The sequence below is a fragment of the Rossellomorea vietnamensis genome (genome assembly GCF_008180615.1).
In the GTDB taxonomy this organism is placed as follows: Bacteria; Bacillota; Bacilli; order Bacillales; family Bacillaceae_B; genus Rossellomorea; species Rossellomorea vietnamensis_D.
On sequence record NZ_VTEH01000006.1, the window covers coordinates 115343 to 168423 of the forward strand.

The 53081-nt window shown below is 40.7% G+C and carries 89 protein-coding genes, 1 tRNA gene and 1 pseudogene (2 of these 91 running past the window's edge); 79 read left to right on the top strand and 12 right to left on the bottom strand.

Features of this window, described 5'->3' with window-relative positions; all coding sequences use genetic code 11:
- Positions 1-147, bottom strand: the 5' portion of a protein-coding gene (locus FZC79_RS10305) for a DUF2759 domain-containing protein (RefSeq protein WP_148946712.1). Its footprint begins 27 nt before the window's first position; 147 of the gene's 174 nt are visible here — the first part of the coding sequence; it begins with the start codon at positions 145-147; its stop codon lies off the left edge, out of view.
- A gap of 318 nt (positions 148-465) precedes the next feature.
- Between FZC79_RS10305 and FZC79_RS10310 the strand changes: the two genes are divergently transcribed.
- Positions 466-1101 (top strand): MBL fold metallo-hydrolase, encoded by a 636-nt coding sequence (locus FZC79_RS10310; protein WP_148946713.1) that lies wholly within the window; start codon positions 466-468, stop codon positions 1099-1101.
- Between the two features lie 140 nt (positions 1102-1241).
- Here the strand turns inward: FZC79_RS10310 and FZC79_RS10315 are convergent, their stop codons facing one another.
- Positions 1242-1484: a DUF2626 domain-containing protein gene (locus tag FZC79_RS10315; RefSeq protein WP_006837891.1), complete on the bottom strand. Its 243-nt coding sequence runs from the start codon at positions 1482-1484 to the stop codon at positions 1242-1244.
- A gap of 481 nt (positions 1485-1965) precedes the next feature.
- Here FZC79_RS10315 and FZC79_RS10320 point away from each other — a divergent pair, with 481 nt between their 5' ends.
- Entirely contained in the window at positions 1966-2346 is a 381-nt protein-coding gene (locus tag FZC79_RS10320) for a Spx/MgsR family RNA polymerase-binding regulatory protein (RefSeq protein ID WP_148946714.1), read from the top strand.
- Between the two features lie 287 nt (positions 2347-2633).
- Here the strand turns inward: FZC79_RS10320 and FZC79_RS10325 are convergent.
- Positions 2634-2705: transfer RNA gene (locus tag FZC79_RS10325), tRNA-Gln, on the bottom strand.
- Between the two features lie 110 nt (positions 2706-2815).
- Here FZC79_RS10325 and FZC79_RS10330 point away from each other — a divergent pair.
- Positions 2816-3538: pseudogene (locus tag FZC79_RS10330) on the top strand (ATPase, T2SS/T4P/T4SS family); the annotation flags it as partial.
- A 21-nt stretch (positions 3539-3559) separates the two neighbouring features.
- On the opposite strand, the gene FZC79_RS10335 reads toward FZC79_RS10330, so the two are convergent.
- The 3 genes from FZC79_RS10335 to FZC79_RS10345 all read right to left on the bottom strand — a co-directional run bounded on the left by FZC79_RS10335 (position 3560) and on the right by FZC79_RS10345 (position 5585).
- The gene (locus tag FZC79_RS10335; RefSeq protein WP_148946716.1) at positions 3560-3805 is read right to left on the bottom strand and encodes a hypothetical protein; all 246 of its coding nucleotides are present in this window, start codon (positions 3803-3805) and stop codon (positions 3560-3562) included.
- On the bottom strand, positions 3802-4932 hold the full coding sequence (locus FZC79_RS10340) for a recombinase family protein (RefSeq protein ID WP_148946717.1): 1131 nt from the start codon (positions 4930-4932) through the stop codon (positions 3802-3804). The genes FZC79_RS10335 and FZC79_RS10340 overlap by 4 nt, the downstream gene beginning before the upstream one ends.
- Before the next feature lie 293 nt (positions 4933-5225).
- Entirely contained in the window at positions 5226-5585 is a 360-nt protein-coding gene (locus tag FZC79_RS10345) for a helix-turn-helix domain-containing protein (protein WP_148946718.1), read from the bottom strand.
- A 210-nt stretch (positions 5586-5795) separates the two neighbouring features.
- Between FZC79_RS10345 and FZC79_RS10350 the strand changes: the two genes are divergently transcribed.
- The 15 genes from FZC79_RS10350 (at position 5796) to FZC79_RS10415 (ending at position 11677) form a co-directional block, all read left to right on the top strand.
- Positions 5796-6011 (top strand): helix-turn-helix transcriptional regulator, encoded by a 216-nt coding sequence (locus FZC79_RS10350; protein WP_187442728.1) that lies wholly within the window; start codon positions 5796-5798, stop codon positions 6009-6011.
- A gap of 323 nt (positions 6012-6334) precedes the next feature.
- Positions 6335-6592, top strand: coding sequence for a hypothetical protein (locus tag FZC79_RS10355; protein ID WP_148946720.1), 258 nt, complete (start codon positions 6335-6337; stop codon positions 6590-6592).
- A gap of 96 nt (positions 6593-6688) precedes the next feature.
- Positions 6689-7165 carry a siphovirus Gp157 family protein gene (locus FZC79_RS10360; RefSeq protein ID WP_148946721.1) on the top strand — a complete coding sequence of 159 codons (477 nt, stop codon included), beginning with the start codon at positions 6689-6691 and terminating at the stop codon, positions 7163-7165.
- Positions 7165-7692 carry a hypothetical protein gene (locus FZC79_RS10365; RefSeq protein WP_148946722.1) on the top strand — a complete coding sequence of 176 codons (528 nt, stop codon included), beginning with the start codon at positions 7165-7167 and terminating at the stop codon, positions 7690-7692. Before FZC79_RS10360 ends, FZC79_RS10365 begins: the two co-directional genes overlap by 1 nt.
- Complete coding sequence (locus FZC79_RS10370; protein WP_148946723.1) at positions 7649-7897, top strand: hypothetical protein; 249 nt, start codon at positions 7649-7651, stop codon at positions 7895-7897. Before FZC79_RS10365 ends, FZC79_RS10370 begins: the two co-directional genes overlap by 44 nt.
- 90 nt (positions 7898-7987) lie before the next feature.
- Positions 7988-8647: a Rad52/Rad22 family DNA repair protein gene (locus FZC79_RS10375; protein ID WP_148946724.1), complete on the top strand. Its 660-nt coding sequence runs from the start codon at positions 7988-7990 to the stop codon at positions 8645-8647.
- Between the two features lie 99 nt (positions 8648-8746).
- On the top strand, positions 8747-9067 hold the full coding sequence (locus FZC79_RS10380) for a hypothetical protein (protein WP_148946725.1): 321 nt from the start codon (positions 8747-8749) through the stop codon (positions 9065-9067).
- A 112-nt stretch (positions 9068-9179) separates the two neighbouring features.
- The gene (locus tag FZC79_RS23090; RefSeq protein WP_187442729.1) at positions 9180-9413 is read left to right on the top strand and encodes a hypothetical protein; all 234 of its coding nucleotides are present in this window, start codon (positions 9180-9182) and stop codon (positions 9411-9413) included.
- 21 nt (positions 9414-9434) lie between these two features.
- Entirely contained in the window at positions 9435-9812 is a 378-nt protein-coding gene (locus FZC79_RS10385) for a YopX family protein (protein WP_148946726.1), read from the top strand.
- A complete protein-coding gene (locus FZC79_RS10390) occupies positions 9809-10027 on the top strand; it encodes a hypothetical protein (protein ID WP_148946727.1) in 219 nt (72 codons plus the stop codon). The genes FZC79_RS10385 and FZC79_RS10390 overlap by 4 nt, the downstream gene beginning before the upstream one ends.
- Positions 10024-10251, top strand: a complete 228-nt coding sequence (locus FZC79_RS10395) for a hypothetical protein (protein ID WP_148946728.1) — start codon at positions 10024-10026, stop codon at positions 10249-10251. The genes FZC79_RS10390 and FZC79_RS10395 overlap by 4 nt, the downstream gene beginning before the upstream one ends.
- Before the next feature lie 11 nt (positions 10252-10262).
- On the top strand, positions 10263-10757 hold the full coding sequence (locus tag FZC79_RS10400) for a hypothetical protein (RefSeq protein ID WP_148946729.1): 495 nt from the start codon (positions 10263-10265) through the stop codon (positions 10755-10757).
- Positions 10750-10914 (top strand): YozD family protein, encoded by a 165-nt coding sequence (locus tag FZC79_RS10405; RefSeq protein ID WP_148946730.1) that lies wholly within the window; start codon positions 10750-10752, stop codon positions 10912-10914. The genes FZC79_RS10400 and FZC79_RS10405 overlap by 8 nt, the downstream gene beginning before the upstream one ends.
- 36 nt (positions 10915-10950) lie before the next feature.
- Positions 10951-11340, top strand: a complete 390-nt coding sequence (locus tag FZC79_RS10410; RefSeq protein ID WP_252183303.1) for a hypothetical protein — start codon at positions 10951-10953, stop codon at positions 11338-11340.
- A gap of 70 nt (positions 11341-11410) precedes the next feature.
- Positions 11411-11677 carry a hypothetical protein gene (locus FZC79_RS10415; RefSeq protein ID WP_148946731.1) on the top strand — a complete coding sequence of 89 codons (267 nt, stop codon included), beginning with the start codon at positions 11411-11413 and terminating at the stop codon, positions 11675-11677.
- A 13-nt stretch (positions 11678-11690) separates the two neighbouring features.
- On the opposite strand, the gene FZC79_RS23095 is transcribed toward FZC79_RS10415, so the two are convergent.
- Positions 11691-11867, bottom strand: coding sequence for a CopG family ribbon-helix-helix protein (locus FZC79_RS23095; protein WP_187442730.1), 177 nt, complete (start codon positions 11865-11867; stop codon positions 11691-11693).
- Between the two features lie 201 nt (positions 11868-12068).
- Between FZC79_RS23095 and FZC79_RS23100 the strand changes: the two genes are divergently transcribed.
- The 49 genes from FZC79_RS23100 (at position 12069) to FZC79_RS10630 (ending at position 43972) form a co-directional block, all read left to right on the top strand.
- Positions 12069-12215, top strand: coding sequence for a hypothetical protein (locus FZC79_RS23100; protein ID WP_187442731.1), 147 nt, complete (start codon positions 12069-12071; stop codon positions 12213-12215).
- Between the two features lie 12 nt (positions 12216-12227).
- Positions 12228-12605, top strand: coding sequence for a hypothetical protein (locus tag FZC79_RS10420; protein WP_148946732.1), 378 nt, complete (start codon positions 12228-12230; stop codon positions 12603-12605).
- Positions 12605-13309: a BRO family protein gene (locus FZC79_RS10425; RefSeq protein WP_148946733.1), complete on the top strand. Its 705-nt coding sequence runs from the start codon at positions 12605-12607 to the stop codon at positions 13307-13309. The genes FZC79_RS10420 and FZC79_RS10425 overlap by 1 nt, the downstream gene beginning before the upstream one ends.
- A gap of 89 nt (positions 13310-13398) precedes the next feature.
- The gene (locus FZC79_RS23600; RefSeq protein ID WP_148946734.1) at positions 13399-14091 is read left to right on the top strand and encodes a conserved phage C-terminal domain-containing protein; all 693 of its coding nucleotides are present in this window, start codon (positions 13399-13401) and stop codon (positions 14089-14091) included.
- Positions 14030-14815, top strand: coding sequence for an ATP-binding protein (locus tag FZC79_RS10435; RefSeq protein WP_148946735.1), 786 nt, complete (start codon positions 14030-14032; stop codon positions 14813-14815). The genes FZC79_RS23600 and FZC79_RS10435 overlap by 62 nt, the downstream gene beginning before the upstream one ends.
- Before the next feature lie 16 nt (positions 14816-14831).
- Positions 14832-15443, top strand: a complete 612-nt coding sequence (locus FZC79_RS10440; protein WP_148946736.1) for a hypothetical protein — start codon at positions 14832-14834, stop codon at positions 15441-15443.
- Between the two features lie 156 nt (positions 15444-15599).
- Positions 15600-15827 (top strand): hypothetical protein, encoded by a 228-nt coding sequence (locus FZC79_RS10445; protein WP_148946737.1) that lies wholly within the window; start codon positions 15600-15602, stop codon positions 15825-15827.
- Positions 15824-16138, top strand: a complete 315-nt coding sequence (locus tag FZC79_RS10450) for a hypothetical protein (protein ID WP_148946738.1) — start codon at positions 15824-15826, stop codon at positions 16136-16138. Before FZC79_RS10445 ends, FZC79_RS10450 begins: the two co-directional genes overlap by 4 nt.
- Positions 16138-16308: a hypothetical protein gene (locus FZC79_RS23105; protein ID WP_187442732.1), complete on the top strand. Its 171-nt coding sequence runs from the start codon at positions 16138-16140 to the stop codon at positions 16306-16308. Before FZC79_RS10450 ends, FZC79_RS23105 begins: the two co-directional genes overlap by 1 nt.
- On the top strand, positions 16305-16496 hold the full coding sequence (locus FZC79_RS10455) for a hypothetical protein (RefSeq protein WP_148946739.1): 192 nt from the start codon (positions 16305-16307) through the stop codon (positions 16494-16496). The genes FZC79_RS23105 and FZC79_RS10455 overlap by 4 nt, the downstream gene beginning before the upstream one ends.
- Positions 16497-16591: 95 nt before the next feature.
- On the top strand, positions 16592-17500 hold the full coding sequence (locus tag FZC79_RS10460) for a hypothetical protein (protein WP_148946740.1): 909 nt from the start codon (positions 16592-16594) through the stop codon (positions 17498-17500).
- Positions 17497-17763 (top strand): hypothetical protein, encoded by a 267-nt coding sequence (locus FZC79_RS10465; protein ID WP_148946741.1) that lies wholly within the window; start codon positions 17497-17499, stop codon positions 17761-17763. Before FZC79_RS10460 ends, FZC79_RS10465 begins: the two co-directional genes overlap by 4 nt.
- Entirely contained in the window at positions 17760-17957 is a 198-nt protein-coding gene (locus FZC79_RS10470; protein ID WP_148946742.1) for a hypothetical protein, read from the top strand. The genes FZC79_RS10465 and FZC79_RS10470 overlap by 4 nt, the downstream gene beginning before the upstream one ends.
- Before the next feature lie 7 nt (positions 17958-17964).
- Positions 17965-18474: an HNH endonuclease gene (locus FZC79_RS23450; protein WP_215727430.1), complete on the top strand. Its 510-nt coding sequence runs from the start codon at positions 17965-17967 to the stop codon at positions 18472-18474.
- A gap of 229 nt (positions 18475-18703) precedes the next feature.
- Positions 18704-19240, top strand: coding sequence for an HNH endonuclease (locus FZC79_RS10480; protein WP_215727431.1), 537 nt, complete (start codon positions 18704-18706; stop codon positions 19238-19240).
- Positions 19230-19679 (top strand): single-stranded DNA-binding protein, encoded by a 450-nt coding sequence (gene ssb / locus FZC79_RS10485; RefSeq protein WP_148946743.1) that lies wholly within the window; start codon positions 19230-19232, stop codon positions 19677-19679. Before FZC79_RS10480 ends, ssb begins: the two co-directional genes overlap by 11 nt.
- A gap of 18 nt (positions 19680-19697) precedes the next feature.
- Entirely contained in the window at positions 19698-20309 is a 612-nt protein-coding gene (locus FZC79_RS10490; protein ID WP_148946744.1) for a sigma-70 family RNA polymerase sigma factor, read from the top strand.
- Positions 20306-20842, top strand: a complete 537-nt coding sequence (locus tag FZC79_RS10495; protein WP_148946745.1) for a dUTP diphosphatase — start codon at positions 20306-20308, stop codon at positions 20840-20842. Before FZC79_RS10490 ends, FZC79_RS10495 begins: the two co-directional genes overlap by 4 nt.
- Positions 20839-20970 carry a BH0509 family protein gene (locus FZC79_RS10500; protein WP_187442733.1) on the top strand — a complete coding sequence of 44 codons (132 nt, stop codon included), beginning with the start codon at positions 20839-20841 and terminating at the stop codon, positions 20968-20970. The genes FZC79_RS10495 and FZC79_RS10500 overlap by 4 nt, the downstream gene beginning before the upstream one ends.
- Positions 20967-21374, top strand: a complete 408-nt coding sequence (locus FZC79_RS10505) for a DUF1064 domain-containing protein (RefSeq protein ID WP_148946747.1) — start codon at positions 20967-20969, stop codon at positions 21372-21374. The genes FZC79_RS10500 and FZC79_RS10505 overlap by 4 nt, the downstream gene beginning before the upstream one ends.
- The gene (locus FZC79_RS10510) at positions 21332-21904 is read left to right on the top strand and encodes a hypothetical protein (RefSeq protein ID WP_215727432.1); all 573 of its coding nucleotides are present in this window, start codon (positions 21332-21334) and stop codon (positions 21902-21904) included. The genes FZC79_RS10505 and FZC79_RS10510 overlap by 43 nt, the downstream gene beginning before the upstream one ends.
- 76 nt (positions 21905-21980) lie before the next feature.
- Entirely contained in the window at positions 21981-22400 is a 420-nt protein-coding gene (locus tag FZC79_RS10515) for an ArpU family phage packaging/lysis transcriptional regulator (protein WP_148946748.1), read from the top strand.
- 25 nt (positions 22401-22425) lie between these two features.
- Positions 22426-22602, top strand: a complete 177-nt coding sequence (locus tag FZC79_RS23110) for a hypothetical protein (RefSeq protein WP_187442734.1) — start codon at positions 22426-22428, stop codon at positions 22600-22602.
- Between the two features lie 57 nt (positions 22603-22659).
- Positions 22660-22833, top strand: coding sequence for a hypothetical protein (locus FZC79_RS23115; protein ID WP_187442735.1), 174 nt, complete (start codon positions 22660-22662; stop codon positions 22831-22833).
- Between the two features lie 600 nt (positions 22834-23433).
- Positions 23434-24651, top strand: coding sequence for a hypothetical protein (locus FZC79_RS10520; RefSeq protein WP_148946749.1), 1218 nt, complete (start codon positions 23434-23436; stop codon positions 24649-24651).
- Between the two features lie 158 nt (positions 24652-24809).
- Complete coding sequence (locus FZC79_RS23120; RefSeq protein ID WP_187442736.1) at positions 24810-24956, top strand: hypothetical protein; 147 nt, start codon at positions 24810-24812, stop codon at positions 24954-24956.
- A 48-nt stretch (positions 24957-25004) separates the two neighbouring features.
- Entirely contained in the window at positions 25005-25337 is a 333-nt protein-coding gene (locus FZC79_RS10525; RefSeq protein WP_148946750.1) for an HNH endonuclease, read from the top strand.
- Positions 25338-25342: 5 nt separating this feature from the next.
- Entirely contained in the window at positions 25343-25513 is a 171-nt protein-coding gene (locus FZC79_RS23125) for a hypothetical protein (protein ID WP_187442737.1), read from the top strand.
- A 12-nt stretch (positions 25514-25525) separates the two neighbouring features.
- Positions 25526-25732 carry a hypothetical protein gene (locus FZC79_RS10530; RefSeq protein WP_148946751.1) on the top strand — a complete coding sequence of 69 codons (207 nt, stop codon included), beginning with the start codon at positions 25526-25528 and terminating at the stop codon, positions 25730-25732.
- Between the two features lie 118 nt (positions 25733-25850).
- Positions 25851-26159 carry a P27 family phage terminase small subunit gene (locus tag FZC79_RS10535; protein ID WP_148946752.1) on the top strand — a complete coding sequence of 103 codons (309 nt, stop codon included), beginning with the start codon at positions 25851-25853 and terminating at the stop codon, positions 26157-26159.
- Positions 26156-27793: a terminase TerL endonuclease subunit gene (locus FZC79_RS10540; protein ID WP_148946753.1), complete on the top strand. Its 1638-nt coding sequence runs from the start codon at positions 26156-26158 to the stop codon at positions 27791-27793. The genes FZC79_RS10535 and FZC79_RS10540 overlap by 4 nt, the downstream gene beginning before the upstream one ends.
- Before the next feature lie 63 nt (positions 27794-27856).
- On the top strand, positions 27857-28951 hold the full coding sequence (locus FZC79_RS10545) for a phage portal protein (protein WP_148946810.1): 1095 nt from the start codon (positions 27857-27859) through the stop codon (positions 28949-28951).
- Positions 28952-29680: a head maturation protease, ClpP-related gene (locus FZC79_RS10550; protein ID WP_148946754.1), complete on the top strand. Its 729-nt coding sequence runs from the start codon at positions 28952-28954 to the stop codon at positions 29678-29680.
- A 16-nt stretch (positions 29681-29696) separates the two neighbouring features.
- Positions 29697-30854, top strand: a complete 1158-nt coding sequence (locus FZC79_RS10555; protein ID WP_148946755.1) for a phage major capsid protein — start codon at positions 29697-29699, stop codon at positions 30852-30854.
- Between the two features lie 20 nt (positions 30855-30874).
- Positions 30875-31084 (top strand): hypothetical protein, encoded by a 210-nt coding sequence (locus FZC79_RS10560; RefSeq protein WP_148946756.1) that lies wholly within the window; start codon positions 30875-30877, stop codon positions 31082-31084.
- A gap of 5 nt (positions 31085-31089) precedes the next feature.
- Complete coding sequence (locus FZC79_RS10565) at positions 31090-31392, top strand: hypothetical protein (RefSeq protein ID WP_148946757.1); 303 nt, start codon at positions 31090-31092, stop codon at positions 31390-31392.
- Positions 31379-31735 carry a phage head closure protein gene (locus FZC79_RS10570; protein ID WP_148946758.1) on the top strand — a complete coding sequence of 119 codons (357 nt, stop codon included), beginning with the start codon at positions 31379-31381 and terminating at the stop codon, positions 31733-31735. The genes FZC79_RS10565 and FZC79_RS10570 overlap by 14 nt, the downstream gene beginning before the upstream one ends.
- Positions 31728-32078 (top strand): HK97 gp10 family phage protein, encoded by a 351-nt coding sequence (locus tag FZC79_RS10575; RefSeq protein ID WP_148946759.1) that lies wholly within the window; start codon positions 31728-31730, stop codon positions 32076-32078. The genes FZC79_RS10570 and FZC79_RS10575 overlap by 8 nt, the downstream gene beginning before the upstream one ends.
- A complete protein-coding gene (locus FZC79_RS10580; RefSeq protein WP_148946760.1) occupies positions 32075-32404 on the top strand; it encodes a hypothetical protein in 330 nt (109 codons plus the stop codon). The genes FZC79_RS10575 and FZC79_RS10580 overlap by 4 nt, the downstream gene beginning before the upstream one ends.
- Positions 32405-32971 (top strand): major tail protein, encoded by a 567-nt coding sequence (locus FZC79_RS10585; RefSeq protein ID WP_148946761.1) that lies wholly within the window; start codon positions 32405-32407, stop codon positions 32969-32971. It begins immediately after the preceding gene.
- Between the two features lie 11 nt (positions 32972-32982).
- Positions 32983-33321, top strand: a complete 339-nt coding sequence (locus tag FZC79_RS10590; RefSeq protein ID WP_148946762.1) for a hypothetical protein — start codon at positions 32983-32985, stop codon at positions 33319-33321.
- Between the two features lie 217 nt (positions 33322-33538).
- On the top strand, positions 33539-37231 hold the full coding sequence (locus FZC79_RS10595; RefSeq protein ID WP_148946763.1) for a phage tail tape measure protein: 3693 nt from the start codon (positions 33539-33541) through the stop codon (positions 37229-37231).
- Positions 37232-37243: 12 nt separating this feature from the next.
- Positions 37244-39172: a hypothetical protein gene (locus FZC79_RS10600; RefSeq protein ID WP_148946764.1), complete on the top strand. Its 1929-nt coding sequence runs from the start codon at positions 37244-37246 to the stop codon at positions 39170-39172.
- A 30-nt stretch (positions 39173-39202) separates the two neighbouring features.
- Positions 39203-39562, top strand: a complete 360-nt coding sequence (locus FZC79_RS10605) for a hypothetical protein (RefSeq protein ID WP_148946765.1) — start codon at positions 39203-39205, stop codon at positions 39560-39562.
- Between the two features lies 1 nt (position 39563).
- Positions 39564-41120 carry a hypothetical protein gene (locus FZC79_RS10610; protein ID WP_148946766.1) on the top strand — a complete coding sequence of 519 codons (1557 nt, stop codon included), beginning with the start codon at positions 39564-39566 and terminating at the stop codon, positions 41118-41120.
- A gap of 67 nt (positions 41121-41187) precedes the next feature.
- The gene (locus FZC79_RS10615; RefSeq protein ID WP_148946767.1) at positions 41188-42384 is read left to right on the top strand and encodes a hypothetical protein; all 1197 of its coding nucleotides are present in this window, start codon (positions 41188-41190) and stop codon (positions 42382-42384) included.
- A gap of 141 nt (positions 42385-42525) precedes the next feature.
- Entirely contained in the window at positions 42526-42918 is a 393-nt protein-coding gene (locus FZC79_RS10620; protein ID WP_148946768.1) for a hypothetical protein, read from the top strand.
- 11 nt (positions 42919-42929) lie between these two features.
- Positions 42930-43127: a holin gene (locus tag FZC79_RS10625; RefSeq protein ID WP_148946769.1), complete on the top strand. Its 198-nt coding sequence runs from the start codon at positions 42930-42932 to the stop codon at positions 43125-43127.
- Positions 43127-43972: an N-acetylmuramoyl-L-alanine amidase gene (locus tag FZC79_RS10630; RefSeq protein ID WP_148946770.1), complete on the top strand. Its 846-nt coding sequence runs from the start codon at positions 43127-43129 to the stop codon at positions 43970-43972. The genes FZC79_RS10625 and FZC79_RS10630 overlap by 1 nt, the downstream gene beginning before the upstream one ends.
- Before the next feature lie 15 nt (positions 43973-43987).
- Here the strand turns inward: FZC79_RS10630 and FZC79_RS10635 are convergent, their stop codons facing one another.
- The 4 genes from FZC79_RS10635 to FZC79_RS10640 form a co-directional block, all read right to left on the bottom strand.
- Positions 43988-44203, bottom strand: coding sequence for a hypothetical protein (locus FZC79_RS10635; protein ID WP_148946771.1), 216 nt, complete (start codon positions 44201-44203; stop codon positions 43988-43990).
- Positions 44200-44349 (bottom strand): hypothetical protein, encoded by a 150-nt coding sequence (locus tag FZC79_RS23130; protein ID WP_187442738.1) that lies wholly within the window; start codon positions 44347-44349, stop codon positions 44200-44202. The genes FZC79_RS10635 and FZC79_RS23130 overlap by 4 nt, the downstream gene beginning before the upstream one ends.
- 242 nt (positions 44350-44591) lie before the next feature.
- On the bottom strand, positions 44592-44768 hold the full coding sequence (locus FZC79_RS23135; RefSeq protein ID WP_187442739.1) for a hypothetical protein: 177 nt from the start codon (positions 44766-44768) through the stop codon (positions 44592-44594).
- A 33-nt stretch (positions 44769-44801) separates the two neighbouring features.
- Entirely contained in the window at positions 44802-45032 is a 231-nt protein-coding gene (locus FZC79_RS10640) for a hypothetical protein (protein WP_148946772.1), read from the bottom strand.
- A gap of 166 nt (positions 45033-45198) precedes the next feature.
- Between FZC79_RS10640 and FZC79_RS10645 the strand changes: the two genes are divergently transcribed.
- The 12 genes from FZC79_RS10645 (at position 45199) to FZC79_RS10700 (ending at position 52320) form a co-directional block, all read left to right on the top strand.
- Positions 45199-45381: a hypothetical protein gene (locus tag FZC79_RS10645; RefSeq protein ID WP_187442740.1), complete on the top strand. Its 183-nt coding sequence runs from the start codon at positions 45199-45201 to the stop codon at positions 45379-45381.
- A gap of 139 nt (positions 45382-45520) precedes the next feature.
- Positions 45521-45775, top strand: a complete 255-nt coding sequence (locus FZC79_RS10650; RefSeq protein ID WP_148946774.1) for a hypothetical protein — start codon at positions 45521-45523, stop codon at positions 45773-45775.
- On the top strand, positions 45775-46956 hold the full coding sequence (locus tag FZC79_RS10655) for an FtsK/SpoIIIE domain-containing protein (RefSeq protein WP_148946775.1): 1182 nt from the start codon (positions 45775-45777) through the stop codon (positions 46954-46956). The genes FZC79_RS10650 and FZC79_RS10655 overlap by 1 nt, the downstream gene beginning before the upstream one ends.
- Positions 46874-47518: a hypothetical protein gene (locus tag FZC79_RS10660; protein ID WP_148946776.1), complete on the top strand. Its 645-nt coding sequence runs from the start codon at positions 46874-46876 to the stop codon at positions 47516-47518. Before FZC79_RS10655 ends, FZC79_RS10660 begins: the two co-directional genes overlap by 83 nt.
- A gap of 314 nt (positions 47519-47832) precedes the next feature.
- Entirely contained in the window at positions 47833-48867 is a 1035-nt protein-coding gene (comGB, locus tag FZC79_RS10665) for a competence type IV pilus assembly protein ComGB (protein WP_187442741.1), read from the top strand.
- Positions 48868-49773: 906 nt separating this feature from the next.
- Complete coding sequence (gene comGC, locus FZC79_RS10670) at positions 49774-50082, top strand: competence type IV pilus major pilin ComGC (protein WP_148946778.1); 309 nt, start codon at positions 49774-49776, stop codon at positions 50080-50082.
- A complete protein-coding gene (gene comGD / locus FZC79_RS10675) occupies positions 50072-50518 on the top strand; it encodes a competence type IV pilus minor pilin ComGD (protein WP_148946779.1) in 447 nt (148 codons plus the stop codon). The genes comGC and comGD overlap by 11 nt, the downstream gene beginning before the upstream one ends.
- On the top strand, positions 50505-50834 hold the full coding sequence (locus FZC79_RS10680; protein WP_148992308.1) for a hypothetical protein: 330 nt from the start codon (positions 50505-50507) through the stop codon (positions 50832-50834). The genes comGD and FZC79_RS10680 overlap by 14 nt, the downstream gene beginning before the upstream one ends.
- Complete coding sequence (gene comGF, locus FZC79_RS10685) at positions 50831-51250, top strand: competence type IV pilus minor pilin ComGF (protein ID WP_148946781.1); 420 nt, start codon at positions 50831-50833, stop codon at positions 51248-51250. Before FZC79_RS10680 ends, comGF begins: the two co-directional genes overlap by 4 nt.
- Positions 51240-51599 carry a competence type IV pilus minor pilin ComGG gene (gene comGG / locus FZC79_RS10690; RefSeq protein WP_187442742.1) on the top strand — a complete coding sequence of 120 codons (360 nt, stop codon included), beginning with the start codon at positions 51240-51242 and terminating at the stop codon, positions 51597-51599. Before comGF ends, comGG begins: the two co-directional genes overlap by 11 nt.
- A 1-nt stretch (position 51600) precedes the next feature.
- Positions 51601-52098, top strand: a complete 498-nt coding sequence (locus tag FZC79_RS10695; RefSeq protein ID WP_148946783.1) for a shikimate kinase — start codon at positions 51601-51603, stop codon at positions 52096-52098.
- A gap of 45 nt (positions 52099-52143) precedes the next feature.
- A complete protein-coding gene (locus FZC79_RS10700; RefSeq protein WP_148946784.1) occupies positions 52144-52320 on the top strand; it encodes a YqzE family protein in 177 nt (58 codons plus the stop codon).
- A gap of 408 nt (positions 52321-52728) precedes the next feature.
- Here FZC79_RS10700 and FZC79_RS10705 read toward each other — a convergent pair whose 3' ends face one another.
- Positions 52729-53081, bottom strand: the 3' end of a protein-coding gene (locus FZC79_RS10705) for a YqhG family protein (protein ID WP_148946785.1). Its footprint extends 433 nt past the window's final position; only the last 353 of its 786 coding nucleotides appear in the window; its start codon lies beyond the right edge, outside the window; the stop codon is at positions 52729-52731.

Sequence of the window (53081 nt, forward strand, 5' to 3'; positions counted from 1 at the left end):
AAGGACGGTCATGATCGTGAACCAGCCAAAAACGCCGAGTGTTCCTAATCCGAAAAGAATGCCTAAAGCATTTTTGTTTTTCAACGCACTTATGCTGCCGAATAGAGCAAGCAAAGTCACTAGAGCTGTAATAATAACAAAACCCATCGGTCAAAACTCCTTTCAAATTAATCCCCTTTTACCATAAGTCCCAAAAGTGAGATAATATAATTAGCATATGTAATAATGTGCACTTACATATATTTTATATTTTTTTTATGCATTTGTACAGTTCAAATGTTTGACACTTCTTTGTCCAAAATTCATTCTCTTTGTCCTCTTTCAATCAATAGCAAATACCCTGTCATATCAGGGAGATAGAAAAAGTGAGGAGAATCGGCCTTCTTTAGACATCTCTCCAAATTTATTTTAATACTAAAGCAGGTTTGATACAATAAATTAAAATATATATAGGAGGCGGAGCTGGTGAAATGGAAGAGATTACCTTTAGGTCCTTTGCAAACAAACTGTTATTGTTTATGGAATGAGAAGAAAGAATGTGTGATTTTTGATCCCGGCGAAGAAGCGGGAAAATTGAACAACTGGCTGAGGGACAATCAATTGAAGCCTCTTGCCATTCTGCTGACCCATGCACATTTTGATCATATCGGTGCAGTAGATAAGGTCAGAGAGAAGTACGATATCCCTGTTTATGTTCATGAAAAAGAGGCAAAGTGGCTCATGGACCCATACTTGAATGGTTCTCAGCACTTCGCCATGAGCAGTTTGTTAAAAATCAAACCTGCAGAGTACATATTAACCAATGAAAAGACACTATCCATAGGGGATATCACATTACAGTTATTCTTAACACCCGGACATTCCCCAGGAAGCATCTCCTATTATTTTGAGGAGGAGGGGGTTGTGTTTGCCGGTGATACTCTGTTCAAGGGAAGCGTGGGAAGAACGGACCTGCCTGGCGGAAACTCTGGGGAGTTATTAAAAAGCATCCATGATCACCTGCTGACTTTGCCAGAGGATACAATCGTTTTATCAGGCCACGGACCTGAAACTACTATAGCGGATGAAATGGATACCAACCCATTTCTAAACGGCTTTTAAAGGGTCTTATCACCAAAAGAACTTTTTAAAAAAATCTATCGGTTCAGGCTGCATGGACATGAATGTGCCCAGTTCTACTAAAGGAATTTAAGGTGAACATAAAAAAATCCTTAAAGCTAAAAGCTTTAAGGGTTTTTTTATTAGTGCGCTGCGCCTGGCGTCATCATAAAAACAGTCCAATATGTGAAGCCGGCAAAAAATACAGTTAAGTATCCGAAGAAAATATAAATATACATACGCTCAGATAATTTCAAGTAACCCAGCAGAATGAAGAATCCTGTTTGTCCTAAAAAGATCAGTGAAGTCGTTTTCATATCTCCAAGGAAAAACATGACTGCAAATATTCCAGTCCAAAATCCCAATACTCTGTACATACGATCCATATGTATCCCTCCTTTGCACCCTCAGTCCATCAATAAACATTATAAAGGAAAAATCCATCAAAAGTAAATAATCTTTGTTGCCAGTTTGTGACGATTACGTAAATAGGCTGAAGAACGCTTCTGATTTTATATTAATATACCCTTCCTGATCGCTGCTTTACTATAAAATATCATTTTTTCAATAGTTTTTTAACAAAAATATAAGGATATATGGATTCGGCTGCCTAACACATCAGTTAAATCCAAAAGAGGTCTTTCCAGTAATCAGGCTGTGTTTAACAATGAACGCTGGCCATAAATAAGGAGCAGCCTTTTGGAAGTTGTCTCTTAAATAATGCTGATTTTGGTATATAAACTCAGCGGATAAAATCTGAAAAAAAATAAAAACATCAAAACAGGATATTATGGTGTACATTAGTTATACATGTGGTATACAATTAACATATAAATTGTATAAGCTTAATTCAGGGAGGGTGTAAGGATGAACAAATTGACGTTTTTTACGTATCCCAGTTGTACATCGTGCAGAAAAGCAAAGAAATGGCTGACTTCAAATGCAGTAGACTTTGAAGAAAGACACATTTTCAGGGAAACTCCAACTACACAGGAGATTATAGATTTACTTTCAATGACAACAAATGGTGTGGATGAAATTCTCGCGACCCGCAGTCAAAAATATAAAGCACTGGGCGTTGAGTTGGAAGACCTCAGTCTCTCTGAAGTTGTACAACTGATTTCGGAAGAGCCCAAGTTGTTGAGAAGGCCTCTGCTAACGGATGGAAAGAAACTTGTCGTAGGATACGATCCCGAAGGACTTAGAAGTTTGACTAATAAAAGATCAGTATATGAGCTGACTGTTTAGAAAAAACTTCTCCCTTGGAATCTTTCCTCAATCCTGTTTTGGATAGCCGCCAGCACATCTCTTCAATATCTTGTCCCTTATCTTAAAAGAGAGGAAGGTTCCTTTGCGGGAACCTTCCTCTCTTTATTTTGGCTCTACTCATAAACTTCAGCCATAATTGTAAGAAAATAACCTATTAGCAAGAAAGGAAGGAGATCCTCTTCCTATCTAGAGAGAAAAACTCCGGTTCAAGGTTTTTCCGAAACGCCGCAATTTATGTAGGAGAAAACAGTCTTTGTTATTGAATACTGGGCTAGCTGGATTCGAACCAACGCATGTCGCAGTCAAAGTGCGATGCCTTACCGCTTGGCTATAGCCCATTGATTGGTGCTGCTTACAGTACTAGTATGAAAAAAAATAAAAAAAATATACTAAAAAAAGAAGGGGAAATTAAAATCTTGTCGAATTTCTGTACTTGAATAAATGAAAGGTGGTGCAGCCAATATACTATTCCATTGAAGCCCTGGCTGATTCTATGTTGAAAAAAGCTGTTACAAAGAACGTCACGGACATCCACTTGTTTCCACGAAAAGATGATTACCTCATGCAGCACAGAAGCAATGGGATCCTCACTCCCAATATCAGCATTCCGATTCCTGAAGGAGAACGATTGATTTCCCACTTTAAATTCATGGCTTCCATGGATATAGGTGAAAAAAGAAAACCTCAAAGCGGATCTTTCACCTTCCGAATGATGGGAGGACCGCTCGACCTCCGTGTTTCCACACTTCCTACTACCGGCTTAAAAGAAAGTCTTGTCATTCGAATCCTTCCTCAGCAGTTGAACGTGCCACTTGAACGATTAGCCCTGTTTCCTTCTTCAGCACGAAAGCTTCTGGCTTTATTAATGAACTCCCATGGCCTCTTAATTTTCACCGGACCGACTGGCAGCGGCAAGACCACAACCTTATATTCCCTTGTAGAACATTGCTCGTCCGCTTTACAAAGAAATGTCGTCACATTGGAAGATCCCGTTGAAAAATTCAATGATTCTCTTGTCCAGGTCCAGGTCAATGAAAAAGCAGGTGTCACATACTCCGCGGGGCTTCGCGCCATTCTACGGCATGATCCGGATATTATCATGGTAGGGGAGATCCGGGATGAAGAAACCGCAGAGGTCGCTATCAGGGCCTCTCTGACAGGACACCCGGTCGATACAAAAGACACCTAACGATTATTGAAACTTTATATCCATGATCTTCAGTGATTCCGGGCTTCTTTTGGTGCTTATTTTATCCACCCACAATTCCTTTACAGATAACTGTACAAATTGCCTTTTATCCTCTACACTTAAATTAGGCCAGAGATTTGTCATATCTTTGATGATTTCGGATATATCTATAGTATCAGGTGAATAACTTTTCTGAAATGCTTCTAATTCCACTAGGAGCATTTTTTCTTTTTCTGATTCCTCTTTCATCCCTCTATCTGCTTAATCTCACCTTCGATTCTTTCTATATCCTCTGTATGGTCCTTCTCTGCATCTGTAGAGAGCATCTTGGACTCTTTATCGAAGTTAATGGATTCCAGCCACTTCAAGAACTGAATTTCTAAGAAGTTCTGTGAAATGTTAGGCATATCGCATATTCCTTGTTTCTTCCCGATGCACATATACTGCCTGGATACATAAGTGGTACCCTTTCTCTTTGTTTGGCTGAACCTAGAACTGAACCGGGATCGGCAACGCTGACACCTTAATGCTGTACTGAATATATAAGGGCTTGTGGCATGGCGAGGATGCAATACAGCTCTTTGATCCACTAACGCTTGAACCCTTTCGAAATCCTCTTTATCTATTATAGGGGGGGCAGCATTCTCCACTTCAAAATAATTCTCTGTATTTACTCTGTAGTTATACCGCAATGTGCCGATGTAAATGGGATTCGTCAGAATGTATTTCAACCTTGCTGCAGTGAACAAAGAATTGCTGTTGGTACGATAACCGGCTTGTGTAAGTTCCATCGCTATTTTACTCATACCTTTACTTCCTTCAAGGTAAGTGCGGTAGATCCTCCTGACGAGGGCAGCTTCCGATTCGTTGATTACTAATTCTTCCCCTTCTTTGCTATATCCGAATGGGGGAGTAGATACCGTCCATTTCCCTTGTTTGGCTTTTTCCTCCATACCGAAGCTCACACGCTCACCTAAGTTCTGTCTTTCCCACTCTGCGAGGGAAGCTATTAGAGTAAGAAATAACCTGCCTGTCGCTGTTGTGGTGTCGTATACTTCTGTGGCCGATTTAAACTTAACGTTATGTTGTTCGAATTCTTGAAGTAATTGGTACATATCCAGCACCGAACGAGTGAGACGGTCCAAACGATAAACCAGGACCACATCAAACACTTTCTTCCTTACTCCATTTAACATACTCTGTAGTTCCGGTCTTTTCGTGTCTTTCGCTGATATCCCTTCATCTATATACCACCGCACAATATCCCATCCCTGGGAAGTGCAGAACGCTTCTAAGCGATTCTTTTGCGCGGCTATACTGTACCCTTCATCTGCCTGTTCGGATGTCGATACACGCAGATAACACGCTATTCTCATGATGTATTTCCTCCTAAACAAAAAGAGAGCCTATTCGCCCTCTTCCCCTTTTTTCGTACCTATAATTATTGTGTGTTCATCGACAATAATAACATCCCCATCATGCAACAGATCACTATAAACTTTTTCCAACACGAGACCCCCTCGAAGAGACCGAACAAAACACGAACGCCTGTTCTTATAGTTGTTATCTTCAGTATATCAATATATTGTCGAATGAGGAAGGGTGTTTTATTGTCGTTTTTTGTCTATTTTGAACAATGTAAACAATATGCTAAATATCTGTATAAGTATTATTTATCCTTTTTACGTATATTTTCCACTAATTTTATAATCTCTCTTAATTCATCTGGACTATATCCTTTATCCTCTGATTCATCTATAAGTGTCATCCATTTAATTTTTCTTTCTTCTATATCATCTTCCAAAGCAAACATCTCCTCTGATAAGGTTTTTCTTTCTCTAAAAAAGTCAGCCATAGGAACTCCGTATAGATCGGATAGAGATTCCAGTAATTCAAAAGTAGGTTTCCTTTCTCCTCTTTCTATCTTAGATAAGTTGCTGTAATTAAAATCAATCTTTTCTCCAAGTTCAATTAATGTTAGTTTATTTTTCTTTCTTAAATCCCTAAGAATACTCCCTATATTTTGCAATCTTTCTCACCTCCACCCTGTAGTTATAATAGCAAGGTTTGTGCTGTTTGAACACAGGGAAACACTCGATTCTATTCTTTTCTAGGATGGGCAAAAATACCCTTGGTAAACAATTTTTCAAAAAGAACAATTTACTTGTTGACATTGTTCATGAGGAACAATATACTAAGAGTAAGAAATGTTCTTGAAGAACAAATTGGAGGTGAACATATGACGAAAAGCGAACGCAATAATAAGCTTAGAGAAATACGAACTGAACGCAAAATGACACAAAAAGAAATGGCTGATTTTCTAGGGTATTCACTTGAGCATTACAACAAAGTGGAAAATGGAACTTTCGATAAGGTACTTCCGTTTTCTAAAGCAGCTAAATTGGCGAAGGAGTACGATCTTACATTTAATGAAATTTTTTTAAACAATAATTAGTCAAATTGAACAAAAGGAGAAGAAACGATGAACAAATTACCAGAACCACCATCTAAAACAAAACTCGCCATGCTGGAATTCATGAAGAAACACGCTTTACCGAAGTTGTTGGAAGCTAAGAAGACAGAGAAAGCATCGTAAAAGACTCAAAGAGCGAAATAGAAAGGGTTGAGGAAGTGCAAACAAATATTAAAGAGTTATTAAGGCATAAGCATTATGAAATAACGGGTGCATTTGTTTATCCTACAATGAAATTTGAGGTTTTTAGGCTGTTATTATAGTTCGCAATACGAAGATGTAACCCAATAAAAGGAGGAACCAAAATGACAAAAGAACAATTCTTGAAACTTGCTGCAGAAGCCTATGACAAGGGTGCAAACTTCTCCATCACATTCCATGACCACAGAGCAGAAGAAATGGCAGCCGATTTAGCCGAGGATCTAACCAAAGGATATGGTATCGCTTTTAAAGACCACAAATACCGTGACACAGAGTCTTGCTGGAAGAAATATCAGTCGGAAGATTGTCAAGTCGAGTGCATCATCTTTTATAACAAGGAGGATGAACAGCTTGCCGTATGATATCCAACACCCAGCCATCACCCAAATTAACCGCAGCGGCTACCCATTGGAATATAAAGAGGAATACATTCAAGACCACAAGGAGGAAGAGGAAGAATGAAATTATATGAGCTTTCTAATAACTATGCAGCACTAATGGAAATGGCAGAGGAAATGGATCCTACAACATTACAGGACACTCTCGAATCTATCCAGGAAGAAATTGAAGATAAAGCTGAGAATATCGCTAAGCTAATCAAGAATTTAAACGCTGATGTGGATGCACTCAAAGCAGAAGAGAAACGTCTTGCTGATCGTCGTAGAGGGTTAGAAGGAAAGGTTTCAAACTTGAAGGAGTATTTACAGAATCAGCTAGAGGTTGCCGGATTGGATAAAGTAAAACGCCCCACGTTGACCGTATCCATCCAGAACAATCCTCCATCTGTAAAAGTAATCGACGAAAAATTACTTTCTGACTACATGATACCAGTGGACCCTAAGTTAGACAAGAAGGCTATTCTCGAAGCGTTGAAAGATGGCCGGGAAGTTAACGGTGCCGAGCTTATGAGAACAAGAGGGGTGCGTATCAGATAATGCCTAGACCGGTAGTAGATATTTCAGGTGCACGGTACAGTCGGCTAAAGGTTATTAAGTTGCATGAAAAAGTTAAAGATCGTGGTGCGAGATGGTTGTGTAAATGTGATTGTGGTACCGAAACAATCTCTTGGGCCTGGGAGCTTAAAAACGGAAAGAAGAAAAGTTGCGGATGCTTCAACAAAGAGATAGTGAAGCAACAGAAAACAAGGTTAAGTCACGGACTATCCAAGACACGATTTTATAGAATATGGTTCGCAATGAAAAGACGTTGTACTGAAAGCAAAAATGAACTTTTCAAAAAGTATTACATCGACAGAGGAATAACCGTATGCGAAGAATGGCTAACATTTGAGAACTTCAAAAGGGATATGTATTCATGCTATTTGGAACATATTGAAAAACACAGCGAAAAAAACACTTCAATAGACAGAATTAATAACGACTTGGGATACACAAAAGAAAATTGCAGATGGGCTACCAATGAAGTTCAGAACCAAAACAGAAGAAACAGGGAAGGAAATTGAGAATCAGATGAAGCTAGAGAACGTTGAAATTAATGCAGCCAAAAGGCTGAATCTTATACCGTCCGACTGGCAAGAAAATGTGTGGCTTATCACAGGAAAAGATGAAGGGTGTGTAGCGGAAGGTGATTGGAAAGAGTTAGTAGATTTAGCTGAATCAATACTTGATCACCCGAATACCAAGATTGTTAAGGAGGAATCAGAATGACAATCATCTGGATACACGGTAAACCGTTTGTCGAGCATGAAGGTGAATATAGAGAAGCTACTCCATATGAATTAGAACAGGAGGGATACCATGACTGATATCGCCAAACAGCTACAGCGCCCTTTCCCACCAGAAGAGATTGAGTTCAGAGTCCAGAGTTGCGGCATATCAAACGGAAGACCCTGGGCAATGGTATTAGCCTATGTGCAAGCAAGAGCCATCCAAAGGAGACTAGATGAAGTCTTTGGCTGGGATGGATGGACAGATGAATATCGCTCACAGAACAATAACATGATATGCCGGCTGGGAGTTAAGACAGACAGCGGCTGGATCTATAAAGAAAACGGAGCAAGCGAAACGCAGGTAGAAGCCTTCAAAGGCGGTATATCAGCAGCATTCAAGCGTGTGGCAGCCAGCGGATATGGAATAGGGCGTTACCTTTATGACTTAACAGAATCATTCGCTGAGTGCCAACTTGATAAGCCTAAGAATATGAGTGGATGGAGTAAGGCTTACGACAAGAAAGAGAAAAAGAATATCTATTGGAAAATCCCTCAGTTGCCAGAATGGGCATTACCACCATTACCGATAGAGGATGTGATCGAACGATGGAAGAGCATGGGCGGAACAGAAGAACAATTCGACAGCACCATTCAGAAGAATTGGGGCATCAACAGAGATCAGTTAAAAGCGCATCACATAGTCGCGCTTCAAAAGTTAATGGATGGGAAAGAGAAGAAAGCCGTATAGAGAGCAGCATCGCCACTTTAGAAGCTAACGTATCATTCATACAAAAATTATTGCGGCAGGGAGCCAAATAAGGCTCTCTCGCTACCAGGAGGATAAACCATGAGAAAAGTTAAACTCACTCAAGCTCAGGCGGATGCTATAGAAAAAATCATTGATCGTAATAAAGCCGAAATGGTCACTTGTCACATCGAAGATCCAAGCGGTTGGTTTTATGAGGAGTTAAAAACAATGGGTGTTGATACTTTCATAAGGGCCATGTACATCGGATACGAAGTAGAAAAGACTCCGGGGGAAAAAATACTCGACATATGGAACACATGGGACCCAGAACGCTCCAACGATGAAGGAGACAGAGGAATAAGAGAAGGTATCAAGATGGTGTTGAAAGCCTTGGATATGAAAGTGGATGGTATCAACTAATGGGCATCCCATTCTTCTTCATCCTATTTATAGCTGCTGTCATCACCGGAGGACTGACACATACACATTGGCCGAAGTCATGGAAACGATTCTTTGAACTGGAGGACGCATCATGATAGACCGCCGCAAGAACCTTTGTTACATCGTCACTGTTCATTATCTTATTAAGAATGGTGAAGGAGTATTGAAATCGAAAAGTCATCAATTCATCAGTTTGCACAGCATAAACACAGAAAAATGCAGAACGTTCGCTAAAAATAAAGCAAGGTCCGATAAACAGTTTCATCAATTAGAAGAAGAGTGGTTATCACAATATACCGTACCTAATTCGGATTACTGCAAATAATGAACTGGAGGGGAACTGAAAATGAGAGAAATTAAGATGCGTGGATATTCTGTTGAAAGATTATGTGCTGACAGTCAGTGGGTTGAAGGTTTTGGTGTTATGACCACTGAATATGCAGACGGCAAAAAGGATTACACAATGTTTACTGATTTCGGAAATTATCAGGTTTATGGAAAATCAGTTGGTGAGTTTACCGGTTTAAAGGATAAAAACGGAACACCAATTTATGAAGGGGATATCGTTGCTCATAATGATGATTCTCCTAATTGCAAAGTTGTTTTTGAGGATGGATGTTTCATCATTAAAGAACTATCCCAAAGCAATAATGAATGGTATCTGTACACGGAAGCTGAGTTAGTTAAAATTGTTGGGAACATTTATGAAGGTGAATCCCAATGACACCATTCCGCACCATCATCAAAAACTACATTCTCCAATACAAGCACGCCACCATCACAGAACTCACCGACCACATGACAGCGAGTGGTCTACATACATCAGAGAATCATGTCAGAGTGCTTGTGAATTACTTAGCGACTATGGAGCCGATCACCGTATGCGGAGACAACGTGAAGATGGAATTATCCCGCAGGGTGAAGGAACTTGTTACATGAAAACGTCCACTATCCGCGTGAAACGATTACGAAAGATTGAATGTTACCGTGCCATTAAGGAGCTGGAGGAAAGGGGCTTTGAATGTATAAAGCCCATCACCAGCTACAGTGTTATCAAAAAGGATTACAAATATAAAAACGATGCCAGGTATGATGGTAAATACTTCTTTGACGGTTACAACGAGATTAAGGGTTTCTATGCCATTATGAGAAAAATAGATTAGGAGGATAAGCGATGAATAGAGTAAAAGACAAAGCCCACATCCTAACAGAATCTGATATCAAAATCGCTGAACAAAATGGGATCAACCGGAAAGCTGCCATGAAACGCTTTTATGAGTTGTACTGGGACAAAGAGGACTGCATCACTAAGCCTATCCAAAAACGTGAACCTAATCCATGGAGAAAGAAATGCCAGGAGCTTGGGATCGTCCCGGTCACTATATACGATGCACGGATTAAATACGGATGGGACCCGGAAAAGGCCGCAACCACCAAGAGACTCACCAGAGAAGAAATCGCCGCCATGAATAAAGAATCACAGCGTAAATATCCATCTTGGGTGTATGAAGCAATAGAGAAAAACAAAATTAGTTATGGAACCTTCAACTCCAGAGTCAACAAACTGAAGTGGACCATAGAAGAGGCGTGCACCATTCCTTCGGATATGCGGCTCATAGAATACTACCGTGAAAAGGTAAAGGAACTGGAGGAGAAGATCCATGCGTGAATATAAGGATATCTACATTGATACAGATGAAATTGAAAGGTATTTGTATAAGTCCTTAATAAGTAAAGGGTTTGTTCCGGGTGACGTGGAGTTAAAGGAGATTGCTGATTCGGTATTTGATTTCCTAGCCGAAAAGGAAGTTATTGAAGAAGGATAGACAAAAAATACGCAATAAGGAAATGGAGAGATTAACATGAAGAGTGTTGAAATGTTAGATAAGGAAATTGCCTTGAAAAGTATTATAAATCACGCACTACAAGTGTTCCCTAAGTCTTTTATCAATAACAGTAATGAGATTATTTTAGAGCCAAAGAACAACGTTTATTTCCGTTTGGAAGGTGTGGAATCAGAATTAGATTTCAAATGTAAATTGTTCGCTTGGGTATCAAGACCAATAGCTAAAGGGCTTAATAAGTATTGGTCGCCAAAGGTATTAAAGAGTCTTAACAGATTGCTAAACACCAATTTCACTAAAGATGATATGCATACAATCTATGACCGTTTAGGAAATGATGTAAATACTCAACTGACAATAAAATTCATTGAATCAAAGTATGATTTGTCATTGTTGGAACGTGACTAGGTGCTGCACATTTCGAAGATTGTGCGACATCTCCAGGACACTGGACATAAAAAAGAGAGGATGAAGTGATATGAAAATCACAAGGGAAGTTGAAGTATTTCACACAGGGGTTTTAACGCCTGGATCTAAAGTGAAAGTGTCGGGTTACTCATGTATGGCAGAAAAAACATTCGATGAGGATATTGTCGAAGTGGTGGCTTGCACCCGAGAAGAACTTACCATCAAGCACAAGCGAAGAAAATACATCTTATTCGATTGGGAATACACGCTCGGTGGTCAATTAGAAATAGAAATGGTGGAGCATAAACCACTACCGACTCAATCCATTCCATTTTAAAAAGAGAGGATGCTTACTCCTCTCTTGATTCTTTATCCACCATAGCTTTCAAGATTAATTGTCTGATAGCTTCGGAACGGTTCTTGATACGATTTTCAAACTGGAAGTCCTCGACTTTCTTCAATAGATCATCGTCAATCGTAATGTTAATAATCGGTTTAGCGTTCGGGGTTTTCTTATGACCACTCATGAGATCCACTCCTTTTATTTTTATAGCAGCTCAGGAAATATCCTCAAACTACATTATATACAATAAACAGTATGTTATACCACTAGACCAATAAAAATAAGACCTAAGACCTATACACTACCACTAGACCACTAGACTTGTCTATGGTAAGATTAGGTTGTAAGTCCAACAGACCACTAGACTTGGAAGGAGGTGGAGAGATTGAAACCATGTATCAACTTAACAATAGATAAGGACTTACTGGATAAATTAGAGCAGGATCGCTTCAAACGTATCCAGAAGGAGCAGAAAGATATTTCTCGCTCGTCTTACATCAGTGAATTGATTAGAAAAGGTTTAAACAAATAAGGGGTGTTGATCGTGACGGAATTTGAAAAGAATCTCCAAGCCGTCAGAGAAGTTTTCGTTGATTACCCCAAGAGATACGAAAATAACGAAACTCAACTAAAACGGATTGACCAGGAGATACAAGACATTCTCCATGTTATTGAATTGAACAACTTTAATGCTGCTATAGGGTACAAGTTATCCAAAGAGTTACAGAAGGCTCGGCAAGAAAGAAGAAGGATAAAGGATGAATTGGAAATGATGGACCCGATCAAGGAGCTTCTGGCGTTTCCAAAGCCCACAGAAAAGAACATTTCTAAGACAATCGGAAGTGTACGCCAAGTCATCACGAAACACGGTGCTAGGACTTACAGAATGAGAATAAGAGAAGACTTACAGGAGATGATTTAATGAGCGAATTGCAGAAGGTATTTGATTACTCAGGTCAAGAAGTCAGAACGATTGTGAAAGATGAGGAAGTTTGGTTTGTTGCGAAAGATGTTTGTGAGGTTTTGGAAATCCGCAATAGTCATGACGCTTTGAGCAGGTTGGATGAAGAAGAAAAAGCTACCTCGGTATTACCGACCCAGTTCGGAAATAAGGGAATGAATCTCATTAACGAATCTGGTTTATACAACTTGATTTTCAGTAGCCGCAAAGAAGAAGCTAAGAGGTTCAAAAAATGGGTAACAAATGAAGTTTTACCCTCCGTAAGGAAGCATGGGGCTTACATGACAGACGATATTCTGGAGAAAACAATTAACGATCCAGACTTCATGATTGAGCTGCTTACCACTCTCAAGGAAGAGAAGTTGAAACGACTTGAAGCTGAAACCACAGTAAGCATCCTAACCCACGTTAACAAGACATACACAGCCACAGAGATTGCCAAGGAACTAGGTTTCAAGTCTGCTATTGCTCTTAACAAAGACCTGGCACAAAAGAAAATTCAATTCCAGCAAAATGGAACATGGGTATTCTACAGCAAATATGCTGATAAAGGTTATGTAGAAATCAAACAGGATGTTCTGGACAACGGCAAAGTGATTTATCACCGCAGATTTACACAGATGGGGAGAGAGTTCCTTAACAAGCTGTATAAAAAAGAAGCCTAGGTGCTACCAACACCATAAGGCTCAAAGAAAAACATTGTTACTAACAGTATATCAGATTTCGGACAAGTTATACCAACGAGGTGAACAAAATGGAGAAAAACTACTATGCAATCATCCCAGCCAATGTCCGTTATGACAAAGACCTCACACCGAATGCCAAGCTGCTTTACGGAGAGATAACAGCCTTATGCAACGAGAAAGGGTATTGCTGGGCGGGAAACAGCTATTTTTCAGAACTGTACAAAGTAAGCAAGAAATCAATATCAACCTGGATCAATCAGTTATCCAGTAAAGGTTATATCACATCGGAGATTAAGTACAAAGAGGGTACTAAAGAAATCCTCCATAGGTATTTACGAATTGTTCATGGGGGTGTGGAAGAAAACGTTAATACCCCTATGGAAGAAAAGGTTAAAGATAATATTACAGTTATTAATAATACATCTAATAATACAAGTAATATATCTATACCCTATTCCGAGATTATTGATTATCTGAATCAGAAAGCTAAAACGAAATATCGTGCTTCATCTAAGAAAACGAAAGAATTAATAAAAGCACGTTGGAATGAAGAATTCACCTTGGAAGATTTTAAAACAGTTATAGATAAGAAAACAAAAGAATGGCTTACCGATACCAAGATGAAAAACTATTTAAGGCCCGAAACATTATTCGGCACTAAATTTGAAAGTTATCTAAACCAGAAGGGCAGTGGTAAGAGTGGATTCGATTGGGATGCATTTGAAGAAGAGGATGCAAGCAACATCGATTTCGGCTTCTGATAACCGTTGTCCTACATGCAGCAGAAAACTTCTCCTGGAGGATGGTAAAGAAACATGCTTCTATTGTCAGTCAGTCGCTAAAGAAGATAAACAGATCAGCAACGAAGTAACAGAATGGGTGCGTAACCGGGAAGTGAATGAGTTGCTGAACACCTTCAAAGAAAAGAGTCTCATGAATCGGGATTTAGAGAACGCCACCCTAGACAATTATCAGCCGCAGAACGAATCACAGGCACAAGCCTTACAGCTTACCAGAGACTATATCGAATCCTTTGATGGTACAACCGGATTAATCTACACAGGCAGACCGGGATTAGGCAAGAGTCACTTAGTCGCTGGCATGACAAAGGAAATCATGCAGAAGAAACACACTTGTATCTTTATCTCCTTACCGCGGCTTTTTTCCGAGCTCAAAGATACATACAACAAGAACAGCAGCAAAACGGAATTAAGCATACTGAACGCCTTGCAGAAAGTGGATTTATTGGTACTGGATGATTTAGGGGCAGAGCGTGAGGAAGATAAAGAAGCGACTACCTGGGCGAGAACAAAGATATTTGAAATCGTGGACAGCCGAATAGGAAAGTCAACGGTGTACACCACAAACCATGCCGGGGGAGTATTACTGAAAATGTACGGTGAACGAGATTTCAGCCGTATGATCCAGAACTGCAAGCCGGTGAAGATGGATGGCGAGAATTATAGATTACAAGCTTTTAAATAAAAGGAGGGCATTTTGAATGTCATATTGGGAACCAGAAGAAGATTACTTTGAGGTGGATGAAAATTTCGAATTCAATACAGGAATCAACAAACTGCTGGATGGCGAAGTTGAAAAACGCCTTGCTGAAAGAGTGGAAGGGTACGAGTTAGCCTTGGAGCGGGACAAGAAATCACAGGAAGAAATTCGAAATTTAAAATCTAATATTCGCGAATTAGAAAATCAATTATCTCGTTCGGAAAAAGCATTTAAATCAGAAGGCAAAGACGAAGCGTTGAGGGAATTACTTGGCGGTTTCAAGCTAGGTGATGAAGTTTGGTTCGTGAAAAGTCATTACAAAAGCGAAAAATGTTCAGTCTGTTCGGGTGATAAAAACGTTATTGTCGAATTCAAGGGCGAGGAAATGAAAGTGAATTGTCCAGAGTGCAAAGGTTACGGAAGCAATGGAAATACCACTAAGACAGTTGAAAGAGGATTTATAAAGGAGATAGAAATTCATACTTGGGCATCTGGAAAGCAATTTAACTTAAGTATGTATGTAGATCCGACTTCTTATAAAAGCAATGACAGTATGAGTTTGAGGAAAGACAACATCTTCAGAACAAAAGAAGAGTGTGAAGCATCGTTATGACCTGTCAAAGACACACCCAGGAACAGGGGATATACACCTTCTCCCCTTGCTCCTGTAACCAGTGTATGAGGACAAGCGATAAAAGAGAACAGGACTATCAAAAATTCAAGGAAAGGTTTGCTGTAGCGTATGAACGAGAATTCGGAATTACTCCTAATGAGAAGAGAAGAACGCAGCATAGAGAAGCGATTCGGTGAAAACTTTCATATAGCCTTAGCGGACTTCAACTTTGACTGGACATGTGAAGATAAAGAGGACTTTGAACAGATGTATTGGCGAGGATATTCGTTAGAAGAAATGATGGAGCGATTCAACCGGCCGAGGGAAGAGATCATCGTCATGGGGATGGATTGCAAGAGAAGAGGGAGGACATTCAAGCTATGAATAGCAACTTCGAGATTAACGGAATACACGAAGCAACAGAGCGTTCTATAAGCCGTTTAGAGAAGGTTATGAGGAAACAGGACATATACGGCTATGAGAAGTATGGAAAGGCTCTATCAAGCGATATGCCTTACTCCTGGATGGATATGTTCATGGAAGAGATGGCAGACGGATTAAAGTATCTGGAAATGGAACAGGAACGGAAACAGGAAGTGGTCAGGCTGCTGAAAATGGCATTGATCAGTGAGCATTCGAAAACGTTGGTGAGTCAGGCTATACATTTACTTGAAATGGGAGGGACAGCGAAGTAATGGATGTTATTAAGAAGATAGAAAAGTTGTCCAAGAGACTTGAGTATCTAAAACGAAAAAGACTATCTGAACTGAGCGAGTCGGAAATCCTTGAATATTTAGGAAAGAAGCAGGAATTCAATCAAATCACACACGACATATTAGATGCGATGAGGAAGGTGTATCAATGAACCTAAAAACCATAAAAGCAGAGATGAACAGCGGCAGAATGTCATTGGAAGCGATGGAGTGGTTGGTGAAGAGAGTGGAACGGTATGAGGAAGCGTTGATATGGGTGAAAGATTGCTCGGTTGATTATCAGTCCATTAACAAAGCAAGAGACGTATTGAAGGAGTATCGAGAGAAGAGAGGGGAGTAAAGGAGCACCATCAAAAACGTTGATATAACAAGGTTTATCTGTAAATTAGGGCGAATCGGAGCACCATTGAAAATTAATGAATCGAGGGGAGCAAGGTGAACCGAACAGATACCATCCACCGATTGGAAAGACTCGTCATGCACCTTGATGCAAAGTGTGAAGGATGTGAAACGTGTGACGAGATACGGAGATTAAGAGACAGGTTAGAAAACAACAACGCCAATAACCCGAAAGTGCAAAGGATATTAGCCAAGGGCAGAGATATGACGAAGAGTGATATCGAGTATCTGATCAGCAAAGACGTTGAAAGAAATTATATACGAAAAACTCTCAAAATGCACAACAACGAATTTATAGAAATGATGGTCGGATGGGGATTCAGTAAAAAGAGGGGAGATAGCGAAATGGCGAAGTTAAAGGAATTTACCGTTGAAGAATACCAGAACTTGAAAGCACAGGGATTATCCGATTCCAAGATAGCGAAACGAAAAGGGGTAACACCTCCTTCTATAGCTCAGTGGAAAAAAGATAACGGACAAGTAAAAGATGGAGCATTCGGAAGACCTAAATTAAAAGCCGTATCAGGCGATTCAACACCCACCGAGACCAAGAACCCTCCACAAGAGAAACAACAGCCAAATAACGAACTCCAGGAGCTTGTAGGCACATTGAAAAGGAAATTGGAAGTCAGGGAGATGGCGCTCAAGCAGAAGGAAGAGGAATTGGAGTTGCTGAAAGAAAACACTGTCCCTTTATCCAAATACACCGAGTTGAAAACAAACTACCAAGAATCAGAAACAGATCGGATTATGAACTTCGAGAGATACCAAGAAGTAAATGAGAAATACCACCACGAACACAGTTTAGTCATTAACTTTGACAGGGAGCTCCAAAATACACAAGAGCAGCTAAGAAAGGTAAGAGACTACAATGCGAGATGCACGAAGGAGAATGAGCATCTGAAAGCGTTGTTGGTGATGTATATGGGGGAGGGGAAAGAGTGAAGAAAACCACCTATTACTGTGATACATGCGAAAAAGAAGTTGGAGGAGAATACGAACTTTATCAAGCTGGACTAGCAATCCATAAAGGTAGTAAAAACCCGGTTACATGTTGGCTCCACGTTTGCGAAGAGTGCATAAAAGAGACAGGGTTTGACCCAGACGGAAGGGATAGTTCTAACAGCAGTAACATGGGTAAAAGTTATAAAAATTGGTTTAAGTGGATTAAGGATTTCTTAAAGTCGGGGGAGGGGAAGGCAGAGTGAACAAGCGACAAAGGAAAAAGTCAGATAAAAGATTATACAAGGCAATTAAGGAATTAAACGAAGAAGTAGTAAAAGACCTTGGTGAAGAAATAGAAATAACGGAAAAGAGTTTATTAGAAGCATTTTACTTTGTGAAGCAACACAATTCAGCTAATCAGGTTTTTGAGCAACACAGGAGATTTGTGAAGGGGTGAATACAAATTGCTAGGCAAAGAAGTAAATAGTTACTCCAAAGCACAGCAGTTAGGGAATAAGCCAAAGGCAGCACCTAAGATTAAGACAAAGAAGCCCAAGAAGAAAAAGAAACCATATGTACACCGCGGCCGGATCATCCCAAAGAAAAAGGAACGAACCAAGATAGAAGCAGCTGACTACAACAGGATGATTGACCGGTACGGCAACTACTGCCAGGAATGCGGACATACACCGATAGCGGCACATCACTTGGTTTTCCGTTCGAGTATCGGCACCGGTAACTGGCGTAACCTTTGCCCCTTATGTGACAAGTGCCATAGAAGGGCGCACACAAGCTTCGAGTTTGCAGAGTATCTAAGAAATAAACGAGCGGCAGAGTTGGGACCACACTTCGGAAAGGACAAATATACCTTATTCAAAGAAAGGCTGATACCCAACACAGAAGATTCTTCCTATGAGCGATTCATGAAAGGGGAAGAAGAACATGCTGCACATTCACGTAAAGGAAACAACTGAACAGACAGTGGATGGAGAGAAATTACAGATTTTCGAGGTGCTGCAGACCATCTCCAGCAAACCGGATTGTAAAGAGACTTTTCTAGTCTATAACCAGAAATGAGCATATAAAAACCCATAATAAATTGTATGTCAAGAAAGGGGCGAACATCAAGCGAACATGAAAAGAAAAGTCTTATCTGATTCTCAGGTCAAGGAGATTATTAGGCTTTACCAAGAAGGGAAATTCATGAGAGAACTTTCGCGGATGTTTAATGTGTCAAATACTACGATTAAAAATCGACTGAAACAAAATGGTATTCCTTTGAGGGATCCCAACCAGGAAATGTCTAGGTTTGGAAAGACGAGGACATTAGAAAATAACTCTTTCTGGAAGGGTGGGAGGGTTAGGCGACCTGATGGATATATATATCTAAACTTAGGAAACAAAAGGGTTCTTGAACACAGGTACGTTGCTGAAAAGAAAATCGGCAGAAAATTAAAACGTGGAGAAGTTGTTCACCACATTAATGGAATCAAGGATGATAATAGACCAGAAAATTTATTGGTTATGTCTCATTCGGACCACTCGACATTGCATGGGCTGGAGAGAGAAAGTCTGAATGATTATATATCGAAAGAAGATTTGAAAGTAATGATTGATAAAGGTTTGAGTTATAAACCTATCTCCGAACATTACGGAATATCATATCGGTCATTTTATAACTTACTGGAAAGATACGAATTAAAAAAACATTATGAAGGGTTGATGAAAAATGTTAAATAGAGTTGTTTTGGTTGGGAGACTTACTAAAGATCCGGAATTGAAGTATACGCCAAATGGAGTGCCAGTAGCGAATTTCGTGCTTGCGGTTAATCGTAACTTTACCAATCAGCAGGGAGAAAGAGAAGCTGATTTCATTAATTGCCAGGTGTGGAGAAAGCCGGCTGAGAACGTTGCGAACTTCTTGAAAAAAGGTTCACTCGCAGGGGTAGACGGCAGAATCCAGACACGGAATTTCGAGGGGCAGGATGGTAAGCGTGTGTTCATGACTGAGGTTGTGGCAGAATCCGTGCAGTTCCTAGAGCCTAAGAGCCAATCAAACAATCAATCTGGCAATCAAGGAAACACTCAGCAGCAGAAACCACAGAATGATGATAACCGAGATCCGTTTGCGAACGATGGCCAGCCGATTGACATTTCAGATGACGATTTACCATTTTAAGGAAATGGAGTGTCGCTCATGAGATACCATACAGCAACTAATCAACAGCTGAGAGTCATCATCTCTTCTGATCACACAATCCCCACTGATTTATTGGTGGGTGTTGTGGAAGAGGTGCTAAACCGTGGGCAGCTTGATAAGTTGATAGCCGACTCTATTTACTCAGTCATAGGACGAAGGCAGAAGACAGGGCGGTATGAATTCGAGGATCTTATGCAGATAGGACGAAGAGAAGCATTCCTGGCATCAAAAAAGTATCGGCCAGACAGAGGGAAGACATTCACAAGCTTCGCATTCAGTGTAATTAAGCATGAAATCATTAAATATATCGTCACACAAGAAGCGCAAAAGCGTGATGACAGTAAAACATTCAGATATGAACAGTTAGAAGAACCTATAGAGTTACCGGACTACCGTACAAACATTGAGAGGTATGTCGTGAACAAATTGTATTATCAGCAGATGGTGAATCATCCTCACCTATCGGATATTCAGAAGAAAGTGATTGTCATGAGATTGCATGATAAGAGCCTTCAAGAGATAGCAGATGTTTTGCATATTAAGGACTGCCGCAATGTAAGTCAGATATACCTAAGAGGGATAAAAAAGCTAAGGAGAGTGGGAGCATGAACTTAGAAAAGCTATTCGAAGCACAAAAGGTATTAAGAGACCGAATCAATTACAACGGTGAAGATCGTTTCAATAAATTAGTGTTAGCGCTGCTGGTGGAGATTGGCGAGTGTGCGAATGAGTGGAGAGGGTTTAAGTTCTGGAGTCAGAATCAGAAGCCTAATATTTTAGCAACGCATAGCGACCCAACAGCAGGAATGTACAGAGAATGGAATCCACTCCTTGAAGAATACGTGGACGGATTACATTTTATTTTAGAACTAGGTATCGAATTAAATGTCACGAGTATAAAAATCGATTCGGATTATACGAAAGACAATATAACAGATAGTTTTATTGAGTTGTACTCGTGGGTTTCTCAGCTTGTAAATGACAAAAAACTATTTCCTGATTTAGTAAACGATACTTATGAAATGATTTTTAATTTGTTTATCGGTATCGGAAGACAGTTAGGATTCACATGGGAAGAAATTGAGGTTGCTTACTTCGATAAAAACCAGGTGAACCATGCTAGACAGGAGTCAGGATATTGAATAAGCAGGAGAGAGAAAACCTCATTGAATGGTTAGTCACTGCAACAGGCTACAACAGAAGCTATTTCGACAGCATGAAAGATGAATCCATTGAAAAGATGTATGAAGAAATTGTGGTGAGGGGATGACAAAATACAACGCCAGGAAGAAAACAGTGGACGGCATCACATTCGATAGCATCCAGGAATCACAATATTACTTACACCTTAAAGAAAAGCAGGAGAAGGGCGAAATACTCGCCTTTAACCTGCAGCCTAAATTCACCCTTCAAGAATCATTTAAGAAGCATGGCAAGACTCACAGGAAGATTGAGTATGTCGCTGACTTTGAAATACTACATCATGATGAATCCATCGAGATAATTGATGTAAAAGGATTCGAAACGGCAGATTTCAAGATTAAGAGGAAGCTGTTTGAGAAGAAATATCCCTTTAAACTCACATTAGTAAAGCATGTGAAGAAGTATGGCGGCTGGATCAGTACGGATGAATGGAGAAAGAGGAAGAAAGAAGAGAAGAAGGTGAAAAAGTGAAACTTCAATATCATTCACCCTGTATTAATAAAGAATGTAGAAACGTCAATGTTCTCCAAGAATATAAAAGGCAAATTGTCCAGTGTGAGGGATGTGGGCAGGAATACGAATTTATTCCAACAAAGACCGTCAAGTTATCTGCATATTACAGAGCAGCAGGTAATCTGAATGAAGAAAACCCAAAAGACTTAATCGACAAACTCTCCATATACGGAAAGATACTTGAATTGATCGGTGGCATATATGGTGATGCTTTCAATGATTGGGGAATGGCAGAAGCTGAGAGAAGGGAAATCATCGCTAATGGGATATACCACAGACCTTCTGTAGATGGAGGGGAAACACCGTCCTCAGATAAAAAAGGTGAAGCTGCAGGCGAATTGTTAGCGAAGGAAGCCAGGAGGAAAGAAAAGAAGTTCGAAGCTGAAAAAGAACGCTGGAGAAAAGCATATGATTCCACCTCAGAGCAAATAAACATCATGAAGAAGCGATATGACCACTTAGTAAATGTAGCAAAGGGCGGTGTGTAATGTTCACGGTTATATCCTATATCGTCATGCTCAGTGCCATATTATTTTATGTAATTTCGATTAAGGGGGAGTGAAGGTGGAGCAGCTTCAATTTTTAAACACGGATCTATCCAAAGATGTGAAGAGGAAGACACAGAAACTCATGAGTAACTACCGCACCCTGGAATCCATCATAGAATCAAGAAGAATGAAAAGCCAAACCATGACGGTCAATTATGATGCCAGCGAATCACAAAGGGGCAATCAATTCCACAGTCAGACAGAAGAACTCGCCATGAACGCTATCCAGCTAGAAGAATACATCCTCACCAAGAAGAAGCTAGATATCATATTCGATTCACTGAAACCGGACCAACAAAAGATATGGGAACAACGCTACATGCTGGGTATGCCTGATGCTGATGTGTACTATGGTTGCAACATACCACATAGGACATATTACAGGCTGAAGAGGGAAATGATTGCGATTGTAGCAGATGGCATGGGGTTTATTTGACTCAAATAGCGAAGGAGTGAAAGATTTGAATATCGAGAATAAAGATAAAATCATTGAAGGCTTAGAGGAAACGGTTAAAGCTCAAAAAAGCGAGATAGAACGTCTTACAAAAGCAGAGAAAGAAAAATACAGAGAAGGCTTTGAGGATGGAAAACAGGATATGTGGGCAAGCATTTATGACCCATCATACAAGAAAAAGTAATGCACTATACGAAGAAACATCTAATCGACAAATGTAACGACACAAGAAAGGGTGGAAATGGTGGATAAAAAAGAATTGTTTTTGAAGGAACTAAGCGAGTTGTCAAAGAAACATAAGATTTACATTGGTGGTTGTGGTTGTTGTGGCTCTCCTTATGCCATCGACGGAAATGACGATGATGTATTTGAAAATTTAAAATGGAATTTTGACAAAGAAACATACGAAGCTTAATGAACTATCCGAAGAAACACCGTAACTTTGGCACTATTACGCACTAAAAAGGACATGAATTTCCCGGATTTCCGTAATATAATGGTATTATAGGAAATTGACAATAGGTTGTTAAACTTAATAGCATTTTCTATATTGAATGGTGCATTCGGGTGACAAGTCTGGAAAACTTCCACCTATTCGACAAAATGTTAAGGCGGCTCTCCTGCGAGCTGCCTATTTTTTATGGGTTCATTGTAAAACGAAGCGCTGTATTCATCATGAGAGGATGGATGTTCCGGCAGTGCTCCGTTTTAGAGGGAATCCTCTATAGTTGTCTCCATCGGATTGAGGATGGCTCAATCGCTGTGTCACGATTATTTGTGGGATAGTCAAGTGGAGGGGGCTTATTAGCTGATGTGCCAAGTTGTACAGTCAGACCGCCGGATTAGGTAATGCCTTAACCGGCTTTTTATGCGAGCATAAGCGCAGGGTTTAACATCCAGCCGAACTGACGGCAACTTATGCAGTTGGTATAAGGGAAACTGCAATCCTCAACAAATAGTACGCTGGGGTGGGAGCGTCGAGGATTTACATATTAAACTAAGAGAGGTGAAGTCAATGGAAGGTCACGCATGGACAGAGGAAGAACATGAATACTTAATGCGGTTAAAAGCCGAGAAGCTAAGTTATGCTCAGATGGCCGAGAGAATGACCTTTCACTTTGACAGGCAATTCACCCACGGTGCGGTAAGGGGCAGAGTCAGGCGAACTGAGAAACAAGGTAAGCTGGAAGCTGCTGCTGAATTACCGGACATAAAACATAACTATCAAGAGGACTTCAAAATAAATAAAGATGGTTCCCGGTCAAGCAATAAATTGATTGAGATGGATGAAGCACAGGAGAAGGATGAAACATTCCTTTTACATGCTCATGGATTTAATGATTCATGGGAAATCATAGAAGCCGTATCATCCAAGTGGAATCAACATAATAAGCAAGACGGGACAGTCACTCTCTATTCAAGTCGTATAAAGGCGAAAAAGAAACAGAGTGGCATATCTAAGAAAGAATTAATGGAGTTAATACAAGAGCTGCCGTCAGTCACCTACAAAGTAATCAAACAGGAATTGAAAGATAAACGCCTGTTAGAGATACCGATATATGATCCACACTTTGGAATATCGACATTAGAAGAGTATGAGGACACTGTGAGGGATATACATACTGTTCTTTCTGCTAAACGGTGGGAAGAGGTAGTATTTGTGATTGGACAAGATTTGCTGCATCACGATAATTTCCGCAATAGTACAGCAAGTGGCACGGTGATTGAGCAGGTGGACATTAAACAAGCGTGGATGGATGCTTATTCCTTTTACCTTGTATTGATTGAAACAGCGATAAAACAATCAAACCGAGTGAAGCTTATTTATAGTAAAGGTAATCACGATGAGAGCATGTCATGGTGTTTTGTCCAGACATTAAAAGTGAGATTTCCCCAACTGGAGGTAGACGACGACATCCAGGAGAGAAAATCCCACACATTTCACAATATCTTTTTAGGTTATACCCATGGCGACAAGGCACGAAACAAATTACACAATCTTTTCCCAGTTGAATTTCCAGAACAATGGGCCAAAGCGAAGACGAGGGAAATCAAAATAGGCCATCTACACACAGAGGATGCGAAAGATGTATTCGGGATGATGATCAGAACATTATCCACCAGGAATAAAACAGATCAGTGGCATAAGGACAATGGCTTTGTGGGGAATCATAAACGCTTCATGCTATTTGAATACAACGAGGATGAGTTGAAACACATTCATTATGTATAAATACATCTGCCTAACATGTGGAGAGATGAGGGAAGCAGAGGGGCATTCAGAGGAATATAAGGGATGTACGTGTGAAAAGTGTCGAAATTGACCAAGTATAAAAGAAGGAAATGAATCCTAAGTATAGAATATAAACTTTATACAAGGGAGGAATAAACATGAGCGAAGAAAATAAACAATGGCAAAACCCGATAAGAACAGAGAAGGATAAGAAGATAGTCAAAGGAATGCTATATGGTGGGATAACAATTACGGTTGCGATTGCGGCTGCGTTCGTTGTCCTCTTTGTCTGGATGTTCACATAAACACGAAGTCACTCTGATCGGAGTGGCTTTTTTATTTGGGTGATAACTATGAAGGAATACAAAACGATTGAACAAAAGAGAAAGTTCTATGATGGCCAAGAGTGGAAGAAGCTAAGAGAACACATCAAGAAGAGAGACAATCACGAGTGCCAGGAGTGTAAGAGACAGGGACGAGTCAAGATAGATATGAATGAGTACAGTGAGAAGGCGAAGAGGAAGAAGATTGCTTTGGTTGTCCATCACATTAAAGAGCTTGAGCATCATCCTGAGTTAGCGTTAGATGAAGATAATCTTGAAACGGTATGCGTTGACTGCCACAATCACGAACACGGTAGAGTATTTGAGAAGAAGGAAAACAAATGGGAAGACGAAAGGTGGTAAACATAATGAATAGTTATGTAAAGCAAATGGTTAATAGCAGGGTTGAGTATTTGGAAATGGAAGAACGTGAAGTGAAGGAACGAATTGAACACACAAAGGCCGATATGAAGACCTATGAAGAAAAGCTAAAAGGGATTCGTGAAGAGATAAAAGAGTTAAAACGAACAGATAAATAAGAGGTGGTAACTATGAAGAATAAACTTATCACAATTGAGTTAGATTCATTCAACGATATTCCAGTAGTGTATTACAAAGGTAAGAGGCTTACTAACATCATAGACATTAACTTCTCGTGGCATACAGATACAGAGGAACAAGGTGAGAAGAAGCTTGACATTTCTTACGCTGATACAGAAGAAGGAGTTATCAGAGGAATCAAAGAAGTGAAAATCTAATCGGAGGAACACCCCCCACCCAAAAATTTTGGACTTTTTCGGAATTGTGGGCACCGGGGATGGGATTCGTTCGTCCAGATTTACGCTTAAAATTATTCACGATAGGGGGTGGGGGTATATGGTGGTAGTTATTAAGAAGTTGAAAGAGCAATTAATGAGCAGGATTGACGAAGAGGATCTGGTGCAAGTGGAGAAAGTCGAACGTTATATAGGGTTGGTTGAATCATTCAGGCGTGTAAGCAAGACAATCGAAAAAGAAGGCGAATCCATTGTAACGGAAAATGGAGCGCAACGATTCACAAAGGCCCATCCTCTAATCGGTGAACGTAATAAAATCAACGCTTCATTACTGAATATCGAAAAGTCATTCGGATTCGGGATAGAAGAACCGGAAGAAATTAAGCGCTCAGTCAATGATCTAATATGATTAGCAATAAGCACGTTGAGGAATATATTCGCCAATATAAAACAGGTAAGATTAAGCTGAATAAAGAGCGCATAATGCTTATTGATTACCTGGAGAGATATATATTGGTGAGAGATGATTTATATTTTGATGAAGAGATGCACGAAAACTATATAAAGTTCACAGAGAAGTGGTATTTCAAGTTAGAATCATTTCAAAAATTTTTCACGGCTTTTGTATTCTTGTTCCATAAGGATGACTCGGTATTCTACGAACAGTTCTTAGATACAATGGCAAGGGGTGGCGGTAAAAACGGATTAATCTCCTCTTTAGCCCACTTCTTTATTAGCCCCTTACATGGTATTCCTGGATATAATGTTTCGATCGTGGCAAACAGCGAACTACAAGCAAAGACTTCTTTCAAAGAGGTTTATGATGTAATTGGAAATCATGCAGTTTTGGAAGAAATGTTCTACAGGACGAAAGTTGAAATCAAGGGTAATGACACCAAAAGTATTATGCAATACCACACTTCGAATGCCAGTACGAAAGATGGACTGCGTGACGGCTGTGTTATATATGACGAGATTCACCAATATGAAAATTCAGATACAGTCAATGTATTCTCTAGCGGCCTTGGAAAAGTGCCGAATGCTAGGGAATTTTTTATTGGTACAGATGGATTCGTTAGAGAAGGTTTCCTTGACAAGATGAAGGAAAGAGCAATGAATATTCTTCAAGGTAAAGACCTAGATGATCCTTTGTTCCCTTTTATCTGCAAAATAGATGATGTAAAGGAAATAGATGAACCTGAAATGTGGGAAAAGGCTAATCCGATGTTTAGTGAGCCTAAAAGCTCCTATGCAAAAGGGCTATTCAAAAAGGTTCTTGCTCAATACAAACAGCTAGTCAACAATCCTTCAAACCGCGAAGAGTTTATGACTAAGAGGATGAACTATCCAGAGGTGGATTTAAACAAGACTGTAGCAGCTTGGGAAGACATTTTAGCGACTAATAGGCCGTTTCCTGAGTTGAAACATCGTACAGCTGTAGGCGGCTTAGACTTTGCAAGCATAAAAGACTTTGCTGCGGTTGGTTTGCTATTTAAAGTCGGTGATGATTACATTTGGAAAACCCACTCCTTTGTGCGGCAGGGATTTCTGGACAATGTGAAACTTAAAATCGACTCTAAGGTAAAAGAATGGGAACGAGATGGACACCTTACAATCCTCGATGAACCAGTTATAAACATACAGCACATAGTTAATTGGTTTGTAGAAATGAGGGAGATATACGGTGTTAATACGATTGTGGCTGATACATTCCGTTTGGATTTAGTGAAAGTAGCATTAGAAGCGGAAGGTTTTAATCTTCTATATATCCGTAATCCCAAGGCAATCCATTCCCTGTTAGCGCCTAGAGTGGAAACGCTGTTTGCTAACCATAATATTATTTTTGATGATAACCCCCTCATGAGGTGGTACACCAACAATGTATATGTCCACATAAAGAAGGATGGGAATAAGGAGTATTTGAAGAAGGATGAAGTCAGAAGGAAAACGGATGGCTTTCAGGCCTTTATTCACGCATTGTGGCAGGCCGATAACTACCTGGACGAAGAAATAGACTTCTTTGTAGGTGATATTCAGTTTTAAAGGGGGTGAGATATATTGGGATTTTTGGACGCTATATTAAAACGGAATAGCGAATTAGAATTTATGTTCGATGGGGAATTGGTTTCGGAACAATCTCAGCGGATCCATATGAAACGATTAGCGATTGAAATATGCGCTAATTTCTTAGGTCGGACCATCAGCCAATCAGAGTTTAGGGTCAAGAATAATAAAGCATTCGAAAAAGAAGAGCTTTATTACCGTCTGAATGTGCGCCCAAACAAGAACATGACAGCCAGCACCTTTTGGTCCTTGTTCGCATCAAAACTCATATATGACGGTGAATGTTTAATCATTCAAGCTGATGACGATGATCTTTTAATTGCTGATAACTTTGAACATAACTCTTATGCAGTCTTAGAAGATACCTTTTCTAAGGTTAAAGTAAAAGAGTATGAATTCAAACGATCATTCAAACAAAGCGAAGTTCTTCATATTCGATATGCCAACGAGAAATTGGAACCTTTAATTAACAGTTTGTTTACTGACTATGGTGATTTGTTCGGTCGCATCCTTAATTCACAAAAGCGGAAAAATCAAATCCGGGGAACGGTGGATATAGATGCACAGTTTGCCAAAAACAGAGACAACGTTTCGAAGTTGCAAGAATTCATTAGAAACATGTATAAAGCTTTCGAGGAAAAGGATGTAGCTATCGTTCCGCAACAACCAGGAATGACTTACACAGAAGCGAGCGGCAACGCTGGATCAGGAACAAGTCAAAGTGTGGATGAGATTAATAAGGTGACAAATGGTTTCTTGGACCAAGTGGCGATGGCTTTGGGAATTCCTAAAAGCTTGCTATATGGTGATATGGCTGATGTGGAGAAGCAAACAAAAAACTTCATGTTATTCACTGTGGGAGCCTTGCTCAAGAAAATTAAAGATGAGGGAAACTACAAATTTTTCACCATGAATGAATACTTAGCCGGCAAAAGGTTGGAAATCAAGCCTATTTCTTATAACAGTTTATTTGATATTGCAGATAAGGTTGACAAGTTGGTGTCATCTGGTGCCTTTACTGGTAATGAAATACGACTGGAAGCGGGGTATGAACCATCTGATGATGAAAAACTGGACAAGCATTACATCACAAAGAACTATACAGAAATGGATTCCATTGAAGGAGGTGAGGAATAAGTGAAGCATAAGATCAAAGGCGATATCATTAGTTGGAACTCAAGTATTTGGGAATTTACCAACTTAATGAAAAATGTTAAAGAAGATGAGGACATTGAATTAGAAATCAATAGTTATGGCGGCGATGTATTTTTAGGAATCGACCTTTGTAACACTCTAAGAGGGCATAAAGGGGATGTAACTGTAACCATTACAGGCATTGCCGCAAGTGCTGCTTCTGTCATTGCTATGGGTGCTGATAAAATCAAAATTTATAATAATGCACAAATGATGGTTCATAACGCTTGGACGATTGCGATGGGTAACTCTAAGGAACTACGTAAAGTTGCAGAGGATTTGGAAAGCATCAATGAATCCGTATTAGCTTCCTACACTTCAAGACTGGACGCAGACACCGCCCAAAAGCTGTTGGATGATGAAACATACCTATCTGCTACAAAAGCCAAGGAACACGGCTTAGTGGATGAGATCATCGGTGATGCAGAAGTGGAAAAGGTTGAATCTAAAATCTTCGAAAATAAAGCTAAAGAGTTCAATAACAAAATTGAAGGTAACAAGCAACCGATTGTGGCTGCTAGTTCAAAGCTAAATTTTGAAGAAATTCAAGCCGAACTAAAAGAACTTCGTGTTGAGCTAGGACAATTGAAATATCAAAATAAACCAAAAGAGTCTTCTCCTGAACCTGTTAAAAACAGCGGACTGAGCAAGCTCTTTTTAAATTTAAACTAATTGGAGGAAACAAATAATGACTATTAAATTCAATAAATCAGAGGTATTTAACGAAGCGAAAACGAAGCTAACTGCAGCTATGGCTAGCGGTGACGAAGCGCAACAAACAGAAGCATTCCAGAACTATTTCGATGCCCTTCAAGGCGAAGTGGTTAATGCAGTACGTTCCCAGGTAAATGATGAAATGCTGGACCGTTCTATCCTCCAGCAACGCGGCCAGAATGTCTTGACTTCCGAAGAAATGAAATTCTTTAATGCAGCAATCGAAGAAGGTGGATTCACTGATGATTCAATTCTTCCTGTATCTACTCAGGAACGTATTTTTGAAGATTTAACAACTGAACACCCTCTATTGGCTGCTATTGGTTTGCAGGACCTCGGAGCGGTTACTCGCTTTATAACTTCTGACCCAACAAAGGCATATGCGTGGGGTAAATTGTTTGGTGATATCAAAGGGCAAGTTAATGCTGCTTTTGACGAAGAAGAAATTACTCAATTGAAATTAACTGCATTTGCAGTCATTCCTAGCGATATGGAAGACCTTGGTCCTGTTTGGGTTGAGCGTTATGTAAGGACTTTACTAGTCGAAAGTTACTCAGTCGGTTTGGAGTACGGATTCGTAAACGGTAAGGGGCCATCTGCGACAGAACCAGTAGGACTCATGAAAGACGTTGGGTCTGATGGCGCAGTAACGGATAAATCTTCATCTGGAACTTTAACGTTTGCTCCATCTGAAAAAGGCGAATTGATCGCAGGTGAACTTTATGGTGTAATTAGTAATCTTTCTGTGGCAGAACCAAAAGAAGGAGAGACAGAAGGAAAGTCCCTTAAAGTCTTAAATAAAGTTGTTATGGTGGTCAATCCTATTGATGCTATTGGTGTTCAAGCTCGAAATACTATCCAAACAGCTAACGGCCAATGGGTAATGGCGCTACCTTATAACATTCAAGTGGTTGAGTCTGAGGAAGTTCCTGTTGGTAAAGCGGTGTTCTTTGTTAAAGGACGTTACCGTGCTGCTCTTGCGGGTGGATATAAATTGAAAAAATTCGATCAGACACTAGCTATTGAGGATGCATTACTTTACACAATCAAACAATTCGCTAATGGTAGACCGAAAGATAATAAAGCAGCTCTTGTTTATGACTTGGATATCGACTTTACGCCAGAAGTCTAATACTATAGGAGGTTATTAAATTGGTATATAAAGTGATTAACGCGTTCACCGATACACAAGATAACAATCGTCGATACAAAGTGGGGGATGAGTTTCTGCAGGGTAATTCTAAACCCACAAAAAAACGTCTTGAGGAATTATCGAACAAACACCCTAAATATAAGCGTGCATTCATCGAAGAGGTAAAAGAAAAGTCATCCGGTAGAGCGAAGAATTCAGAGAAGGAGTGATGTAAATGAGCATCACTCCTGATATTTTAAATCAGTTTAAGGACCGAATGAAATTGGATGATGGAGAGGACGACAACCTTATCCATATCCTCTCAGCTTCTAACCAGGAGTTAGTGAGGGTTTGCGGGGCTTATGATATTAATACCGATGAAACGTTCAGGGAGCTTGTCCTTGAGCGTTCTCGGTATGTCTATAATGATGCCATGGAATATTTTAATGGACACTTCCTGAGCCAAATAAACAGTTTAGGGATTGAAAAGGCATTGGAAGAAATCGTTTTAGAGGATGATACCAATGCAACCATTTAAATACACTCCTAACCTAAATTCAGGGCAGCTAAGACACAAAATCAGATTTCAGAAGCTTGAAGGAGTCGAAGATGAACTTGGTCAGTACCGCGAATCGTGGGTAGATGGTGAGTCTGCCTGGTGTATGATCAAAACGATGCAAGGCCGGGAATATTTTGCGGCTGCAGCTTCTCAGAGTGAAAACACCTATCGTTTCGTTATACGGTATCGACCTGGTATAGATTCCAGCATGAGGGTTATTTACAATGGTAGGACATTCAACATTGAGAGCGCTATTAATGATGATGAGATGAACAAGACATTAACCCTTATCGCAAAAGAAAAAGGTGTTAGCAATGATTGATTTATCTAAAGAAATTGCTAAAACATTGTCAATATACACCAAAGAGGTAACTAAGGGGCTTGAAAGAGAAAAGTTAAGAACAGCTAAAGATACTGTTGAAATTTTAATGCACACAAGTCCTATAGGTCATACAGGAGAATATCTTGAAGGTTGGGATAAAAAGAAGGTTGGTACTGCTCAAGTGGTTTATAATCGTACAGATTACCACCTGACACACCTTTTGGAGAAAGGTCACGCCAAACGTGGCGGTGGAAGAGTAGCTGCGCAAGTTCACATCGCTCCAGCAGAACAACAGGCTATTGATGATTATGTTAAAAGAGTGGAGAAGGTGATTAAGGGATGACACTAATTGAATTGAAACGAATCTTAGATGCTGCAGGTTATCCTGTGGCTTATTCTCATTTCACTGAATCAACAAACAGACCGATCCCTGATCCACCTTTTATTGTGTATCTGTCTCCATCGACTTCTAACTTTTTCGCAGATGACACTGTATTGAAGAAAATAAATGATCTTACTGTTGAACTTTACACTTCTTATAAAGATTTATCAGCAGAACAAGCACTAGAAGATGTACTTGAAGATAACGAAATCCCTTGGGAAGCAAATGAAGTTTGGATTGAGTCAGAAAAGATGTTTAAAAAAACTTATGAAATTGGAGTGATATAAATGGGTAACAAAGTAACTTTTGGTTTGAAAAATGTACATTATGCAACATTCACGGAGAGCGCTGGATCTATAACTTATGATGAGCCGGTTAAAGTGCCAGGTGCGGTTGAATTATCCCTAGAACCACGAGGGGAAATGGTTGAATTTTATGCTGATGACATGATTTTCTATTCTGCAGCAAACAACCAGGGTTATGATGGAACAATTTCTTTAGCTAATATACCTGAACAATTCGCGGTTGATGCTTTGGGCGAAACTAAAGATGAAACAGACATGGTTCTTACAGAAAACTCAAACGCCAAGGGTAAAAAATTCGCGCTGCTATTTGAGTTTGACGGAGACGTTAAAGCGGTTCGCCATGTGTTGTATAGCTGCTCAGCAAACAGACCTACAGTGGGATCTTCTACAAGAACAGATTCTGTAGAACCAAACACGAATGAATTAAGCTTCATCGCAGGCCCACGCGAAACGGATTATGCAGTTAAAACAAAAACAACAACAGAAACACCTGTTGAAGTGTACGATTCTTGGTATTCAGCCGTTTACGAAAAAAGTCCAGCAGTTTAAGAGGTGATTAGATGGAAAAGACATTAACAATTGATGATAAACAAGTAAAATTTAAATCAAGGGGTTCAACTCCTTTGAGATACAAAGCTCAATTCCACCGGGATTTCCTGGTGGATATCATGAGTATGGAAGGTTTAGCTAAATTAGGTAAAAACCCTTCCCTTGAGAAAATGAAGAGTCTTGACACCGAAGTGTTTTATAATATTTGCTGGGTGTTAGCGAAAACAGCAGATAAGGAAATCCCTGAACCGATGGAATGGTTAGATGAATTTGATTCATTTCCACTAATGGAAATCATCCCGGAACTTCAGGATCTTATTACAAGCTCCCTTACCTCTAAAAAAAAATAAAAAATGAACAAGAAGAGTCAGATGGTGACCCCCTCACCACTGACTCTTTTTTAGTACTTATCAAACAAGCGGGACTTACTCTCCAAGACTTGGAAGAGATGACTATCGCTATGTGCTTTGATTTCATTAGCGAGTACATCGACTACAATAACCCGAAAAAAACAAAGACCAAAAGAGCAAAACAATCTGATTTTGACTCCTTCTAGGAGGTGAGAGAATGTCAAAGAATATAAAAGGTATCACGATAGAATTAGATGGCGATACCAAAGGGTTAAATAAGGCACTGAGTAGTGTCAATAGCCGAAGTAAGGAACTACAGACAGAACTTAGGGACGTAGACCGTCTCTTGAAGTTCAGCCCTGGCAACACAGAGTTAATTGCTCAGAAACAAAAACTTCTTGCCGACCAAGTTGATAACACTTCAACCAAGTTAAAGCAACTTAAAAGCGCGGAACAAGAAGTGCAACAGCAGTTTGCTAAGGGTCAGATTAAAGAAGAACAATACAGAGCCTTCCAAAGAGAAATCGTTGAAACCGAAAGCAAGCTTAAAACCTTCGGAAATAAATTAGCATCCACTAAACAACAAGCGAAATCCTTCGGTGATAGTTTAAAAGATGTTGGTGAAAAGGCTAAAACAGTGGGTAACAACCTAAAGGAAACTGGAGAAAACATGAAGGGTGCAGGAGCCAACATGGTGGCCGGAGTGACTTTGCCTTTAGCTGCATTAGGAACGTTTGCGGGTAAAGCTGCAAGCGATGTAGAAAGTTCTCAAGGTAGGATGCAAGCTCAGTTAGGTCTTACTTCCGAAGAAGCCGAAAAGTTAAATGGCATAGCTCAAAGCCTATGGCAAAACGCATTCGGAGAAAGTATGGCAGAAGCTGCAGATGGTGTGGCGATAGTTTCAAAGAACATGAAATTAATTGATCCCTCTCAACTTGAATCTGCTTCAGAAAAAGCTTTCATATTGCGGGATGCCTTTGGTGCAGAATTAACCGAATCGACTAAGACGGCCAATAATATGATGATTAACTTTGGCATTTCTGCAAATGAAGCTTTCGACCTTATGACTCGTGGTTTTCAAGAAGGCGGCGATTATTCAGGGGAATTATTAGACACTCTTAATGAGTATTCTCCACAATTCGCTACGATGGGGCACAGCGCAAGAGATATGATGAATATTCTAATCTCTGGTGCGGAAGCAGGGGCATTTAACCTCGATAAAGTCGGGGATGCCATGAAAGAATTTAACATCAGGGCAAAAGACGGCTCGGATGCGACCGCTGAAGGGTTTCAAATAATTGGATTAAACGCGGAACAAATGGGAAACGCGATTGCCGCAGGTGGCGAGAAAGGTGAACAAGCATTTCAAGCGACTGTTGCAGCATTAGCAGCAATCGAGGATCCAGTAAAACGAAATCAAGCAGGGGTGGCCCTTTTCGGCACTCAGTTTGAAGATTTAGAAGCGGACGTAATCAGCGCTATGGGTACGACAACAAACCAATTAGGAACTGTTGAAGGGGCTACACAGAGAGCTGGAGACTCCCTATATGATAACTTTGGCACTCGATTAACTGAAGCTTGGCGTGAAATGCAAGCGGAACTTATACCGTTAGGCAATACATTGTTATCTTTGGCAGAGCAGTGGCTGCCTAAAGTTTCAGCAGCTGTACAAAAACTAGCAGATTGGTTTAATGAGCTAGGTCCTACAGGACAAACAATGGTTTTGGTTCTGGGTGGTGTTGCTGCCGCGATAGGACCGTTAATCATTGTAATAGGCTCATTGATTAGTGGGATTGGCGGCTTAATTACCATAGCAGGTGCTTTAAATATTAGCATCGCTGCCATAGCAGGACCGATTGCAATAGCTGTAGCGGCAATAGCTGGACTTGTAACAGCCGGGGTACTTCTATACAAAAATTGGGACCAAGTAAAGGCTTATTCCTATGCTATATGGGGTTCTATAGAGAAAATGTTTTCTCTGTTTTTCTCTACAGTAAAGGGTATTTTTAATGCAGGTTTAAGCTTTATTGATGCTCAAACCAAAGGGAGATTTTCTTCTATCACCAATGCTATCCGTTCTTATATGAAGATGGTTTCTGGTATTGTGAGTTCAATATTCTCTTTTGTGAAAAGCACATTTTCTAATTCTCTATCTTTCTTGAAATCTCTAGTCACAGGTGATTTTCGAGGAATGTGGAAAGCTGTAAAAGATCAGATGGGAAATATTAGCGGTACCATCTCTTCGATTTGGGGAGACGTAATGGAGTTTTTTCAAGGAATTGATTTGAAAGAAATCGGAAAAGACATAATTCGTGGGTTAGTGAAAGGAATCGGAAGCATGGCTGGTTCAATTATGGAAAAGGTTGAAGAATTAGCTTCAAATATTCCTAAGTGGGCTAAGAAAATCCTCGGCATTCATTCACCTTCTCGTGTAATGAGGGATGAAGTCGGTAAAGAAATTGGCGCAGGTTTAGCACAAGGGATGGATGATTCTCAAAAAGAAGTAGAAAAGTCAGCCGAAGAACTTGCGAAATCTGCGTTTGAAGCTTCAAAAAAATTCGTTGATGAGAGAAAGTATTATAACGAAATGTCACTTGAGGGTGAGTTAAAAGCTTGGCAACGTGTACAAAAACAATATAAAAAAGGTACGGATCAGAGGAAAGAAGCTGACCGCGAAGTGTACAGGTTGAAAAAAGAAATAATCAAAAAACAAGAAGAATTGGAATTGCAAGCTTTTAATAAATCGAAAGAATACATTTCTGACAAAAAACATTACAACAAACTTTCACTTCAGGAAGAGTTATCGACTTGGGAAAGGGTTATGGTTCGTTATGAAGAAGGAACAGAGATTCGTAAACAAGCAGAAAAAGAAGTTTATCGTGTAAAGAAAGAAATCAATGATAAATTGATTGCGATTAACCAAGAGTATTCCAATAAAGTCAAAGATACAAATGATAAGATGATTCAACAAGAGAAAGCACTTACAGAAGAGTATCAAAAGACCTTAAACAGTAGGGCGGGTTCTCTTTATTCTTTTGCTGGGATATTTGACGAAGTGAAAATTGATATGGAAGTAACCGGTCAAGACTTGATAAATAATCTTAAAGGTCAGGTTGTAACTTTTGAAGAATGGGCTACTAATATCGAGAGTCTGGCCAAAAGAGGAATTGGAGAAGGGTTGCTATCTGAACTTCGTGAATTAGGACCAAAAGCTGCAGCGGAAATAAAAGCTCTTACTACATTATCCGATGAAGAGTTAGCTGCTTATGAAGAAATATGGGCTAAGAAGCACAAACTCGCTAACGAACAAGCAACCAAAGAGCTTGAAGGAATGAGAAAAGAGACAGCTATTCAAATTAAGGAACTTCGTTCTGATTCTGAAAAACAACTTGAAGCTTTAAAAGTTGAGTGGATAGATAAAATCAAAGGAATAAAAGAAGGCACAAAAGACGAATTCACAGATATGAAAAGTATTGGTAAAAACGCTGTTGAAGGTTTGATTGATGGTATGGGTTCTATGATGGGTGAACTTGTTGGCCAGTCAAAAGCAATAGCAGAGACAGTTCAAAAAGCCATTAAAGAAGCGTTGGATATTAATTCTCCATCAAGAGTAACAACATGGATGGGTGAAATGATCGGTGAAGGTCTACAGACAGGTATGAATAACTCTTTAAGGGGAATTCAAAACATGTCTGAAAAATTGGCTTTAGCCACAATTCCATCTAAAACGTCTTTAACTCATCAAATGAACGAAATACAGTCTTCGAGTACGATGAAACCCGAACAGCCTATTATTATTCAATCGGTACTTGATGGGAAAATAGTCGCGGAGTCAACTTATACTCACAATAAACGTAAGTTGCACCGTGATATGACAATTGCTAACAGAACCGGCGGGGACTGGAAATAGGGAGGTGAATAGATGACACAGTATATTTACGAAAAGTATAACTCGCAATCTGTATACGCAAGTGAAGCTGAGTCGTTGCAAGGAACGTATTCAACATCGTCCTATCAATCGTATCCAAACCACTACCTTAACGAAAACACCGGACAATATAATGTAAGTGGGGCACTTAAAACGATTTACCCAACATCGGGAACTTTCTCCTCTGATAGTGTATATGAAACGGTCAGCGGTGGTACTACTCTTTTCAGGTCATATTTCCAAGGTTCGACACTCTACACCTATCAACGCTCATCGTATTTGAGTCGCTACGTGAGAGGAAGTTATATCGGAACGGTAAAAGCAGAGGAAGATGAGTATCCGGCAGACGGACGGCACACAGACGGTTATTGGTATACCCGAACGATTATAGCTGATGCGCCCACTCTAACCACTCCGAATGGGGGCGAGGCTATATCCTCCGAGTATTTAATCGCATGGACAGCGCCAACAACCGGATTGCAGTTTCAAATAGACCTATCGACAGATGGCGGCTCCTCCTGGGAAACGATTGTTAGTGAAACGGAAATAGATGCGGATACCTACTCATATAATTTTTCCAATGAATCGGAGTCCTCCGTGGCGAAGATAAGAATACGTGGAAAAAACGGAAGTTCTTACACTGACTACGATATGTCGGATGGGGTTTTTACGATTCAACATAACTTACCTCCAAATAAACCGACTAATTTATCGCCAAGTGGTACGGCTGTAGACCGGACAATTGTACAACGGTTGTCTTGGAAGCATAACGACCCTAACATAAACGACACACAGAGTCGTGCGGATATCCAATGGCGTAAACAAGGGAACTCCACATGGAACACAGCGACGGTAAGAAGCAACAAGGAGTATTATGACTTTTCGTCCAACGTATTTCCAGAGGGTCAGATTGAGTGGCGAGTGAAAACGTCTGACCAAGTAGGGATCGAAAGTCCTTATTCTGACATTCGAGTATTTACCGCAGCCGAAGCGACTGATGCTCCTACCATTTCATCGCCAGGTACAACAATATCCGTATCACGTCCGAATATCCAATGGTCTTCTACCGAACAAACTGCGTATCAAATTGTGATTGATAACACGTTAGGTGATACGTTGTGGAACACCGGAACGATTAGCACAACGTGGATTCGAGCGAGAACCATCGGCATTGACTTGGTAAATGGCGGGCAATACGTTATTAAGTTGCGTACCAAGAACAACGCGGGTTTGTGGTCTGAATATGCGATTCTAAACGCAACTGTATCCTACACACCGCCACCGAATCCGATTATCAACGTGGATTCAGCGACAGGACATTTAGTCATCAGCAATAATAACCCAACGCCTAACGATACTCAGCCCGAAGTGACTCGCAACGATTTGTATAAACACATTGACGGAGAATGGGTTCTGATATCCGAAGACGTTAGTTTCATTTACCGTGATTATGCGGTGGCTAATGGGGAGACGTATAAATATAAAATTCGGGCGATAGGGGAAAACGGTACTTTCTCGGATAGTGAGATCAGCGAAGGGTCAACAACATTCCGGGGCGTTTGGCTTCACGACATCACCAGTCCCGAAGCAACGGTTTATAACTTCCGGTTTGATGGCGGTGGTCGTTCCTCTCAATGGGAAGTCGAATCGGCGGTAATGCGATTTAAAGGGCGCAGAAGCCCGGTGGTGGAGACAGGCGAGATGCAGGACGATATCGTGTCGTTTTCCCTCACGTTGCTTGATACAGCGCAGAGAGAAGCGCTGGAAAGACTCGTGTATAGTCGCAACATCCTCTGTTATCGAGACGGAAGAGGGCGGTTGGTGTTCGGTGTTATCACTCGCTTACCGTTAGCAGACGAAATATGGGGCGGGCAGACAACGAGCCTGGAAATTATGCGAATAGATTACAAGGAGGGCGTCTGATGACGTTCTCTTTTTTATGGAGGTGCTACGATGGCATTTAACGATAAGTCAATTATAACCGATAAAGACAGGCGCCCATCACCGCAGTATTTCAACCCGGACACGAATCAGTACGAAGTCATCACCGGGCGAAATGGCGCTAACGCATTCATTCAACTTGGTACGGTGGCGATGGAGTCATGGGAAGGTAGCGCAAACATCACGAAAACATTTCCGAGTGAGCGCTTTGGGTTTGCGATAATGAACGATGGTGATGCTGACTTGAGTTTCACGATTAACGGAAATGCCCGAACGGTTAAGCCGGGCGAAGGGTACAGCGCATTATTTGAAGCGTTTACGAGCGTACAGATAGTCGCTGATAGTTCGTTTAGAGCGGAGGTGCTCCGATAAAATGCCTTGGCAAACGAAGAAGCCAGATTTAAAGAATGATCCGCGATATTTGGAGCCGAAGATTAATGACGTTGCTGCACATTTGGCACAAAATGCGGAGATAATTAGTTTAGGTAATTACACAAATACACTAAAGAATCTACTTGAACAGGGCGTTCCTGTTGCTTTCACACAAGCTCTAACAATAACCGAAACAATCGAAATTCCCCTAGATGTACCTCTTTATCTGGACGGTAGAGGAAAGGGAAAATTAATCTTCCAAGGTACGGGAGCGTGCATCAAAGTCAACAGGAGTAGGAGAGCGACATTAAAGGACTTCGAAATAGAAGGAACAGGGCAGTTCGATGGTCAAATAGGAATATTATTTAGTAGCCCTAATGATTCTAACTTGTCAGAAGGCAGTAACACCGTTGAAATAGGTGGGATCATTGGGACTAAATTAGATACTCATATGATTTTAAACACTGTTTATAATTCCGTAATTTATAAAAACCGTGGAAGATTAATCCGAAATGGAATTATTATTCGAGGAAAATGTATGGAAAATGAATTTGATGGCAATGTTATGCTTGCTTCTTACAGAGCGCTAAGTCTTGAGAAATCAACGAATACTTCCTATACTGCGAATGGATTCTTCCCAGAAGGACAGTATTTCAGCGGTGCGAACACTTTTGATCTTTACAATGATGATTTAGAAACGGAAAAGGCAACTGCTTCTACTATTTTTATTGAAAGTGGTTATGACATACGATTCACAGGAAATTACATTGCAAATTTGAACGTAGATTATGGTTCACTAGTTCTTATAAAGTTGGATGAAACAGAATATAATCAATGTTTCTATATCTCTTTTGCTGATAACGGTTTACATGGTAGGGATATAAAAGTTTTAGATGCGAAAGCTAATGCGTTATATCCGTATGTAATATCTTTCTCGGATAACCAGATTAACTTTAATACTGGAAAATTTGTATTCACTAATGCTAACTTTGTTAAGGTTGTGGGCAATGAGTTAAAAGTTGACCATGATAAGAGAATAGCCGATATATTAGGCTCTAATAATATAGACCTCACTTCAAATACAATTTATTATGGGAATACCTCCAATCCAACAAACTTAGCGGATACATGTGTTAACATTGATACTTCCAATGATATAAGCGTAAATGATAACGATATTATCTATGCGTTTAAAACTGTTTCAAATCCTGTTATTACTGAGACTGCAAGTCAAAGAGTAAGAAACCTTAACAATAAATACAAGGATAAAATTAACTACAAAGAAGTAGCGTTAGCTAATGGTGGTTTTGTTTATTTCTGGAGACAAGGCGATATGGTTATGGGTTCAATACACACTAACACAGAGGTTTTAGTTAATGACACTGAAATAATCCCATATCCGTCTGAATTTAAACCAACAAACGGAATGAACTGGAAAGCTGAGTTCCCAATGGCAACAGGTGCTAATAATCGTATAGCACTAACTAATACAGGTATTCGATTTTTTGGAACGTCTGCTAACTATATGAGAGCTACATTTTTCTATGTTTCACAATAGGACATTAATACGCAACAACGAAGAGTCGGAATCCCCGGCTCTTTTTTATATGTAAAGGAGGTGCGACATGCTCTCATTAGAACGTGACGGATTCACAGCGGCACAGGTTAAACTCGCTTTGCACCATCCACATCGACGAATCGACTTCCGATATGAACTACTCGACAAAGCCGGCAACAAGAAAGCCGACCTATACAACGTTCTCAGCGGTGAAATCACTCAGCAAGCGTTGGCGGTCATCAAGCGTACTGCCCGATTCACCTTGCGAGACGATGGCGAAATCAACTATCTGTCCGACCGCATTCGCCCGATTGTTCGGATTTATGTACCCGACCCGATAAACTACGGCTCCTATTACGCTTTCTTCTCGCAACAGTTTGCGCCACTTATCGAAGAAGCGAAGCGGGGAACGAAAGGCGGCTGGGTTGAATTTCCGATGGGCGAGTTTCTTCTGTCATCGCCAATACGCTATGAGGAAGGCGGTCAGGTGTTCCGGGAAGTGGATGCTTATGACGGTCTGACGATACTCAACGATGATAAATTCGTGGAGCCTTACGTTATCCCTGCTGGCACGAACTATGTGGATGCGGTGATAACGATTCTGAAAGGCGCTGGCATCACGAAATATAACATCGAATCGAGCGACAAAGTGACATCGAAGGACATCACGTTTGCAATCGGCAAGGAAAAACTGTTCGCCATTAACGAGTTGTTACGTGGTATTAACTACGAGTCCATACACGTTGATGTGAACGGTTATTTTACCTCGGCTTATTACCGCAGCCCAACGGATCGAGCGAGCGAATATGACTACTTCACGGACTCGGAATCGGTGGTTGCCGGTGGATATTCGGAGGAATTGGATGTATTCGGGCTGCCGAACGTGTGGGTCGTGGTGGTGAAAGCAGAGGAAGAAGAGGCACCGATGGAATTTACGGCCAATTACACAAACGATGATCCTGACAATATCCTCTCTACCGTCAACAGAGGAAGGAACATAGTGGATTATCGGGAAATAGACAACACAGCGGACCAGGCGAGTCTTGATGCTTATACAGAACGCTTGGCATATGAAGCTAACCAAACATTCGGGAAAGTGGAGTTTGAGACAGCACTGATGCCGATGCACGACTACTTTGATGTATTCAATGTTCATTTCAGTGACTTAGATATCAGCGGCAAATACTCGGAAACAGCGTGGACGATGCCGTTAGTGGTGGGTGGCAGGATGAAGCATGAGATAAGAAGAACAGAGTTTATATAAAACATAAAAAGAGACTGCCACTCCAATGCCGGGAGACAGTCTCTTTAAGGTGTCGCTGCTGACGACAAATTCAATATACCATATTTTTCTATAATGTAGCTAGAGAAAGTTTTGTGGGATTTATAGGGGGTGTTTCTAAAAATGAATGGAGATGACAACATGGATAAGATTGTTCAGGACCATGAGCAACGGTTAATCCAGAATGAACATGAGATTAAAGAACTCAAAGCCAATCAAACGGAGTTCACTAATCAAATGAGGGACTTGAAATATAACCAGGAGCATACCCAAAACAGCGTGATAAAACTAGAAAATAGCGTGCTTAAAGCCAATGGTGAACAAAAGGAATTACTGAATAAGCTAATCGACAACATGATTGATACGAATAAAGAAAACCGAGTGAATGAATTCGATTTGCAAAAAAGCGAACATGAATTAAAGAAGGAAGCTCAAAAAAATAGATGGGATCTCACACTTAAAATCGTTCAAAGTGGCGGGATTCTATTTTTATTAGTTGAGTATTTCATAAGATAGGGGGAAATAAAATGAATTCTCGTTTTAAGAATTATGCTCTATGGGTGGCTTTAGCTTCATTAATCGGATTGTTTGTGCAGGATGCTGGGTTGCTGGCTCCTGAGAAGTACGATGAATATGTCAATGCTGTGTTAGCTGTCTTGATTGCTGCAGGAGTCATTGTTAATCCGTCACTTGGTAAAGGGTTAAAAGACGAGGGGGTAAAATAATGATATATGTAGTCTTACGAGATGGCGGTCATGGTAAGGGGCAACCAGGTAAAGAAACTCCTTACATCAAATCTCTAGGTCGCAGGATTCAAGAAGAAGAATTTAATGAGCCTGTGAGTGAACTGTTTGGGGAAGAGATAAAAAGACATGGCGTGATAGTACATGATATTTCAGCAGGTACTCACAATGTTCCGTTAAAAGAGAGAACCGATGAAGCTAACCGCCTGTTGAATTATTACGTCAGGAAATATGGTGCAGCTAATGTAAGGGTAGTTTTAGTCAGCTTCCACTTCAACGCATTTGACGGAACCTTTGAAGGTGCTAACCCTAGCGGCATATCAGTCCATATACAGCCCGGAAGTACCCATGCACGACGTTTAGCGGAGTGTGTAGGCAAATACCTTCGACAAGGTACTAAACAGGTGTACAGGGGCATTGTGGAGCAGAATCTTCACATCACCAGAGAGTTTGATGGAGTGGGGATCCTAACCGAGAATGGATTCATGGACCATCAAGGCGAAGCGGAGTTAATGCTTGATAAGGATTTCCAGAAGGAAGTAGCCAGGGAAACAGCGCAAGGCGTGTTGGAATACTTCGGTCTATCTTACAAGGAAGTAAAAAAGGAGGAAGTTAAAGTGGCTAAGATAGAAGCGGATAAAGTGAATGTATCAGGTCGTGATGTGAATGTGGTTAGTGAGTGGGCTGAAAAGGATTGGAAAGAAGTTACAGACAATGGATATTTTGATGGCAAGCGGCCGGGAGATAACCTCACAAGGGAAGAAGCAGCTATCGTTATTAACAGATTGAGACGAAACTTCCTGGAGTTGCTGCAAGATTATAAGTAACAGATAAGCCCCTGCTTATATGCGGGGGCCTTTTTCTATTTCTATAACCTCTTCCGTGATATCCTCATCGTCTGCCGTCACCTTGATAATCTCCAACGGCCGATTCCCGGTCTCTCGCCTTATCCTCCGTATCAACCTATGCCCGGATTCCACTTTATCCTTATAGCCGTAATCATTCCAGCGTGCTTTTACTCCGGCTATCTCCACTATGGCTTCTATGTTGTATTTCAAAATTTATAAATCTTCCTTACAACGTCGATAGCTTCTTTTTCAGTGCATTGATACTCTTCCATATGGTGATATACATCCGCCCAAAAGTTATTTATCTCCTCGGTTTCGTAAAGATATTGGTCTGCCATCGCTAAATTCCCATCCATTTTTATTCCTCCTTCATTACATCTTCGAATTGTTGTCTTGACGTTCAATTTTTATTTCATCAATGTTTATCGTTTGTCCTTCATTTAATGTGGCTACTGTCATATCCATGTCATGCTTTAGTAATTCCTGTATTAATTCTCTCACTGTCATTTCTTGCGCACCCTTCCATATGTTGCATTTTTTGTGTCGATTATCAGTCCAGATTCAGACCACTATCAGTCCATATCATCGAATAGTGCATTTACTTATGCTTAATTTGAGATTGTTTTAACCATATTTCTGTTGTGCCAATCTTTACTTTCACATCATCTAAATCATCGTCAACTTCAACGATTTTCACCTCTGTAAAAACAACTTCCCCAACTCGATAAGCAGGATATTTTTTATACATATCTCCAATCTCGTGTTTTTCAGACACTTGAATTCCCTCCATTTCTTACACAGGTTGTGTCTACTGTTCGATTTCCACTTCTTCAAACATCTCTTCAACACTTACACCCAACACTCTCTGGAGCTTCAAAATATAAACAACATTCGGTGTTGAGTTAGCATAACCCTTTTCATTCTTACACCAGTTAGTCACTTGTGATTGAGTCGCTTCGATCTGTTCAGCTACCCACTTCATCTTCAATCCTTTTGCTTCGATAATTTCTCCTAATCGGCTGCGAACTTTACTTTTCAATTCAGTACAACTCCTAAGTATATGACTTCCTCCTTTCTATTATGTCCTTTATTTAATTATAATTCAACTGATAAAAAAGTACAAGTAAAATTATAAAAATTTATAATCATTTTCATTCATTCCCCATACAATGACGTATACAAAGCGAAAGGGAGTGAACAACATCATGGATCCATTTACATTCGGGATAGTTGCCACTGGATCATTGGGAGGGGGATTACTGCTGCTTGCCGCACTGGATAAAGGGGGTTTTTCCATTAATGAGGACTTACTCGTAATTGTCGTTGAAGTCATCAAAGCTGGTGCGATACTCAAGTTCTTATCATACATCAGTCAATTATTCATCTAGTGTCTATTTCAATGACTGCTGCCATGTGCTTTAGGTCGGTTATGTTTGCCTGTCCTGGCATTTCATTTCAAAACCGGCTGATATATTATCATATATCTTTTTCCGATGCTTCTTATCGTAAAAACAGGAGGGGATTTTGTTGAACATTTTAGGCACAGTATTTCATACCATCGCTAACAGTAAGGTTAATCGAGAAAGGCTCAGAGACAACGAATATAAGGAGTTAGACTATTCACCTTATCTATTCTCTTCAAGCCACCTAAACAGCCTTATGGAGGATTCTGAGGACAAAGAAGAACACGATTCCATCCTAGACCACATGTACCGTTTCGATGCTTGTGAGGTGGACTCATACAGGAGTATTGAAAGTAAAATCATTAAGAGGTATTGGTGATGCTTGAACTTCTCGCCATTCCCGCGGTCATTGTAGGGGCTGCCCTCATTCCCAGGAAGAAAAATGATAAGCGAACCATTCAGCAAGTGTTAATTAATCGGAAAATATGCTTCAAGAAAGGTGATAACCTTATCTATCCTAAACTGAAATCGAAGCACGACAGAGGAACGCATACCACATACATCTATACGCTTCCTAGAGGGATGCCAAGTGAGATATTCGAGGATTTACTCCCAGCATTAAAAGAAGCGCTTAACAGGGAAGTGGAGTACGAATATGAAGGAGTGTTGAAGTTGAGAGTGTTTAATGAGAAGTTACCGGAGCGATGGGATTACGATGAAAGTCTAGTCCGGCCGAACACCTGGGAAGTACCGATTGGGAGGAATCATCAAGGGGTTTTGTATCACGACTTTGAAAAGTACCCTCATCTCCTTAATGGTGGAGTCACCCGATTTGGGAAAACGGTATTCATGAAAGAAGTATTTCACACGTTGATGATGAATCAACCGGAGAATGTGGAGTTTTATATCCTGGATTTAAAGGCCGGCTTGGAGTTTTACAAGTACAAAGTATTTCCACAGGTGAAGGAAGTGGCCTGTGATGTGTACGAAGCAGCAGAAGTATTAATGACGATAACCGAGGATCTAAAGAAAAAGGAATTGATGTTCCGAGACAAAGGCTACACCAACATTATCGACTCGCCTATCAAAAAGAGAACATTCATTATTGTGGATGAAGGAGCTGAACTATCACCGAATGTTATCAAGGATAAAAAGGCCAAGAAATACGCTGAGTTTTGTCAGGCTGCCCTTAGTGAGATTGCCCGAATAGGTGGAGCTGTTGGAATGCGCCTGATCTACGCCACTCAATACCCGACCAAGGAAGCTGTACCGATGCAAGTGAAAATGAACATTGTCGCTCGTATCTCATTTGTTTGCGCTTCGCGAATTGCAAGTCAGGTTCTTCTGGATGAAGTAGGAGCAGAGGATTTACCATCTATTCCAGGCAGAGCCATATACATGGTGGAGAAGAAAAGAGAAGTCCAAGTGCCGTATATTGACGATAAAATGATGTTTAAAATGATGGAGGGAAGGGCGGATGAATTCACGACACGAAGAACTGTTAATGACGATAGACCGATTGGGGATAGTGAAAATCAAACACCTGTTAAGCATCCATAATTTAAGCAGCTACCGGAATGCGTGCCGGGTGGTGAATCAATTATCTGAATATACCCATCAAATTTATTATGAAAAGGAAAAGGTGATATACCTCAACAAAGCCGGCCGGGAATACATCGGGTCCGATAAAGAAGTCACCAAGTCCATGCAGATAGGTCACTACCTACTAAGGAATGATGTCTATATTCATTTCGACTGCCCTTATGACTGGAAGAATGAATACACCTTAGAAGTGGAGGAAGCACCCAGCAGGAAGGTGGATGGGATTATCTTTGGGGATCAGATGAAGGTGAACAATAAAAAGAAAGTGGTGGCCGATGCTTTATTCACGCGAAACGGATATACCCACATTATCGAGATTGACAATCAGCTCAACATGACAGACAACCGGAAGAAGGTGCAAAGCTATGCAGAGATTATCCCATTGGTACGAAAGAATTTCGAGAGTACACCCATTATCTATTTTTTTACCACAACCGAAGCGAGGAAGACGAAGCTATCAGCGTGGTTAAGGGAACGGAGTTTGCGGGCAGAGGTGAAGTTATATGATGAAATTAAATGAGGTGTCTTCTATAAAGACCAAACACCTCAGTGGCATGAAATCCAGCAATGCCTTATCGGCGTTTCAGCTCAACGGCTGATCACCCTGACTTGTCCAGTCTGTGGAGAGACATGCCTTGAGACATGTACAAGGAATCCTCGTGATAAAAGAGCAGCAATCTATGAGATTCTAAGCGGGAAGGCTTTGAATGAAGTGCTGAAGGAAGCGAAAGGAGAACTTGCTCATTACCACTATCCCACTCTGACAAATTTGCTGCGTAAAGGATGTGCCCTTGGGTACATACCTGAGCGTGAGCTGAACAGGTGGAGAATAGAGTGAAAAGAAAAAATGGGAACATTAAAGATCATGGATCCTTTTTAAAGCGCCTCGGTGAACTTTTATCCAACGGTTATTCTTTAACAGATGCCATCGAATTTGTATTCATCGGACACTATCAGGGACAAGATGCCATTAAACAAAAGATGCTGTCTCAGTTACAAAATGGGTCATCCCTCTCTGCAGTCCTTCAATCTGCCGGTTTGCCGCTTCATGTGTGTACGCAGATTTATTTTGCAGAGATGCATGGAAGAATTGCTGAAACACTTATCCAGGCAGGTGAGTATTTGCATGCCAGGCAAAGGGATAGAGAGGCATTAATGAAAGTGCTGACCTATCCCCTCGCATTAATTTTCATTCTAATCGGTGTAATGATCCTGCTTAAAAGTGTGCTTTTCCCTCAATTTCAAATCCTTTATTCTTCCATGGGATACAGTCCGGAAAATAACTTGCGTATATTCCTCGTTATCGTCGAACGTCTTCCAGCTCTATTCCTGGTGCTCCTGGTCCTTTCAGTGTTTGGGGGGGCAGTGTTTTACCAGCGTTTTCAGTCGCGGACTCCTTTAAAAAGGGCAGAGATGCTCCTGCGCATTCCGCTTATTTCAAAGTACTTAAGACTGCTTTACACTCAGTTCTTTTCCCGTGAAGTGAGCTTTTTATTAAACAGCGGGATGTCGATCAATCAGGCTTTGAATGAATTGGGGAGCCAGACATACAGGCCGCTGTTCAAAGAAGCAGCAGGCCGGATGATTCAGGATTTAAGAATCGGAAAGAGTTTCCCTGAAACAGTCGAATTCTTCGGTTTGTTCACTGATGGATTTTTGGAAGTAATCAGACATGGTGAAAGAAGAGGACAATTACCCCAGGAGCTTTTCATATACAGCCAGTTCTGTATGGAAACCCTTGAGGACAGCGGCAAAAAATTGCTGACTGTCATCCAGCCAGTTGTATTCTTGTTCATAGGTGTGTTTATCCTTCTCATTTATTTCTCCATTATGGTGCCGATGTTCCAAGTGATGCAGTCACTAGGGTGATTATTTTGTGCTAAGGGAAATTTTCACTTGGTTTATGAATTGTTTCTAAGAATCAGGCATAGGTACATGAACTCTACCAATCTCACAAAAACATGTCTCCAAGAAGCCAACGTGGGTACATGAACTCCGCCAATCACCCGAGAACATGTCTCCAAGAAGCCAGATTGGGTACATGAACTCCGCCAATCATCCAAGAACATGCCCCCAAGAAGCCAGCATAGGTACATGAACTCCGCTAATTTCCAAAGAACATGTCTCCAAGAAGCCAGATTGGGTACATGAACTCTGCCAATCACCCAAGAACATGTCTCCAAGAAGCCAGCTAGGGTACATGAACTCCGCCAATCACCCAAGAACATGTCCCCAAGAAGCGAGCATGGGTACATGAACTCCGCTTATTTCCAAAGAACATGTCCCCAAGAAGCCAGCTTGGGAGCATGAACTCTGCCAATCACCCAAGAACATGTCTCCAAGAAGCGAGCATGGGTACATGAATCCGCTAATTTCCCAAGAACATGTCTCCAAGAAGCGAGCGTGGGTACATGAATCCGCTAATTTCCCAAGAACATGTCCCCAAGAAGCCAGCATGGGTACATGAACTCCGCCAATTACCCAAGAACGTGTCCCCAAGCAGCCAGCTAGGGTACATGAACTCTGCCAATCACCCAAGAACATGTCTCCAAGAAGCCAGATTGGGTACATGAACTCTGCCAATCACCCAAGAACATGTCTCCAAGAAGCCAGCTAGGGTACATGAACTCCGCCAATCAACCAAAAACATGTCCCCAAGCAGCCGGAATGGGTAAGAATTCCGCCAGCTAATCAAAAAAACGCCGAATAATCAAGATAGCTAATATCAGAATATCTAACCACTAAAAACTATTTTAAATGAAGGAGCTAATGAATATGTTGAAGAACCAAAAAGGCTTTACGCTGATTGAAATGATGATTGTCCTCCTGGTGATTTCGGTCCTCCTCCTCATCACAATACCGAATGTGACAAAGCAGGGGACATCCATAAACAGCAAAGGCTGTGAGGCATTCCAGAACATGGTGGCTGGACAGGTGGAAGCCTATCGCATGGAAGAAAAAAGTCTGCCGGACGATCTGCAGGCTCTGGTAGATAAGAAGTATCTGAAAGAGGAGAGTACCAAGTGCCCTGATGGAAGGACAATTACAATCAATACTGAGGGAGAGGTCCTCGTTGGAGAATAAAGGGAAGGGAAAGCCGAACGGATATACCATGCTTGAAATGCTGTTGGTTCTATCGATATCCATTACCCTTCTCTTTTTCACCTCATTGAGTTTCCTCCCATTTCGCGATGCTCTTATTAAGAAGAACTTTGTTTCTATGCTGAAAGCAGACCTTTACTATTTACAAAGTTATGCTCTCAATAAGAAAGAAAAAGTCGTTCTGCAGTTTTATCCTATTCAAGGTAAATATACCGGTAAAGACTTCAGAGGCAAAAGTCTGCTGGAGAGAGCTCTCCCAGAAGGTATTTCGCAATTGCCTAATACCTCTATAGATAGAATCTTCATATATGAGAACGGTAATACAGATAAATTTGGAAGTCTTTATTATATGGCAGGTGAAGACCAGATCAAGCTGACTTTTCAGATTGGGCAAGGAAGGTTCAATGTTGAAGAGTGAGAGTGGTTATGGTACTGCGGAAGCTCTGGTGGCCATTTCTTCCATCTTCATGGTTATGCTGATTTTCATCCCGTTTGTTATTAGTCTGGTTGTTGATCTTGAAAAAAAGGAAAGTGATTTCAGAGCTTCAAGGATACTTTATGAACATTTGGAAGAAGACCTTTTCTCAGGAGCAGCAGAAAATCACATATACAGAAGGGAAGGACAGGTGTTTAAAATTATTGAGAATAAGGAAGAGGGAGGAATTTGTATCCATTACAAGGATCATACGGGCAAAGACCAACGCTTCTGCTTATCGAAGGAGGTGAGAGGTTGAGAGGCCAAAATGGATATACCCTCCTTCACGCTGTTTTTACGCTTTCTATCTTTTTACTGGCCGCGGCCTGTGTGCCTGTGATCATGAATGGGGTACTATTTGTGGAGGCTGAGCTGGCCCCTTCCAAAGAATATGAATGGAACCTGTTCAGCCAGCAATTCAGACAGGAATTCCGGGGAGCAGAGAATATTAAGGTGACGGATACCTCTATTACATTTACTAAAAGTGGTGAAGAGGTTTTATATGAAAGATATGGTGATTTTCTAAGGAGGAGGGTGAACAAGAGAGGGCATGAATTGGTCCTTGGCCCACTCCAGGAAATCAAGCTATCTTCCTCTTCCAATGGATTGGAGATTGCTGTGACCTATGAAGGAGAACTTGAATGGGCAGGGAGGTTCTTTACTTATGGTGAGTGAAAAAGGCTATATACTGCCTTTTGCCATGCTGCTGACAGCGGCGATTTTAGTTTTTTCTGTAAGCTCAGCCTCTATATTCATCTCCAGATACTCTTACCTGGATGTGATGGAATCTGGTTATAAAAGAGAGAGTTTGCTGCTTTACACCGTGGAAAAGCTTTTAGATGAAGAGCACTCAATGGATGGTTTTTTTGTATATCAGGATGGTATAGTACGGTATAAGGCAGTAGAAGAAGGTAGTGTGGGCACAATCACGCTTACCCTTGAAACGGATGAAAAGATAGATAAACCGGTTATGGTGACTTACCGGAGTGATACTAAAGAAATTCTTGATTGGGAGCAGGGATGAGATGATTTTTTTGATAGGATTTATGGGTTCAGGCAAATCCACAATAGGGATAGAACTGGCAAAAGAATTAAATAGTGACTGTCTGGATAGTGATCAGTTGATTGAAGAGAAGTATAACATGACCATTGGAGAGATTTTCGCCCGGTACGGCGAGAATAGATTCAGAGAGATGGAGACGGAAATTCTCAATGAGCTGCAGGGTGGAAAATGGAGTATAGTCATGACCGGGGGAGGGATGGCAGAAAGAAAAGTCAACCGTGATCTGATGAAGAACAAAGGAAAGGTCATTTGGCTGAATTGCAGTTTCGAAGAGACAGTGAAGCGCATTGCCGGCGACAATACACGGCCGCTTGTCAAGGAGAAGGGAAAGGATGGATTGAAGGCTCTCTATGAAAAAAGAGTTCCAATCTATCAAGCCTCCTCTGATTTTGAAATAAAGACAACTGGATTAACGATTGAAGAAACTGTAAAAAAAATACTGGCTGGTTTAAAGAATTAATCTCGTGGTGACACTATTGATGAAGCCTGAAGGATGGTGGAATCAATGTCAATCAATGACTACGTGAAATTTATGACCCAAACAGCAGTAAGGCACTTTGAGAAAACACCGCAGGAAAGAAAATCCATCAAGGAGCTGCGGAAAACAGAAAAGCAATCCTTTTTGTTCCGCTGGTTTGGTGTCATTCCCTACGCTTTAATGTTTTTCTTTAAGAAGAAGTGAAAAAACGGGATCAGAAACTTAACGTTTCAATCCCGTTTTTTTGTTGTATAGGAAATTATAAAATCACTCTCTGTTGATAACTTATAGCTATATTATTCACGTCCAGCTTCAGCGCCTGATGGTCCGTACCCACTGGAACGGACTTAGCCCCTCGGGGTCAAATGTTCCTCAGAGAATAAAAGGATAGTGCACCTTTTTTTCTCTGAGGAACATTTGCCTGTCGGGGCTGACCTAGGCGCTTGCGCTTTTGATCCGTCCAGCTTCAGCGCCTGATGGTCCGTACCCACTGGAACGGACTTAGCCCCTCGGGGTCAAATAACCCTCAGAGAATAAAAGGAAAGCCCGCCTTTTTTTCTCTGAGGAACATTTGCCTGTCGGGGCTGATCTAGGCGCTTGCGCTTTTGTATTTTATTGGTGAAGGTAAAACAGTCCCCCGTTAATAATCTGCACATTTATTTTAGGTTCATATTGTTCAGAAAGTGCCTGCTTTTCAACAAAATAGGACTCTGGTTTTTCTTCCAGCCCATCATAGAATTGATCCAGCAAATCTAAATCTTCCTGCCAGCGTTTTCTTGCTGATTCCGCCCAGTCTGTCGGCTGCGAGAGAAGTTCTCTCTGGATCTGAGAACGGATCCTCGCAATTCCGCTGGATGGTTTGATAATCGGCGTCAGGGTGAAGGAGAAATCAGGTATTTTAGGAGTCAGGTTTTTTTTCATGAGTTCTCTGTGGAAATTCTCCTGCATCGCTCCGTTGATCAGAT

Excerpts from the sequence above, each read along its gene's own strand:
- FZC79_RS10315 (WP_006837891.1), bottom strand. The coding sequence starts at position 1,484 with ATGGATCGTATGTACAGAGTATTGGGATTTTGGACTGGAATATTTGCA.
- FZC79_RS10320 (WP_148946714.1), top strand. The coding sequence starts at position 1,966 with ATGAACAAATTGACGTTTTTTACGTATCCCAGTTGTACATCGTGCAGA.
- FZC79_RS10335 (WP_148946716.1), bottom strand. The coding sequence starts at position 3,805 with ATGAAAGAGGAATCAGAAAAAGAAAAAATGCTCCTAGTGGAATTAGAA.
- FZC79_RS10340 (WP_148946717.1), bottom strand. The coding sequence starts at position 4,932 with ATGAGAATAGCGTGTTATCTGCGTGTATCGACATCCGAACAGGCAGAT.
- FZC79_RS10350 (WP_187442728.1), top strand. The coding sequence starts at position 5,796 with ATGACGAAAAGCGAACGCAATAATAAGCTTAGAGAAATACGAACTGAA.
- FZC79_RS10355 (WP_148946720.1), top strand. The coding sequence starts at position 6,335 with ATGACAAAAGAACAATTCTTGAAACTTGCTGCAGAAGCCTATGACAAG.
- FZC79_RS10360 (WP_148946721.1), top strand. The coding sequence starts at position 6,689 with ATGAAATTATATGAGCTTTCTAATAACTATGCAGCACTAATGGAAATG.
- FZC79_RS10365 (WP_148946722.1), top strand. The coding sequence starts at position 7,165 with ATGCCTAGACCGGTAGTAGATATTTCAGGTGCACGGTACAGTCGGCTA.
- FZC79_RS10370 (WP_148946723.1), top strand. The coding sequence starts at position 7,649 with ATGAAGTTCAGAACCAAAACAGAAGAAACAGGGAAGGAAATTGAGAAT.
- FZC79_RS10375 (WP_148946724.1), top strand. The coding sequence starts at position 7,988 with ATGACTGATATCGCCAAACAGCTACAGCGCCCTTTCCCACCAGAAGAG.
- FZC79_RS10380 (WP_148946725.1), top strand. The coding sequence starts at position 8,747 with ATGAGAAAAGTTAAACTCACTCAAGCTCAGGCGGATGCTATAGAAAAA.
- FZC79_RS23090 (WP_187442729.1), top strand. The coding sequence starts at position 9,180 with ATGATAGACCGCCGCAAGAACCTTTGTTACATCGTCACTGTTCATTAT.
- FZC79_RS10385 (WP_148946726.1), top strand. The coding sequence starts at position 9,435 with ATGAGAGAAATTAAGATGCGTGGATATTCTGTTGAAAGATTATGTGCT.
- FZC79_RS10390 (WP_148946727.1), top strand. The coding sequence starts at position 9,809 with ATGACACCATTCCGCACCATCATCAAAAACTACATTCTCCAATACAAG.
- FZC79_RS10395 (WP_148946728.1), top strand. The coding sequence starts at position 10,024 with ATGAAAACGTCCACTATCCGCGTGAAACGATTACGAAAGATTGAATGT.
- FZC79_RS10400 (WP_148946729.1), top strand. The coding sequence starts at position 10,263 with ATGAATAGAGTAAAAGACAAAGCCCACATCCTAACAGAATCTGATATC.
- FZC79_RS10405 (WP_148946730.1), top strand. The coding sequence starts at position 10,750 with ATGCGTGAATATAAGGATATCTACATTGATACAGATGAAATTGAAAGG.
- FZC79_RS10410 (WP_252183303.1), top strand. The coding sequence starts at position 10,951 with ATGAAGAGTGTTGAAATGTTAGATAAGGAAATTGCCTTGAAAAGTATT.
- FZC79_RS10415 (WP_148946731.1), top strand. The coding sequence starts at position 11,411 with ATGAAAATCACAAGGGAAGTTGAAGTATTTCACACAGGGGTTTTAACG.
- FZC79_RS23095 (WP_187442730.1), bottom strand. The coding sequence starts at position 11,867 with ATGAGTGGTCATAAGAAAACCCCGAACGCTAAACCGATTATTAACATT.
- FZC79_RS10425 (WP_148946733.1), top strand. The coding sequence starts at position 12,605 with ATGAGCGAATTGCAGAAGGTATTTGATTACTCAGGTCAAGAAGTCAGA.
- FZC79_RS23600 (WP_148946734.1), top strand. The coding sequence starts at position 13,399 with ATGGAGAAAAACTACTATGCAATCATCCCAGCCAATGTCCGTTATGAC.
- FZC79_RS10440 (WP_148946736.1), top strand. The coding sequence starts at position 14,832 with ATGTCATATTGGGAACCAGAAGAAGATTACTTTGAGGTGGATGAAAAT.
- FZC79_RS10445 (WP_148946737.1), top strand. The coding sequence starts at position 15,600 with ATGAGAAGAGAAGAACGCAGCATAGAGAAGCGATTCGGTGAAAACTTT.
- FZC79_RS10450 (WP_148946738.1), top strand. The coding sequence starts at position 15,824 with ATGAATAGCAACTTCGAGATTAACGGAATACACGAAGCAACAGAGCGT.
- FZC79_RS23105 (WP_187442732.1), top strand. The coding sequence starts at position 16,138 with ATGGATGTTATTAAGAAGATAGAAAAGTTGTCCAAGAGACTTGAGTAT.
- FZC79_RS10455 (WP_148946739.1), top strand. The coding sequence starts at position 16,305 with ATGAACCTAAAAACCATAAAAGCAGAGATGAACAGCGGCAGAATGTCA.
- FZC79_RS10480 (WP_215727431.1), top strand. The coding sequence starts at position 18,704 with ATGAGAGAACTTTCGCGGATGTTTAATGTGTCAAATACTACGATTAAA.
- ssb (WP_148946743.1), top strand. The coding sequence starts at position 19,230 with ATGTTAAATAGAGTTGTTTTGGTTGGGAGACTTACTAAAGATCCGGAA.
- FZC79_RS10490 (WP_148946744.1), top strand. The coding sequence starts at position 19,698 with ATGAGATACCATACAGCAACTAATCAACAGCTGAGAGTCATCATCTCT.
- FZC79_RS10495 (WP_148946745.1), top strand. The coding sequence starts at position 20,306 with ATGAACTTAGAAAAGCTATTCGAAGCACAAAAGGTATTAAGAGACCGA.
- FZC79_RS10505 (WP_148946747.1), top strand. The coding sequence starts at position 20,967 with ATGACAAAATACAACGCCAGGAAGAAAACAGTGGACGGCATCACATTC.
- FZC79_RS10510 (WP_215727432.1), top strand. The coding sequence starts at position 21,332 with ATGGAGAAAGAGGAAGAAAGAAGAGAAGAAGGTGAAAAAGTGAAACTT.
- FZC79_RS23115 (WP_187442735.1), top strand. The coding sequence starts at position 22,660 with ATGGTGGATAAAAAAGAATTGTTTTTGAAGGAACTAAGCGAGTTGTCA.
- FZC79_RS10520 (WP_148946749.1), top strand. The coding sequence starts at position 23,434 with ATGGAAGGTCACGCATGGACAGAGGAAGAACATGAATACTTAATGCGG.
- FZC79_RS23120 (WP_187442736.1), top strand. The coding sequence starts at position 24,810 with ATGAGCGAAGAAAATAAACAATGGCAAAACCCGATAAGAACAGAGAAG.
- FZC79_RS10525 (WP_148946750.1), top strand. The coding sequence starts at position 25,005 with ATGAAGGAATACAAAACGATTGAACAAAAGAGAAAGTTCTATGATGGC.
- FZC79_RS23125 (WP_187442737.1), top strand. The coding sequence starts at position 25,343 with ATGAATAGTTATGTAAAGCAAATGGTTAATAGCAGGGTTGAGTATTTG.
- FZC79_RS10530 (WP_148946751.1), top strand. The coding sequence starts at position 25,526 with ATGAAGAATAAACTTATCACAATTGAGTTAGATTCATTCAACGATATT.
- FZC79_RS10535 (WP_148946752.1), top strand. The coding sequence starts at position 25,851 with ATGGTGGTAGTTATTAAGAAGTTGAAAGAGCAATTAATGAGCAGGATT.
- FZC79_RS10540 (WP_148946753.1), top strand. The coding sequence starts at position 26,156 with ATGATTAGCAATAAGCACGTTGAGGAATATATTCGCCAATATAAAACA.
- FZC79_RS10545 (WP_148946810.1), top strand. The coding sequence starts at position 27,857 with ATGTTCGATGGGGAATTGGTTTCGGAACAATCTCAGCGGATCCATATG.
- FZC79_RS10555 (WP_148946755.1), top strand. The coding sequence starts at position 29,697 with ATGACTATTAAATTCAATAAATCAGAGGTATTTAACGAAGCGAAAACG.
- FZC79_RS10565 (WP_148946757.1), top strand. The coding sequence starts at position 31,090 with ATGAGCATCACTCCTGATATTTTAAATCAGTTTAAGGACCGAATGAAA.
- FZC79_RS10570 (WP_148946758.1), top strand. The coding sequence starts at position 31,379 with ATGCAACCATTTAAATACACTCCTAACCTAAATTCAGGGCAGCTAAGA.
- FZC79_RS10575 (WP_148946759.1), top strand. The coding sequence starts at position 31,728 with ATGATTGATTTATCTAAAGAAATTGCTAAAACATTGTCAATATACACC.
- FZC79_RS10580 (WP_148946760.1), top strand. The coding sequence starts at position 32,075 with ATGACACTAATTGAATTGAAACGAATCTTAGATGCTGCAGGTTATCCT.
- FZC79_RS10585 (WP_148946761.1), top strand. The coding sequence starts at position 32,405 with ATGGGTAACAAAGTAACTTTTGGTTTGAAAAATGTACATTATGCAACA.
- FZC79_RS10590 (WP_148946762.1), top strand. The coding sequence starts at position 32,983 with ATGGAAAAGACATTAACAATTGATGATAAACAAGTAAAATTTAAATCA.
- FZC79_RS10595 (WP_148946763.1), top strand. The coding sequence starts at position 33,539 with ATGTCAAAGAATATAAAAGGTATCACGATAGAATTAGATGGCGATACC.
- FZC79_RS10600 (WP_148946764.1), top strand. The coding sequence starts at position 37,244 with ATGACACAGTATATTTACGAAAAGTATAACTCGCAATCTGTATACGCA.
- FZC79_RS10605 (WP_148946765.1), top strand. The coding sequence starts at position 39,203 with ATGGCATTTAACGATAAGTCAATTATAACCGATAAAGACAGGCGCCCA.
- FZC79_RS10610 (WP_148946766.1), top strand. The coding sequence starts at position 39,564 with ATGCCTTGGCAAACGAAGAAGCCAGATTTAAAGAATGATCCGCGATAT.
- FZC79_RS10615 (WP_148946767.1), top strand. The coding sequence starts at position 41,188 with ATGCTCTCATTAGAACGTGACGGATTCACAGCGGCACAGGTTAAACTC.
- FZC79_RS10620 (WP_148946768.1), top strand. The coding sequence starts at position 42,526 with ATGAATGGAGATGACAACATGGATAAGATTGTTCAGGACCATGAGCAA.
- FZC79_RS10625 (WP_148946769.1), top strand. The coding sequence starts at position 42,930 with ATGAATTCTCGTTTTAAGAATTATGCTCTATGGGTGGCTTTAGCTTCA.
- FZC79_RS10630 (WP_148946770.1), top strand. The coding sequence starts at position 43,127 with ATGATATATGTAGTCTTACGAGATGGCGGTCATGGTAAGGGGCAACCA.
- FZC79_RS23130 (WP_187442738.1), bottom strand. The coding sequence starts at position 44,349 with ATGGATGGGAATTTAGCGATGGCAGACCAATATCTTTACGAAACCGAG.
- FZC79_RS10645 (WP_187442740.1), top strand. The coding sequence starts at position 45,199 with ATGGATCCATTTACATTCGGGATAGTTGCCACTGGATCATTGGGAGGG.
- FZC79_RS10655 (WP_148946775.1), top strand. The coding sequence starts at position 45,775 with ATGCTTGAACTTCTCGCCATTCCCGCGGTCATTGTAGGGGCTGCCCTC.
- FZC79_RS10660 (WP_148946776.1), top strand. The coding sequence starts at position 46,874 with ATGAATTCACGACACGAAGAACTGTTAATGACGATAGACCGATTGGGG.
- comGC (WP_148946778.1), top strand. The coding sequence starts at position 49,774 with ATGTTGAAGAACCAAAAAGGCTTTACGCTGATTGAAATGATGATTGTC.
- FZC79_RS10680 (WP_148992308.1), top strand. The coding sequence starts at position 50,505 with ATGTTGAAGAGTGAGAGTGGTTATGGTACTGCGGAAGCTCTGGTGGCC.
- comGG (WP_187442742.1), top strand. The coding sequence starts at position 51,240 with ATGGTGAGTGAAAAAGGCTATATACTGCCTTTTGCCATGCTGCTGACA.
- FZC79_RS10695 (WP_148946783.1), top strand. The coding sequence starts at position 51,601 with ATGATTTTTTTGATAGGATTTATGGGTTCAGGCAAATCCACAATAGGG.
- FZC79_RS10700 (WP_148946784.1), top strand. The coding sequence starts at position 52,144 with ATGTCAATCAATGACTACGTGAAATTTATGACCCAAACAGCAGTAAGG.